A 56,587-nucleotide genomic window follows, 5' to 3' on the forward strand; every position below is an offset into this window, starting at 1 on the left:
GTTCAAAGATTTGACAAAGGGAAACTCATTTCTGAGTGCTTTGCTGAGGCGATACAGTTCTTTTTGTCCTACTCCTCGGTTATCCATCCAAAAACGGATACTCTTGTTGCGAACAAATTGAGCGGTTCTAATCGCTTCATAAATAGCAGTGTATTGAGTTGTTTTCCCTTTGGCTTTGAACTCTAAGACAATCATTTTACGTGGAAAACTTATACGCAACAAATTATATCATCTAAAAGTCGCCGTAGAACGGCGAGGCTTTAGACCCAGTTTTTTGGTAAAAAGTTTCAACTACTCTACACCTATTTCGATAAATTTGCTAATAATTCTCCTGGGGAAAAATAATTTGCTTGGCTGGTATCTTTGGGAGGATTTCAGGGTTTTACCTAGATGTAAAGAAAACAGAAAGTTAAGAAACAGAGTTTTACCTATAGTCCGAGGATGCTGAACCATAGGGAATGGTCTAGAAACATACTATGCGTGATCATAGTGCCATAAACTAGCGCACTTTTAAGTAGTATTATGTAAATTAAAATTTTTGATAGAAAGCCATTAACTCTATTCATTCGATCAAATGATTGAATTGAAGATAATGTGGAGAGCTAATTTTTAGCATCCGCTCTGGACTGTCATGATACTCAGTTTCTTTTTTCCGTGTTGTTTTTTTATGAATATTGATATTTCTAATAGTGACGAAGCGATAAACATAACTGTCAAGAAATTTAGGTTGTCCCCAAAACTCTTTGCCAATTTTTTGGCAATAGGCAATAAAACACTGTGCGCCCCTAAGTTGTTGAATGATTTCCCATTCTTTGCTTGTCGTACGTTTTGCCTTCATCTCAATACAGACAATAACTTTTTTTGTATGGGTATCGGCGACAATGACAAAATCCGCACGTTTGCACTCACCTTTTGAGCCAATAAAAACTGTATCCGGTGACTTAAATTGATCTGCCTTGATAACAATAATTTCATCCTCGTCAGGTATTCCACGAATTGTTACAAAACAGTTGGGGAGGTCAGCCTCTTGGAGTTTGACTATTTTATTGCCGTGAGAATCATTTTCTAGTGGTACTGTAGCAGTTTCCTTGATTATCTGTTTGAGGATAGCAATATCAGACATTAATCCTCACCCCAGACAATCGCTTCCTGAATCCGGTTCATCGTTTCAATGGTTCTATCAAAGCTGTGAGCTTCAATACCTAGTTCTGGGTGGATATCTGCTGGTATCAGGGTTTGACATTTAGTTTTTTTTGTTTTGCCCTCTAGCATTATGGATGCTTCTTCCGCAATATAAACTTTAATTTTTTCCGAAGAAATCAGTTCTGCTGCTCGATATTCTTCTTCTTCAGCAATCCGCTTGAGATGAGGTTTATCATGGTTGAGCATGATCAGCGTATTCAGTTCTTTGATAATGTAATCACTGTGAGTGGTGATAAAAATCTTGATGCCGAGGTTCACCAGTCGGGCAAATAGCCGTGCGACGCGACGCTGGTTTTCCGGGTGTAGATTCAGTTCGGGTTCATCCACCATCAGTAAATCACCCAGTTGGGCTTCGTGTCTTAAGTAAAAGCCGATGTCTAGTAGAGAACGCACAGCGCTAGAACTTTCACTCATAGAAAGCTGAAGTCGTTTACCCTTCTTTGGTTCATAATAAAGTTCATCATTACGGGTGACGGTGTATTTACCACCGATGATGTCAGCAAAATCTTCTAGTACATCAGGATGGTTCTCAGTAATGAAACTACTTTTTTTGACAATTGTTTCAAGTTGCCGGATAAAGTCCACATTTGTCTTGATTGGCAGAGCATAATCTCCATAATCTTTCAGTAGCAGTTTTACTCGATCAATATTTTGGCCAGCCTGACCTATTTCTTCAAATAAGCGATTGCGGTCAAAATTTAACTCTTTACGAAAAATGGCAGCACCAGTTCGTTCGGTACTCGCTATGAAAGGGCGAGGGAAAAAATGACCAAAAATGATGTCTTTCAGTGCATCGGCAATGATGTGATCAAGGATTTCAGTAGGGATTTTTACCTTCTCTTTCTCAACAAGTAGAGTAACAACTAATTCTGTGCTTTCTTCACTTTTGGTAATAGAGAAAAGTGATACCTCACCGGAGCCAATTTTTAGATCAAATTTTCTTGATAAACGAATATTTTCTGTGTCTATAATCACCTGGAATTCTGTTTCTTTAAATCGTTCAGCCTGTGCCGCAAAAATTTTCGGTAATTCCTTGGTATATGCCTGACAACCTTGATAAACTATCTGTTCAGTCTGTTCGACATATTCTTTTATATCAATACGAACTACGCCATCAGCAAGAAGCCTGTCGATCTGATCGGCGTTGATTTTGATGGAAAGCCTATCTTGCCAAGTAGCCAAAAAGCCAAACAACGCATAAGTAGCATAGGTCTTACCTGTATTATTGCCGCCACAAATGATTGTCATGTCGCCCAATGTGAATTCGGCTTGCTTTAAAGCACCAAGATTTTTGACTTTAATTTTCATTGCCGTATTCCTTTAGGAATTATCTTCTAACTTTACTCTCTAACAATGCCTTGTAGCATTTATTTCTTTGTATCCGAGATATATGTATATCTCGACTCAAGAATGGTTATTGCTTAACTACTTATCAAACAACAACCGCCTCTGCAACAGCACCTTGCATTTTATTCATCGCATCTAGTAAACTTTGCAATTGTTGGTCGGCTTTTAATACTGCTAAACCCCGGACTGTGACTTTACCAGGAGAGTAAACAAAACGGGTCTTTAAATGTTCTGGTAAATTCCCTGCTAGTAAATTCCAAGCAGGTTCTTCCATTGGTGTTTCTAAAACAATGTGTTGTTTATTCTCTGGTTTAATGCGGCTAAATCCTAATTTTTTCGCTAGCTGTTTGAGTTCCATAACTCGTAAAAGTTGATTGGCTGGGACTGGTAAATTACCATAGCGATCGCCCCACTCAGCTGCGATATACTGTAATTCTTCGGGAGACTTAGCCGCCGCCACTGCTCGGTAAGCACTCATCTTTTGATCCACGTCGGGAATATAATCGGAAGGAATAAATGCTGTGAGGTTGAGGTCAACTTGAGTATCATCAACTTTGGGGATTTCCTGGCCTCTAATTTCTCGAATTGCTTCCTCTAACATTTCCATATACAAATCAAAGCCGATAGCTTCCATTTGTCCAGACTGTTCTGCACCTAACAAGTTACCCACACCCCGGATTTCCATGTCCCGCATGGCGAGTTGATAACCGGAACCGAGTTGAGTAAATTCCTGAATTGCTCGCAGTCTTTGCCGTGCAGCCTCTGATAAAGCCCGTTGCTTAGGATAAAATAACCAGGCGTGTGCTTGGATTCCAGCACGTCCCACACGTCCACGGAGTTGGTATAATTGCGATAACCCGAAACGGTGGGCATCTTCAATTAAAATGGTGTTGACTCGCGGAATATCTAAACCAGATTCAATAATTGTGGTACAAACTAGAATATCTGCATCACCATTACTAAACGTCAGCATGGTTGATTCTAACTCGCTTTCATCCAGACGACCATGGGCGATCGCAAACCTTGCCCCCGGTATCATTTCCCGTAAATGAGTAGTAAGTTCTTCAATCCCCTCAACACGTGGAACCACATAGAAGACTTGTCCGCCCCTGTCTAATTCTTGACGAATGGCACTGCGGACAATTTCCGGATTGAGTGGCGCGAGGTGGGTTTTAATCGCCCTTCTGGTGGGGGGTGGTGTGGTAATTAAACTCATTTCCCGAATCCCCGACAAAGACATATATAAGGTGCGAGGAATGGGCGTGGCGGAAAGGGTGAGAACATCAACTTCAGTTTTCAGGCTTTTAATTTTCTCTTTTTGGTTCACCCCAAATCGTTGTTCTTCATCTACTACTAACAGTCCTAAATCCCGGAAGCTGACATTTTTCCCTAAAAGTTGCTGTGTCCCCACGACGATATCCAATTCCCCCGTGGCTAATCGCTTTTGAATAGTGCGGCGTTCTTCAGCACTGCGAAACCGATTCAGTAAGCCAACATTTATCGGGTAAGGTGCAAAGCGTTCTTTAATTGTGTGGTAGTGTTGCTGAGTCAGAATCGTAGTCGGCGCTAACAGTGCTACTTGTTTCCCGGAGGTGACAGCTTTGAAAATCGCCCGAATTGCGACCTCTGTTTTCCCAAAACCCACATCACCACAGACTAAACGATCCATTGGGCGATCGCTTTCCATATCCCGTTTGACATCTTGCACAGCTTTTAACTGGTCGGTGGTGGCTTGGTAGGGGAAGGAGTCTTCCATTTCTTCTTGCCAAGGCATATCTTGGGGATAGCTATAGCCTTCCTGTTTAGATCGGGCTGCATACAGTTTCAGCAAATCCACCGCTAATTTTTTGATGGCTTTGCGAACGCGGTTTTTGGTATTATCCCAAGCCTTACCAGTCATTTTATGCAGTTCTGGGGCTTTATCTCCAGTGCGGCGAAATCGGGATAAAGAACCCACTTGATCGGCTGCAACTCTCAGGATACCGTCAGCATACTGCACTACCAAATAATCGCGGGTTTCGTGATTAATACTTAAACTTTCTAACTTGACAAATTTCCCAATTCCGTGGCTGCGGTGAACCACATAATCACCTTCACGCAGCTTGTTTGGGTCTACTTGCTTAGAACTGGCTTGGCGACGCTTGCGGATATATCCCGGTGTGGCGAGGGAATGCTGTCCGTAAAATTCCCGGTCTGTGACGACGACTAGGCGATATGTCGGTAAAATAAAGCCTTCCAATTCCGCCAAACCAGAATACTTCAGGGCTATGGGTATATGGTTAATTTGTAACTTGTCTATGGCTTGGTAGTCGCGGGGATTGGGGATAAATTGCGCCGGACAATCGTGTTCTTGCAGTAGAGAGACTGAACGGGAAGGTTGGGCAGAAATTAGCCAAGTTGAGAAATTGCGATCGCGCTCTTGTCTGAGAGTTGCTGCTAGTTTATTAAATTGGTGGGGTGTCACTGGTAACGACCGACTAGCCAAATTTATCCCACTGTTTTCCTCTGCTAGTTCTGATAAATATAAAGTGGGAAATTTTGTAACATCAGCCAGACATTGATCAAAAGAACGGTGAATTTTCGGTAATTCTTCCCCACTCCCTTCCCATTGTTCCTCCGCATTTTCCACCCAGCGATCGCTATGTGCATGACACTGTTCTGGTTCATCCACAGCAATCAGGGTATTTTCACCCAAATAATCTAAAAGTGAAGCCGGTTGTGTGAAACCCAAACCCAGAAACCGCCGACTACCTTCTAAACTGTCTGAATCTGACTGCAACTGAGAGTTTTCTTGGAGTGCTTCCCAGACAATCGGTGCAAAACTAGTGGGAGTTAGGGTCAATTGTGCAATTTTATCAAGGGCAGAACGTTGAGTAGCTGGATCAAATTCGCGGATTTTCTCAACTTCATCACCAAACCACTCTAACCGCACAGGCATTTCTGAGGAAACAGGAAAGACATCGACAATATCACCGCGCCGACTCCATTGACCTTCCGTTTCCACCAGTGGTACTCTTTCATAGCCCAACCTGGTGATTTTTTCCCCAAAGGTATCCAAATTAAACTCCATCCCCCGCTTGACATGGAGACAGAAAGGCATAAAAGCTGCTGGCGGTGGTAAGTGTGGTTGTAACGCCCCAGCTGTCGCCACAATTGCCAGGGAAGGCTTGGTTGTGTCTTCACTATTCACCAAATCAGCCAGAACCTGCATCTGTCCCCAAGTCATTTCTGTTTCTGGGTCAAAGGGTTCATAAGGCGACGCTTCCGAAGTCGGGTAAAAATGCACTGTCTGCCATCCCATCGCCTCTAACTGTGCAAAAGCGCGTCCCCCTTCCTCTAGAGTTGGAACTACTACCAACAAATTTCTTCCCGAACTTTGCGCCAAAGCCGAAGCAACTAGACCTTTCGGTAAACGAGATATGCCATTTAACCGCAATTCTTGTTGACGATTTAATTTGGAAAGTAATTCAGTGCTGAGTGGCGATCGCCCCAAGGCGCGGACAATAGAAGAAAATGCCATAAGTTTTACTACAGGAGGAAGTCGTTAAAAATAACAGAAATAGGACTGACGCACAAATTATGAAAAAACGAACCACAAAGGACACAAAGGACACGAAGTTAAGAGGGTTTGAGAGAGTTCTTGCGTAAGTCCTATTAGATTGGAATTCAATCCAAAATCCAAAATCCAAAATCTAAAATTCCTAACTCTTCGATAACCGTTTAACTTCCTCACCAGCTAACATTTCATGGGCTTGGGCTAACTTATGCAGAATTTTGTCGGCGTGGGGGCTATTGACTAGAGATGGTCTTAAGTTTAGTTCCTCTAAGCGGTCGGCTTTGTTACCAGGAAACCAGTGACTACCATTACCCAGGAGGTTGTAGCGCTTTTTGGCGTATTCTACTAAATCGTAGGCGGTGACTAAATTTAACAACCACAAAATCACGGGAATATTTACCTCTCCCGGTGTGTTTTCCCATCTCGGTAAGTTAGTCTCCCAAGTTTTCACCCAATCTTCTCCTAAACTGGCGATCGCTTCTTGTTCTAATTTACTCAAAATCGGCGGCAAAATTTCCTCAGCCTGGTCTAAATATTCCAAGGTTTTCAGATGTTCGTCAAAATCTGTGGGTTTCGCTGCACCCAAACTCAGAGTATGTACTTGTTTATGACTCAGACAAAACAAATCATTAAACACCATGGGACTCAAAGGATGGCAAAGATTAACTAACTTTTGCGGTGGTTTATATAGCATTCCCCCTTTATCTGAGGGACTAATAATAAATACCCCCATATCATGACGGTTAGCCGCTAAAATTGCTTCCCAATTCCATTGATTAATATAGTACCAATGTAGATTTACATAATCAAATTGATTGGTATTTATTGCCTGAATAATTATATCTTTAGGTCCATGAGTAGCAAAGCCGATAAATTTTACTTTTCCCTCTTTTTGCAATTGCTGCGCCACCTCTAAACAGCCACCGGGACGCATACTATTATCAAAAGATTCAGCATGATTAATCCCATGTATTCCCAGCAAATCAATATAATCTAACTGAAGATTTTGCAGTGATTCTTCAAAGGTTTGGCGAAATTCTGCCGCATCTGCTACCGGATTGATTTTTGTCTGGATAATTAATTGATCACGCGGAAACTCCGGTAATATCCGCCCCAATTGCATTTCCGATGTCCCATACCCACGGGCAGTTTCAATATGATTAATTCCCAATTCCATCGCCCGGCGAATAGTAGCTTCTAAATTTGCCTGATTATCCTCCGGAATTTCAGAACTAGGTACATCTTGCCATTTAAACTGATATCTCATACCGCCACAAGAAAAAACAGGCATCTGTAATTCTGTGCGGCCAAATCTTCTATATAACATTAGTTTTAAATGTACAAAAATTTTGAGGAGAAGTAGGTACTAATTTAAGAGTTCTACTTCTCCCTTCAGTGATTTCTAGTTACGCAAAATACCCCGCCAACTCTCATGACTCTGTGTACTCTGCGTCCTCTGCGGTTACTTACTCCCTAACACTTACCTAACCAGGATCTTGTAACTCAGCCGTGCGAATTGAAAGTACCTGTGTCTGATTGCTGCGTTGTACTTTCACTTGCAATAATTGACCAAGACGACTATTTTCGACAAAATTCTGTAACTTCTCAGCACTAGTCACAGGTTCTCGATCAATTTGCAGAATTACGTCTCCCCGTCGCACACCTCCCAGCGCCGCAGGAGAATTAGGAATGACTCGCATCACCAAAACACCATTAATTTCTGGTATTTGAATCGGAGAGTTGGGGTCAGTATTATTCTGCTTTGCTAGTTCTGGGGTTAAAGTAACCATTTGTACACCTAAATAGGGGTGAATTACTTTCCCGTCACGTTGCAATTTCAGAGCGATCGCCTTAGCCTTATCAATGGGAATAGCAAAACCAATACCCATAGCATCAGGACGAATTGCTGTATTAATTCCGATAACTTCTCCCCGTTCATTTAACAGTGGTCCCCCGGAATTACCAGGATTAATCGCCGCATCGGTTTGGATAAAGTCCAAGCGTTTATCAGCAATTCCCACTTGGGCGCTAGAACGTTTCAGAGTGCTGACAATTCCCAAAGTGACGGTATTATCAAATCCTAAAGGATTACCCACTGCGATCGCCCAATCTCCCACTTGTACCGCATCCGAATCACCCAAAGGCGCAACTGGTAAATCTCGATCAGGGTTAATCTTGACAACCGCTAAATCCGTCACCTCGTCAATACCTTGAACCTTACCTTCGTAAGTACGGCCATCCTTCAAGCGTACTGTGACTCTATCAGCTTTATCAACCACATGGGCATTAGTTAAAACTAAGCCACCTTTATCGATAATGAACCCCGAACCTAAACCGCGTAATTGTTCAGAAGGTAACTGTTGGGGGAATCCATCACCAAAAAATCTCCGGAAAAATGGGTCTTCCATAAATGGGTCCATCCGCCGCGTAATAGTACGTTCAGTATCAATCCGTACTACTGCTGTTCCCACACGATTCACAGCTGCTGTCACAAAACTAGTGCTACCAATAGCCGCATTAGCTGGTGATTTTGGGACGGTAATATCTGAAACATCAGCATCAGCCCCGATACTTGGCGCAGGTTCAGCTTGAGAAGGTAAGACATGGAAACTGCTGACCGTTAGCGCCACAGCTAAAATGACGGATAACAGATAAAAACTAAGTTTACGTACAAAACCGCTTTCTTGAGAAAATCGCATAATCACAACCCAATTGAGAAGCTTAATTCTGAGATCAGTTTGAAAACTCTATTTACACTTATTTTGACAGAATTGATGATAACGCTGATCTCTTGGCGTTAGCATTCTTTTGAGAGACGACGGGCTGTCCAATCAAAAACACTCAACCACCTAGTACAAGTCGGCGTAAATCAAAAGCCTAGAGGATAAGATTTTTGACTTCCTAGCTGTACTAGCCGCAAAAATATCATTAGGTATCATAAATCAGCATACTTTAACTCTGTATGTTACTTTTCTTAGTATAATTTATTTCTTTATATTTCCTTACTTGTATTTAAATGACTGTAAAATGAGTTTGAGTTTATGTAATTTTAGGGGAATTTACTTCTATGGCCGGAAATATGAGTTCTCCTTCTCCTCAGCCGACAAAACCACTCGATGTCAGCAAAGTTATCACTGCTGCCGTGCGGTTGTATCGCCCCCATATTCAAGAGTATTTTTTACTAGCGCTCAAAGCTCTTCTCTGGCTACTGGTTCCCGTGTATGGTTGGGCTAAGTTTTTTGCTCTCACAGCTCTAATTTCTCGCTTGGCTTTTGGTGAATTGGTAAATCAGCCAGAAAGCATACCTTCTGGAGAACGCTTTGTTAATTCTCGCCTGTGGCAGTTTTTGTTCGAGAAATTATTATTACTACTTCTATTTACTGGAGTAGGAATAAGCCTGGGGATAATATTTTTTTTGATATCAGGTTTGTTATCGCCCTTACTAATTCAATTAAACAGTTTCGTTGCTGTTGCTGTTTCGGTTCTATTGATCTCTGTAGCGGTGATAGTAATATCAGTAGGATTTTCATTGACCATGACCAGGTTCTACTTAGTAGAAGTAGTTTTGGCTGTTGAAGAAAATGTGGATAGCTTATCAGCCATCAGTCGCACTTGGAAACTAACCGAGGGTTACGGTTGGAGGATATGGTTAATTTACTTTGTTTGGTCTTTAATCACGATACCTGTTCAGATAGCCATGCAAGTTTTGTTTGAAATCATCTCAGTTTTATCACGGTTGTTAACACTCCTCCCTGCGATCGCATTCGTAGCCGTAATTTTCATTACGATTGCTCTAATGTTACCCCTTTATCAAACTATCACCGCCGTGGTTTACTACGAAATACGTAGTCGCCAGGAAGGTTTGGGCTTAAAGCTACGGGACGGCGAAATCTAAAACAATAGTTTTTCTGTGATTCTTGATCCTCTAGGCTAATATCTAAAGTATTGCCAGTGCCTGGATCACTAATGAATAGATTAAACCGATCAGCCCAAGAATCTTTGTCGACATCCCAGCCAGTAGAAAACGCCCAGAATCATGATATGGAAAAGCCAACCAATGATAGTCATGATCATGGTAAATCAGCACATCCTCATGTTCATAGCGAAGAGTCGTTACGAAAAATTGTTAATCGACTATCACGGATAGAAGGGCATATTCGGGGTATTAAAACAATGGTGCAGCATGATAGCCCTTGTCCTGATGTTTTATTACAGATTGCGGCTGTGCGGGGTGCGTTGGATAAAGTGGCGCGAATTATTTTAGATGAACATTTGACAGAATGTATTGTTAGAGCCGCTCAGGAAGGTAATATGGAAGTAGAGTTGGCGCAGTTAAAAGCTGCTTTAGATCGATTTCTGCCCTAATTAATCACAACAGGCGATCGCTAGTTCCGCGTGTCTCTGTAAAATATCTTTATCCAAAGCCTGAACACCATATTGGGGCGTGACCGCCAGTAATTTTCTAATTCTCTCCCTAGCCGCCGCTACAACTGATTCATCCAGGCTACCTTTCCTTAAAGAATCAGCAAAATCCTCAGCCATCTGATAGGTACGTTCAATCGATACAGAATTAAGATTACGTGAGATAATAAACAAATCACAACCAGCATTAACAGCCCGCGCCATAGTACCAGGTTGAATAAACATCTCTGACACAGCTTTCATATCCAAATCATCAGATACCACCACTCCTTTAAAACCCAACTCATCCCGCAAAATCTTCTTGAGGATAGCCGGGGAAAGTGTCGCCGGGAAACGAGAATCTATCTGCGGAAACAAAATATGCGCCGTCATAATTAAAGGAACTTCCTCCGAAATCAGCGCCTTAAATGGGATCAGTTCCCGCACCCGTAAATCTTCTAAACTCAGATTCAGTACCGGTAATTCCAGATGAGAATCTTGGCTAGTGTCTCCATGTCCAGGAAAGTGTTTAGCACATCCTAAAATTCCCCCTTCCTGAAGTCCTCTGTAATACTCACACACACCTTCAGCCGTAGTTTCCGGGGTATAGCCAAAAGCACGAGTCCCGATAATCGGATTTTCCGGACGGGAAAAAATATCTGCAACAGGAGACCAGGATACATTTATTCCCAAAGATTTCAATTCTAAAGCTGTAGCTTTTGCCACTTTCCGGGAGTCGGAACCCAACAACAAAGCATCAGGAAATCGGGTAATGGGTAGCGGTGTCCGTACCACCCTTCCCCCTTCGTGATCTAATGTCATAAACATAGAATCACGTTCCGCATATTCCCTGATTTGGTCGTTCAGATTTTGGAAACTTTCCAGCCACACGTCATAAGGCGTACCATCCAGAAAGTTTTTGCCAAAAAAGATCACTCCAACTGGTTTTAATACACTCAGTATACGTTTATCGTCATCACTCAAAGCAGTATCAGACACACCAAGTATCAAGTGATTGCCAAAATTCTCTAAATCTTCAGACCCTACCATCATCCTTCACCGATAATTCTGTCACAAATAATTGATATCATCCATCAACTAACCACCTCTACTATCCTTCGGGGTAGCTGGAACTGGGGGAATATATTCCCGTTTCATCAGGACTTTTTAGCATCTTTATGATAAAAATGAGGCTTTTTCAGGCGATTTTTAAAGATTTTACGCACCACATTCCGTAAGTAAGCATCTCCTCTCAAAACCATATCCCTGAGATTCTGTTCTGGGCGACCACGAAAGGAAGTAACATGATAATACTTTCCTGTATCAGCAGGTTGGGGTGAAAAGTAATAGTTAGACACGCAACAACGGCGACCATGATGATTAATCGGGCTGACAGAGTGCCAAGAATTTTTATTAGTAACCATAATCACTAACCTGTTGAACTTACTATGAATAGTTCTACAAGGATGTTTTAAACCTTTATCCCAAACTTCTAAGTTCCCGCCATAGCTTTCTTTCCAGTCGGGACTTACATAATACAATAAATTCAAAACTCGATAATTACTAATATCTTTATCATGGGAATTATCCAGATGAGGATTTAGAAAACACCCATCTTCCATGAGGCTAACACCACCAGCGTAAAGGTATTCATCTGGCATTAATTCTTGTAATCCCGTGATTTCACTAATTAGCTCCACTACTCTGGCATCTTGAAAAGCATAGATTATTTCTTCTAAAATTGGATTATATTTATCTAATTGTATCCCTACATATTTATGCTCTCTCAGGTCTTTTAACTGCAATAAGTCTTCTTGATTGGGAAAAGCATTATAGATTTTGAATACATCGCTTTCATTTAATAAATCATCTAAATAACAGGTACTTATGCGGTTATTAATTCCAAATTCTTGCTTTAAAGCCGATTTAGCATCTTGCAATTTATTGACAATTTGGTCAGCATAATAATTCCTGAGATTTGTCTTTACCATTGATGATTTATTCCGTATATACTAAATAATACTAGAATATTATACCTGATTTCTAGGAAAATGGTATAACTGAATACAGTATATCCGCAAGAATGTTAGTTTAGCCAATCTGAATTTAGAAAAACATTAAATATTAGTGCGCATTTTCAGGAAAATTTATATTATCTTAAGAAAGTCAATCATGGGTGTATACAAGCTAATAATTATTTCTAACTAAAAATAAGCGTAGTTTGTTATACTTCGTATGATCAGAAAACCACACACCCAGTAAATACACTTTAAACATTTCCATAAATGTTGAAACAAGTAAATACAAATTGTTATCAGTACTTTGCTCTACCTAGTAAAATTTCCAGACGGGATGAAGATATTATTGTTTACCCAATTTTAAATCCCTCTCCAGCCATAAAAGCTAACAGTTACTACTTTGGGCATCCAGAATGGGGCTTAAACTATTTTCAAGCTTGTCACAGAGATGAAAATTTTATCGAACTTTGGCGAGCCGTGATTGGTAGTTGGCAAGATAAAATAGTGGTAGATATCGGTTGTGGTGCGGGGAATATATATGCCTCTCTCCAACCCTATTGTGGTCAGCCGCAATTGTTACTAGGTGTAGATGTGTCTCTCGGCGCACTGAGAATGGCTAGTAAAATAGGATATACAGCAGTGCTGGCAGATGCTCATAACCTGCCTTTTGTTTCTGGTTTTGCTGATATTGTCATGCTGAATGCTTCCTTGCATCATTGCGATGATATGGCAAGAGTCTTGCAAGAAGCCGCTAAATTGTTACGCCCTGGTGGGTTATTAATCACAGACCACGATCCCCAAAAAAGTGCTTATCAGTTCAAAGGTATCGGCTCACTATTATGGGAATTACGTTTGCCAATTTATAAGTTGCTCAAACGAGGGGGACATTCCACGACAGAAGAACAAGCTTGGTGTTTAGCCACAGAGGTGCATCACAAGGCCTGTGATGGTGTGACATCAGAAATGTTTCACCAATTGCTAGACCCAATGGGGTTTAAAGTTAATATCTACCCTCATAATCATACAGTTGGTGCAGCAGCATTAAAGGGTAATTACGGTAAGCCATTTTGGAAGTATCGTTTAGCTCAAAGATTATCAGGTATAAACCCCAGCTTACGAGAGGCGGCTTTAACTTTGATGTGTGTTGCGACTCGGATGGATTGATACTCTATTACACCAACTTATTTTAATGAATTTTTAATTTCTCCGCCTCAATGATCCGAATTGCTAGGATAGTTTCTGCTAGAACACGATGGAATACATAATACCAACCATACCAACCATCGAAAATCCAGCCCTCTATAATTAAGCAATATATAAATACCATCCAAGGTGCTAAGACTTTTCGTCTACGAATCCGATCAACCCAATCGAGTTCGTGGATAGGAGTTTTTATTATTTTTTGGGCTTCTAAGATTGTGTAACGTTGTTGTGACCATAACCAACGACTAAATGGTTTACGATCATCATGATAAAGATAGCTAGATAATATGGCTGATTTACCACTCTGTTGCAAAACTTGTGTATGTCCATCATCAATATAAATAGCTTTGCTTTTTTGAAATAGCACTTGACGGGGAGGGAGTATTCTGGTGTTACGGACAGGTTTACCCAATACACAGTACTTGAACTGGACAAAATAGCCATCGATTTCTCCATCCACAGGTAAGGCTGCTATTTCAGCGATTAAATCGTCTGTAACTATATAGTCTGCATCTAGAGAAAGCACCCAAGGAGTTTTTACTTGTTCTAAGCCATAGTTCCATTGTTTACCGTGGGTGTCGAATTCACGTTTAAATACCTGGACTTGTTGATTAGAATTGAGTATTTCTAAGGTTGTATCGGTACTATAGCTATCAATAACTATGATTTTTTCAGCCCAGGTCAGGCGCTGAAGCGTGCGTTTAATATTGGCCGCTTCATTGTAAGTCAGAATCAGAGGAGTAATTTGTTCTAGCATGGAAGCAATCATAATTCTGTCAAAATTAAACTAATTCTTTGTAATAACTGTTTGATTAGAAGATGAGATAATTCATTGAGTTTGTCATTGATTTTAGTTATAACTTTCATAGATTATTACTTATTGATAATACTCGGTCATCTTATCAGTGGGTCAGGACTGATTTTCTAATTCTCTTGGATGAAGAAACAATATTTGTTTGTGAGATTGTAAATTGATACCTTCTGGAAAATAAAAACTACTAATTCTAGCATTAGATAAAAAAATCTCCGAACATTGGGCAGATAAATTACATAAATTAACTTATCTCTAGAGAATATTTGAGACTGGGGACAAAAAATTAGTATATAACTGAATCAATGATTGGCTACTTGAGTAGTAATGATGCTGGCGCTTTGCTGTTGTTGGTGGATCTCAGTCAAATTCCTTTGAAAAGAAGTTTTTGCACAAGCGATCGCACAACCCCTGCCAAATGTAACAGATTGCAACGTATAATGAGAACGATAAAACGATCAAAAAATATTAGAAGGCAGTAAGTTTAAATGCGAGTAGCGATCGCGGGTGCTGGACTAGCAGGACTATCCTGCGCAAAATATCTCACAGACGCAGGTCACACTCCCATTGTCTTGGAAAGCCGGGATGTACTGGGTGGTTTGGTTGCGGCGTGGAAAGATTCTGACGGCGACTGGTATGAAACCGGATTACACGCCTTTTTTGGAGCCTACCCCAATATGCTTCAATTGCTCAAGGAATTGGGCATCGAAGACAGACTCCAGTGGAAAGACCATACACTGATTTTCAATCAACCAGACAAACCTGGGACACTCTCACGTTTTGATGTTCCAGATATTCCATCTCCTTTTAACATCATTGCTTCGATTCTCCGGAACAATGATATGTTGACCTGGGAACAGAAGATTCGGTTTGCAATTGGCCTACTACCAGCAGTGGTTCGAGGTCAAAAGTATGTTGAAGAGATGGATAAATACAGCTTCTTAGAGTGGCTGGAAAGGCAAGGCGTTGACGAACGAGTAACTAGTGACGTTTTTATCGCCGCCTGTAAAGCACTCACCTTTATCAATCCTGATGAAGTTTCTGCCACAATTCTCTTAACCGCACTAAATCGCTTTCTCCAAGAACGTTATGGTTCCAAGATTGCATTTTTAGATGGTTCCCCCACAGAGCGATTGTGTCAGCCCATAGTAGATTACATCACCGAGAGAGGTGGAGAAGTCCGTCTTAACTCCCCTTTAAAACAGATTTTACTCAACCCTGACGGCACTGTCCAAGGATTTTTGCTCAGGGGGTTAAATGGTGCGGAAGATCAAGTGTTGACGGCTGATATGTATGTATCCGCCATGTCAGTTGACGTACTAAAAGTGATGTTACCAGAACCTTGGCAGCAAATGGAGTATTTCCAGAAGCTAGAAGGTTTAGAAGGTGTCCCTGTAATTAACCTCCATCTGTGGTTTGATCGTAAACTAACAGAAATTGATCACCTACTGTTTTCACGATCGCCCCTCCTCAGCGTTTATGCTGATATGAGCAATGCTTGTCGTGAATATGCTAATCCCGATCGCTCGATGTTGGAATTAGTTTTAGCTCCGGCAAAAGATTGGATCACCAAATCAGATGAGGAAATTGTTACCGCCACCATTGCAGAGTTGGAAAAACTCTTCCCTGACCATTTTGGAGGAGAAAATCCCACCAAATTGCTGAAATCTCACGTAGTGAAAACACCGCGTTCAGTTTACAAAGCGACCCCAGGTCGTCAACAGTACCGCCCTGTACAGGAAACCCCCATTTCTAACTTCTTTCTCTCAGGAAGTTACACCATGCAACGCTATTTAGGCAGTATGGAAGGTGCCGTACTTTCTGGTAAGCTGACAGCGCAAGCAATTTCTGATGCATCCCCAGTAGCAAATTCCTCAGACCTGCAAACGCCAACCCGACCGCCCGCAACGAATGCTGCAACTGCCTGATTCCCCTCCGCGCATGAAAACGCTGGTCTCTGTAGACGAGTCCTATAAACTTTGTCGGCAACTTATAGCCAAGTATTCCGCGACTTTTTACCTAAGCACTTTGCTCCTGAGCGAAGAAAAACGTCCCGCTATTTGGGCGATTTACGCTTGGTGTCGCCGCACAGATGAACTGGTAGATGGCCCTGCATCTGCCATGACTACACCAGAAACCCTAGATTTATGGGAACAGCAGCTGGAATCAATTTTTGCTGGTAACCCAGTGGAAAATTATGATGTAGCTTTGGCTGATACTGTTCGACGCTTTCCCATGGACATTCAGCCCTTCCGGGATATGATTGCCGGTCAGCAGATGGATTTATATCGCAGTCGCTATGAAACCTTTGAGGATTTATACCTCTACTGTTACCGCGTCGCTGGTACTGTCGGCTTAATGTCAACCTCAGTTATGGGATTGGATGAAACCAGAAATACAGCCCCGTGGAACTATAAACAACAGTCTTATATGCCCACGCCTGAAGAAATTGCCTTAGGAATAGCCAAGCAACTCACTAACATTCTCAGAGATGTCGGCGAAGATGCACGACGTGGGCGAATTTATATTCCTCTAGAGGATTTGGCACGATTTAATTACACCGAGGAAGACTTATTCAAAGGTGTAGTAGATGATCGTTGGCGCGCCCTGATGCAGTTTCAAATTAACAGAGCTAAAGAGTTTTATACTAAAGCCGAAAGAGGTATTACTTACCTATCAGCTGATGCTCGTTGGCCTGTTTGGGCGGCTCTCATGCATTACAGTCGAATTTTAACCATAATTGAACGTAACGATTACAACGTGTTTACTCGCCGTGCCTACGTACCCCAATGGCAAAAATTACGTTCTTTGCCATTGGCCTGGATGCGAGCGCAAGTGCTTTAAGACCCTTAGTAGTCAGAATAATTCGTAATTCGTAAGTTTTGCACCCCATAAATAAATTCAGGTAAACCTGAAACAGTGAATGCATTTCATACAAATCAAGTAGCTCTGTCTATTAATTACGAATTACGAATTATTTGATCAAGTATTCATTGTTCATGATTATCTCAGAAAGCGATCGCCATAGGGAATAATTCCAGAACTAATCACCCTAGAAAAAAATTGACTTCTGGGTGTTGACAAACTCTAAACAGTTTGCTATCGTTAATACCTGTAACCCACCTGGAGAGGTGGCTGAGTGGTCGAAAGCGACAGATTGCTAATCTGTTGTACGGCAGGTAACTCCGTACCGAGGGTTCGAATCCCTCCCTCTCCGTTTTTAAATGTTTAGATATATTCTTCGTATTCCTGAGACACCAGCTAAACTTACTGGTCCTGTGTGTGTCAATGTAGAATTGAGCAAGAAATATTGATGTGTTTGTAAAAAGTTTTACTTCTCTGGGTAAATGCTATTATTTATCCTTTGGAGTCTATTAAGATCGAGCTAATCTACAAATGTAGTTTGAATCTTGCTTTTAGGCTCATGAATAACATGAGGAGTGAAAGTAAACTATGCCAAAAATTCATACTGCTTTAGGGTTGAGTCTAGCTACCCTCGTCACGGGTTTTCTTTTGGGAGCTTGTGAAAACCCTGATAACACCAATAACACCAACAACACTAATAACACCAATAACACTACTGATACTAGTCAAGGGTTAAAAATTGGGAGTTTACTACCAGCCACTGGTGATCTCGCTTCCATTGGGCAGCAAATGTCCGCCGCAGTCCCCTTGCTAGTGGAGACTGTTAACGCTTGCGAAGGTGTAAATGGTCAACCAGTTACCCTCATAGAAGTAGACGACCAAACCGACCCTAGAGCGGGTGCAGCTGGTATGACTAAACTAGCAACCCTTGAGAAAGTCGCTGGTGTAGTTGGTTCTTTTGCTAGCAGCGTTTCTACTGCTGCTGTTTCAGTGGCCGTACCGAATCAAGTGATGATGGTTTCTCCTGGTAGTACTAGTCCAGTGTTTACAGAAAAAGCACAACAAGGGGACTTTAAAGGTTTTTGGGCGCGTACAGCTCCCCCTGATACCTACCAAGCATTAGCATTAGCTCAATTAGCTAATCAAAAAGGCTTTAAGCGAGTTTCTACAGTCGTGATTAATAACGACTATGGGGTTGGATTTGAAAAAGCATTTATACAAGCTTTTGAGAAATTAGGTGGCACTGTAGTTAATAAAGATCAGCCTGTGCGCTACGACCCCAAAGCTCAAACATTTGATACTGAAGCTGCTGCGGCTTTTGCTGGAGAACCAGATGCAGTTGTAGCGGTTCTATATGCGGAAACAGGGAGTCTTCTCCTTAAAACTGCTTACCAGCAAGGTTTAACTGATGGTGTTCAAATTTTGCTCACAGATGGAGTTAAATCACCGACTTTTCCTGATCAAGTAGGTAAAACTAGTGATGGGAAATATCTCTTAGCTGGGGCGCTGGGTACAGTCCCTGGTTCCGACGGTAAAGCATTAGCCGATTTCAACAAACTGTGGTCAGAGAAAAAAGGCGGTTCTCCAGGAGAATTTGCTCCCCAAGCTTGGGATGCTAGTGCTTTGTTGGTACTCGCCGCCCAAGCCGCCCAGGAAAACACAGGAACTGGTATTGCTAGCAAAGTCCGTGATATTGCTAATGAACCTGGTATAGAAGTTACTGATGTCTGTGAAGGGCTGAAGTTACTCAGAGATGGTCAAGAAATTAATTACCAAGGGGCTAGCGGTAATGTAGATGTTGATATCAATGGTGATGTTGTCGGTGTCTACGATGTTTGGAGTGTAGAAACGGATGGCAAAATTGAGGTAGTTGATAAAGTTACTCCTACTCCTCAATAGTAAGTTCCTTCGGCTAGAAGTTTTTCCCCATAGCTACATAGCCCACAACGGTGGGCTGAATTTGACTAAGGCTGATTGACGCTGGCTTCTAGAGTTTTGACTTGGGTTTGTAGTTCGACAATTCTTTGTAAATGCGATCGCTCCAAGGAATAACCTAACCAAATAAAGCTACCACCAAATACAGTGACCACTCCAACTAAAATACCAGTCAGCAATGTCACCTGAGAGCGAAGATGCTTCACTTCCTGAAGCTGATACTGAGGCTTACTCACAGAAGTTGGTTGAGGTTCGGAATTTTTCAGCACCAATTCTGCTTTTTCTGGCTCCGCGCTTGTAAAAGTAACTTTGCTTTCTAACCAGTTAGTAATTAATTGAGAACCATTCTTTTTAAACCAGCGCCAAGCCAAAATTCTAAATACTGGCTTGGATGTCCTGGAAATGATTTTCAGACTTCTATTCAGAGTTCGAGAACGAAACTTATCGTTAATCAGGTTAATTGACCCGACATCATAAAGTGAACCTAATACTAATTTCACTGTCGCTTCTTCTCTAGAAACCAAATTTTGCAATAACAAAAAGACATCATGGATAAGTTCTTCTTCTTTTTGCTGTTCTAGGGCAAAGTTGGGATTATCTTTGGAGAATTTCTCTGATTTATTCATATATCAATTGGCGTTTTTTATTTTTCGTTTATTTGTGAAAACAGATTTTATAGCTGCTATTTAGGTAGATAATGGTAGTGAATATACTTATTACAGAAAATTTATGATATTAATATATATATTAAACTTACGCCAGATTTTCTGTTTTATGGCCACTTAAATAAGTATTACAACAATTAAAACTATCTCTAAATCTAGATATTTCAATTATTTGAAAAATTTTTGTGTACGTTTCAGAATTTTGCTGTGATTTTATATGGGATGTAATCGCATAATTTAAGCAATAATAACATATTACACATTATATACTTAATGTCATATTTACAATGTGACACGTATCACTACTCTCTGTTTTTTATACTCTATTGAGTATTTTCAAATTGCCAAGGGTAAAAGGCAAAAGTAAAATACCTTTGCCTTTGAGGTTTTATCTGATGTGACTAAAAACCACTGAAATTATAACCAACTCCTAACATTACACCAATGTCAGTTTCACTAAAAAATCCGGCATTCACAGCAGCTGTGGCGGTAAATTTGGGGTTGAGAGGAAAATCAATCCCGCCAGATATTAACACAGCAGTTTTGGAGTCATCACCAGTTTTAAGAGCTGCACCTACTCCCACATAAGGAGCGATCAATACTGGTTCTGCAAATGGATCTGCTGACTGCAAGTTGAAATCGTAGGTGACGGGAACTAAGATTGTGGTGTTATTGCCAAACACGGCTGCGGGTCTGACTGAGATGGTGTCTGTGATTCCCACTTTACTCATGACTGCAAAATTGCCATCACCTAAAGATGAGTCACCACCACCAAGACCAATGTTACCAGCAACACCGATGTAGCTACGACCGCCACGAGTAGTTCGACCAAAATCAATATCTGCTTGTGCTACCTGGGTGGAGGAAGAGGGAAAAGTTGATTCTGATTCAGGAATCAAGGATGCGGCTGAAGTTACTACTGTTCCTGGTATTGGTGTGAGATCAGCAACTTCCTGGGTGTGAGGGTGGGGAATCTGCTGTAAATCAGAGGCTGTGGTATTGACTGGAGACTCTGTTGCTAGTTGAGTATCTACTGTTTGGGCAACGGCTGAAAAACCGCTAGCTAAAACTGTGAGGGCGGCTAAACTAGGTAAGTAAAAGAAACTTGTGCTTTGGCGTAGTGTTTTGTAGATTAGAAACATATTATTCACATTCACTCCTAACAAAATATCACCGCCATAAAAACTTGGCGATTATGATTCCAGTAAATTTGGCGATATTCAAACTTTAACATTTGAAAATCACTTATACATCCTTAAGTAGACGTAATTCTTTGAAAAATCAAGGTATCTGGTTTTGGCGGCGGGAAATTTGCTAGTTGATGAAATTAGGGAGAATACAAGTCATCATGCTGCGCCGACTCTGAAAATATTGAATGATTATTTATCTATCTTTAGGAGGAATTAAAATAATGGTGCTTAATACTAATTCCTGCTGTTTTAGTAGGGGGAGATTTTTTTATTGCAGTGTCTTCCTGAATATCTACCATTCTGCTAGTGCGATCGCAATTCCTTGTTATAAATTGGGGTGAGTTCCGTTTTTTCAATGTGGCGATCGCGTGTAATCTGACAATATGACTAGGATCTGCTAGCAATAAAATCGGAGCAGTGAAGATATCAGATCAGCTAATTTGCCTGGACTAAAACCGAATTATCGGCGATTTTAGCCGTGTAAGTTTTGAGTGGCTTTGTCGCTGGACCATTTAGCACCTGACCAGCACTATCATATTCTGCACCATGACAAGGACAGACAAATTTGTTGCCTTCAGTTTCCCAGCTAACAGTACAACCTGAATGAGTACAGGTAGGGTTAACAGCAATTAGATTTGCGTTGGTTGATTTTCCCACGACTAAAACATTGAAAGTCGGTGATTTTTGCACTAGCAATTCACCATTTTGATCTAACTCTGCCAGACTACCCACAGTTTGCCAATCTGCCGATGTAGGTGTTTGGGAAGAACAAGCCGCGATCGCCACAGGTAAGCTACTAGCTATTGCACCCAAACCTACCCAATTGATAAAATCACGACGTTTCATAGTTCTCAAAAGTAGTTGTAATCCCTAATTCCTGACTATTCTACAGGTTAATAAAGTTACTTGACAACTCCCAAAATCGGCGATTCTCTGGCTATCTCACCCAAGCTATCAGCTGCTGGAATAGTAGGAACTAACAACCCCTGAGCATAGACGTGGGAGTTAGTTTGAGAAATAGTCATCAAAGATTGACGCACCTGAGCATTTACCGCCACAGTCTTGGCATCATACATTTGCATAGCCAACTTAGGGTAAAAACCAATACCGATAATTAGCACTAAAAAACAGGCAGCAATAAATATTTCACGCGGTCTAGCATCACTATAAATAGTTTCATCTGGTAGCAGACAATCAGTACCAAAACAAGCTGTTCCCTCATCCTCCTGATTCTCCCAGGCGGCATTATTCACATCACACATAATTGATGCGGTACTGCCATAAAATACCTTGCGCAGCAGATTAAGTAGATAAATGGGTGTGAGGATAATTCCCACTGCGGCTAGGAAGATAATCACAATACAGAAAGTCGAACTGTAGACATCACTGGTAGTTATCCCCAGAAATACCGCAATTTCCCCCACAAAGCCACTCATCCCAGGGAGAGCTAAAGATGCCATTGCGCCTATGGTAAATAATGCAAATACTTTAGGCATTACCTGACCAATACCGCCCAGATCGTCCATGATCATCGTCCGGGTGCGATCGTATGTCACACCAGCTAAGAAAAACAGTACCGATGCAATTAAACCGTGGGAAATCATCTGTAACATTGCGCCACTAATACCCAAATCAGTGAAAGACGCAATCCCCAGGAGTACAAATCCCATGTGAGAAATCGACGAATAAGCCAGCCGACGCTTCATATTCCCTTGGGCGAAGGAGTTCAATGCACCATAAATAATGTTCACAACCCCAAGAATTGCTAGAACAGGGGCAAAATAGATATGTGCATCCGAAAGAATTCCCAGATTCAGGCGAATTAGTCCGTAGCCGCCCATCTTGAGCAGCACACCCGCCAAAATCATTGATACTGGGGAAGAAGCCTCTCCGTGAGCATCTGGTAACCAAGTATGCATGGGGAACACAGCCAACTTGACACCAAAAGCAATCAGCAATCCCGCATATAGCAGCAGTTCTAAATTCAGGGGATACTCTTTGAGTCCTAAAGTAGCTATATCAAAGGTGACATCACCGCCACCATATAGCCCCATTGCTAGTGCTGCCACCAGAATAAATATAGAAGCCGCAGCCGTATATAGCAAGAATTTTGTAGCGGCGTAGCGACGTTTCTGCCCGCCCCAAATACAAATAAGTAGATATACCGGAATTAGCTCGACTTCCCACATAATGAAAAACAGCAGCAAGTCCTTGGCGACAAATACCCCTATCTGGGCTGAGTACAGCACCAACATCAGGAAATAGAACAGGCGTGGTCTGCGGTCAACTTGCCAAGCTGAAAAAATTGCCAGTGTTGTTACCAGTCCGGCTAAAAGTACAAAAGGAACCGATAACCCATCTATCGCAACCGCCCAATTCAGACCTAATTGGGGCATCCAGGTATAACTTTCTTCCAGTTGAAAACTAGCATTACTGGCATCGTAATTGTGCCAAAAAGCGTAGCACATCAAGATTAAGTCGGCTAATCCCACACCCAGTGCGTACCATCTTACCCACTTGCCATCTTTGTCGGGTAGCACAGGGATAACCAAAGCAGCAATGAATGGTAGCAGGACAATCGCAGTTAGCCAAGGAAATTTATCCGCCATCATATCACTAAGAAATAATACTTATTTAGAGATCATGTCATATTATTCAACTTTTTAATAATTTTTTAACCCAGATAGGACTTACGCAACAATTGCCAAAAATCTTGATTTATCGTTCGCGTAGCGTGCGCGAAGCGCATACCGCCAAGCCGCCAAGAACGCCAAGAAAAGGTAGATTATGCGTAAGTCCTACCAGATAAGGTTGTAACAATCATGTACCGAGTTTTATTTTTTCTATACTTTGGGTGCTAAAGCCCTGGGAGAATACTATAGCTGGCGACACTTCGGCGCAAAATCCCATAATTTTCAATTACATCCATCAAAATTTAGCTAAGTTTTACCATCATCGGGAATTATTAATTATGTGTAGTCTCTCCATTTAACTAAGGAATATTTCATGCTCACAGGATTATTTTCATTCAACGGTCGCTACCGCATATTACATCTAACTTGGTTCGCATTCTTTCTTTCATTTGTTGTCTGGTTTAACTTTGCACCATTTCAAACAGCCATCAAAGAAGCACTCAGCTTAACGGAAGGACAAGTTAGAACTATTGCCATTTGTAACGTCGCCTTGACTGTGCCAGCCCGCATCATTATTGGTATGGTTCTAGACAGATATGGTCCGAGAATTACTTACTCAATTTTGTTGATGTATGCGGCTATTCCTTGTCTAGCTTGTGCCTTGTCCCAAAATTTTAGCCAGTTGGTCATTAGTCGCTTGGCACTAAGTATAGTCGGTGCTGGTTTTGTAATTGGGATTCGCATGGTTGCTGAATGGTTTCCTCCCAAAGAAATTGGAATTGCAGAGGGTATTTATGGTGGTTGGGGGAATTTTGGTTCAGCAGCTGCGGCTTTTACTTTACCTTCCATAGCGGCGGTGACAGCTATTTTTACTGTGGGTCAACTTAACTGGCGGCTGGCGATCGCCTTAACTGGGATAATAGCTGCTATCTACGGAGTTATCTATTTTTTCAACGTTGAAGATACCCCCAAGAGCAAAGTTTATCAGCGTCCCTCTCGTCACGGCGGAATAGAAGTTACCAGCAAAACCAGCTTTTGGCTGCTGATGTTGAATAATATTCCCTTAGTAGGCATATTAGCCTTATTAGCTTGGCGCATCTCTAAAATTGGTCTACTTAATCAAGCCCAATTATTGATTATCTACCTCTTATTAATTTGTCTATATTTCTTCCAAGCCTATAAATGCTGGGATGTAAATCAAGAATTGATGACCGGAAAAAAACAATATTCCCCTCAAGACCGTTATCAGTTTTCCCAGGTAGCAATGTTAGAACTGACTTATTTTGTGAATTTTGGTTCAGAATTAGCAGTGGTTTCCATGCTACCAGCATTTTTCGAGTCAACTTTCAGCCTCAGCAAAGTATTAGCCGGGATGATTGCTGCTAGTTACGCATTCATGAATTTATTTGCACGTCCCGGTGGCGGTTGGGTCTCTGATACTTTCGGTAGTCGCAAATGGACAATGACCATACTGACTGGTGGTATCGGTATTGCTTATCTAGCTATGAGCGGTGTCAGTAGTAATTGGTTGTTACCTGTAGCAATTATGCTGACAATGAGTTGTTCATTTTTTGTCCAAGCCGGTGAAGGTTCTACTTATGCCATCGTCCCCCTAGTAAAGCGGCGAATTACTGGTCAAATTGCTGGTAACGTCGGTGCTTATGGCAATGTAGGAGCCGTGGCTTATCTAACTTTATACAGTTTTTTACCAGCAGGTGACATTGGTAACCAAATCTTTTTTCAGACTCTTGGTGTTAGCGCCTTAATTGTAACTTTCCTTTGTGCCTTATTGCTGAAAGAACCCCAAGGCTCATTTGCTGAACACCACGAGGGTGATCAACCAGATTAGTGATAGTGCGATCGCGTCGCGGTCAAGTCCAATTTCCTGCTAAAATTACTCATGCGATCGCAACTGGTACAGTGTTCATTATGGGTAAACAATGCAGAAGCCAATACCTTAACCCATTCCGAATCTTCCCCAGATTTATAACAGCCAGAATTAAACGCCTGTGCTGTACAGTTGTTTTTAGTAATGGTATAAACATCAATAGATCAGGAAATATGAGTCGTTATTGACCCAGCCTACAAGCGATTAGGTTTCCCTCTGACTAGTCAACTTTTATGAGTTTCACTAATATTATATTTACCAATAAAACCCCAAAACTGATATGAGGCGTTTATTCCAAAAGATTCTCAGATTAGGCAATGATGAGATATTCATGCACCTGATAGAAAATATCGAGGTGGTTGTTTCTAAGTTATTATCACTCGTCATGGTAGTGGTAATTTTAGTAGCTATATTTGATTTAGGCATCTATCTCGCTAATGAGTTGTTTACCAGTGTCGCTGGTACATTTAATGAGGTATTGTTTACGATTTTTGGATTATTTTTGAATATTTTAATTGCTTTAGAAATATTAGAAAATATTACAGGTTATCTCCGCAAGCACGTTGTTCATGTTGAGTTAGTTATTGTTACTTCTTTAATTGCAGTTGCTCGGAAAATTATTATTCTTGATTTGGAAAAGGTAACAGGTATTACTATTATTGGTTTAGCAGTTGCAGTTTTATCTCTATCAATTTCTTATTGGATTATTCGTAACAGCAATGTCAGACATTAAATTTGTTATTAGGATAGGCATTAAATTACTCAAGTTCAGCGTACAAACTGAGTCCAGTAACCTTGTATCACAAAAAACAAAATTCCAGCTTACCAGAAATATCTCCAGCAGCCACATGACCCATTGAACCTGAAGCTTATGGATAGATTCTCAGGCTATCCCAGCTAATATCCATGAAAAAGCACAAGCAATCAGTTTTACCTTCACCCTAGAATAATGGGAGGATTTAACCTCTTTACAACCCTTTGCTTTAATTAAAATCAGTCGCCCAGTATATGAAAATCATAACTTTTCTACAGCCATAGCAGAATTTAATCTTACTGCTCACAAAGGTTAATAGTTGTAAAAACAGGATAGATCAAATATTCCTCCTGTTGTTCTTGTACAAAACATTATGGAGGATTCAGAAAATATTCGTACTAAAAAGCAATATATAAGTGATAGTTAATAATTTTATAACTTTTTAACTTGCTCAAATGTTATCCATAGTACTAATATTTTATAATTTGTTGTGTATGGGATTCTGTAGAATCTATAATTAGTAGAGTCTAACTAATGTAATTGACAAATACAGCACAGCAAAATATTTTATTAGCTAGAATGCTTATCACTCATGAGTTAGGAAAATTTAAATAAAAAATCAGCAAATTTAAAATTTCTTGGCAGTAAGTGAAGCTATAGTGTATTTAGCAATGCTGCTGTTGGCGTGGCTGAGATTAAATCCTACTGCCAAAAATTTTTATGAATTTGTTTGGAAAGACACTCTAACTAGATGACAGGCAAAAACACAAGACATAATGCATTTCTGCGGCTAGTGTCTGGTAATGTAGCAGCTCTTGGATCAGAATCTCGCTACTCGCTGCTAACCAGTAAAGAAGTAGTAATTGGACGCGACCCCACCTGCCAAGTTGTCTTGGATGCCACGATGTATAGGATGGTATCTCGCCGTCATGCTGTGGTTCGTCCCCTCTCCTCATCCACTAACGGCAAATTTAGCTGGGTAGTTTGTGATTTAAATAGTGCTAATGGTACTTTTTTAAATGGAAAACCTTTATCTGAATGTCAGGAATTGCGCCCCGGCGATCGCATTTCTCTAGGTTCTGATGGTCCGCAATTTATTTTTGAGTATGATTTGATTTCTCAGCCCACGGTAATGACTCAACAGGTCAAACCACTACCATCGGCTTCTAAAAATAACGGTCATACCTATTTAAAAGAACCCGATTCCGTTAGCTTTACTCAACTGTTTCCCATTATTTCGACAGGTAAGGATTTAACACGCAAGGCTTACCTGATACCGGGAATATTAACTGTGATCTTTGTGGTGCTGATGTTTGCTACTGTGGGCCAGCCCCAAAATCAAATTATAGTCGCCACTTACATTGCATCAGCTGCTTACTACTTTGTTTATCAACTTTGCGGTAAAGAGAAGCCTTGGTGGGTGCTAATGGGTGCAGCATTGACTACAACATTGATTTTACTCAGTCCCCTTTTGAATTTATTCATTTTTGTGTTTCGGGAGATTCTCCCCGGTAGTTTACCTTCTCCTCAACAACCCACCACTTTTACAGAACTGTTGGTGAGAATGTTCTTTGGTGCGGGGTTAATGGAGGAATTACTTAAAGCATTACCCTTAATTGGTGCATATTTCATGGGTCGTGGCTTACCTTCTCCTTGGCGGGAACGCATCGGGATTTGGGAACCTTTAGATGGTATTCTCCTGGGAACTGCTTCAGCTATAGGTTTCACTTTGTTAGAAACTCTTGGTCAATATGTACCAAATATTACCCAACAGGTGGGCATAGGTGCTGCTGGTGAATTGGTAGGGCTTCAATTGCTCATTCCGCGTATTTTAGGCTCAGTGGCGGGACACATGGCTTATAGTGGCTACCTGGGATATTTTATTGGGTTAGCAGTCCTTAAACCCCGGATGCGTTGGCAAATTCTTTCTATTGGTTATCTTAGTGCTTCTGCACTCCATGCTTTGTGGAATGCTAGTGGTTCCATTAATGCTTTGTTTTTGGTCGTTGTAGGGGTGTTATCTTATGCCTTCTTAATGGCTGCAATTCTTAAAGCACGGGTATTATCACCGACGCGATCGCAAAATTTCGCCACCCGCTTTATTAACCCAAAATAGGTCGTAACTATTCCCCGACCTCAAAATCCGGGATTTATCCGCCTCCGAACCTCATAGATATAAGTCAAAAGGCAAAATTTAATCTCAGAATTTCTTGATTAGTTCTTGATTTTGCCTTTTAGCTTTTTATTCTACACTCTCAAAGAATAAAATTTTGATTTTATGTCTGGGGATAGATGAAATTATTCTCCACCACCAAATATTTTGGAATTCTTGATTTAACTATATCTTCAAAAGATAAAGATATTCCTAGTTAGACAATGAGGCTAATTTGCAAGTAAAACTATTTGTCATTGGGAGTTAAAAGTTCAGATGGATAGGTGTTTAATTCTCTGAAAGCATAATAGGCGATCGCCACACTAATTTTAGCTTGTTCAATTTCAGATAAACTTAGCCAATCTCGATGTTGGAGTTTATGAATACAAGACATAACCTCTGGGGATGGGTTGCTACGCATAGCATAAGTAAAGGGACGGGTTAAAACTAAGAGATCATCTACATCCCAAGTGGGTAAGAGAGATTGAACACACTGTACTAGTTGATCACCCATTGATTGTTGAGAGGCAAAAGTTGTCACCGTTTTTTCGGCGATCGCCTGAAGCCAGTTTTGGGGTACGCTATCAGCAAAAGCAGAATTTAACGCCACTTGCAGATTATCTACAACAGAATGATTTGAGTTAGTAGGAACCTCCGACCACAGCTGATCAAGTTTGTCATAAAAAGTTGAGGATTTTATCGTTATCTCTTCGTCGATAAAATCCTGTAGAGAAAATTCCTGTTCTAATTGATCAAAATAAGTTTCCGAATCCTGGTCTGCCGGATTCCAAGGATAAGTACCATCATCTGGTTCTAATAAAGCCTCCAATAATTCTAATTCTACTGGAGATGGTAAGGCGTTAAACCTGTCTGAGCTATTAATATGGTTAGTCATTGTTTGCCTCCTGATGAATTATTGAGGAATACTCACAGCTACAACCTCTAGAATTAGATTTCCGTAAAACAATTAATTTTATCTTTGGGGAGTAGGTTTACCCTCGGCACAGTCGAAAGCCAAATACCCAATCCTCTCACACTGAGGGACTTGTACTGAGCGCAGTCGAAGTAAGTCGAAGTAAGTCGAAGTAAGCCAAAGTGCAATTCCTAAGAATCTTCAATTACAAACTGTAAAACCTGACCGTGAGAACTGCCAAACTTTAACTGCATACCAGATGTTAAAGTAACTTCTTCCCGGAGTATTTGTTGCCAACCATTAGCCCCTAAAAACCATGTTGTGCCGTAGGTAGAGAAATCTTGCAGGTAATAAGTTCTAACAGTGGTAGTACCAGTCAAAGTACTGCGACATAAAATTTCAGCGTGACGCTTAGAAACAGAAGGTTCTGATATCACGATATCATTATCTTGAGTGCGACCGATGCGAGTGACTCCAGAGCGGAGTATCCAAGTTTCCCCTTCCGATGCTAGCGATCGCAAAATAGCTATGGGAATCTGGGAATGGATATTAGGTGTGAAATTCTCTGGTAACTCAGTAATTCCTTCATAAGAACTATTAATCAGTTCACCATCAAAATCTGGATGCAGATAAAGAACAGGCAAAGTCCAAGCCAGTTGATTAAATTTATATAGTGTTAATAGCTCTTGTCTAGCTTCAGCAACGGCTTCATCAATAGATTTACGCGATCGCAAAGCCGCAGTCAAGGCTTGAATAAAACTATGGCTTTCGTGGTCAGCAATTTGATCACGCATTCCCAAAACCGCAGGTACACCATGACGAATTAAAACTTCTGCCAAACTGCTGGCGGGGATAGCTTGGTGATTAATCGCGTCGGGTTGTGCGCCCCAACAAGCATTAAAAACTGCTAATTTTAGACCACTCCGGGTTAGTACTTGTGCTAACTCAATACCGTTCAGGGTCATCTCTGGACGTAAAAAGAATAATCCTCCATCTGGCCCCGGTAGTCCATGACCAGCGTAAAAGAAAACATTATAGGCTGCCGTTTCTAATTCTTGGATTAACTCTTGTGGTGTAGGTTGCAGCAGTGTTTTGACTGTACAAGGTGCTGAACCCAGAGAATTACGACTTGCCAACATTGCTTCTAAGGTGGCGGCTTCTTGTGTCAATTGCAGGTTTTCGTCATGTCCTAAAACCAACAAAATATTTAAACTCTGATCTGTTCGCAAATACGGTAGGGGTTCAACTTCGCTGGTAGTCCGACTAAATAGCAAATCTGGAGAGAGAGACATTGCCGATCGCCCCGGTTGGCGTTGCATAATTTCCCAAGGTAAAGCAATCAGATCAGGGTCACGAATTTCTAAACGAAAACGCAATCGTGTATGCTGTCCCATTGCTATGCCGCGACTACGTTCTAGACTACCAAGAATTGATCCGTCGAATATCCATTTCCACAGATGAATACCTAAAGATTGCATCAAACGACTACTATAACCAGCCTTCTGTCCTGATGGTGGTGAAACTATATTGATGGCAAGTGGATTTACTGATTGGGCTGGAAAATTTGAAAAAATAGACAAACCACTATGACCAGCAAACATCTCTTGCCATTCTTGCCAAATCTGAGTGAGTTCAGCCGGCCACACACAGTCATGCAAAGCATAACCACTAGGATAGGGAGCCTTGACCACCCAAATAGCAAAATTATCTGTGCCAGTATTCATCAAACGGGCGATCGCCAAGTTTAGAGATGGCATTGCTTCATTAATGTGACGAATCCACAAACTTTTTTTACCGAAAAATAGGGTTTAAACCCCCGTCGTTCTAAGACGACTTTCAATTCCTTAGTGTACCAATATGCTGCTATACTCATCATAGTGGAAAGGTAATCAACCACTTAAAAAACCTAGCCATCGAAAGACAAGGCACTGATAGCGGTAGCGTGGTGCTAACCATACCTTGATAATTAAACGTTAGTTGCTCTCATCCGGGAAACCCCAAGGCCGTACTACCTCATCTATGCGGTTCTACTGCATTATTCCATTTTCGTTCTAGCAGTAGGTCAAAGATTTATAAAAGCTAGACTTGTTTTGAGCAAAGTCAAAACGCGAATCAGCATTTTGAACCTAATTTTTTCCAACCAAAAAAGACTTGCACTAATGCAAATAGCTTAGGGCATACCCGAATTAACCCTCAATCCCCGTCAATTTATCGTGGGGAGTGTCAAAGTCACTCTCTGTATTATTCCAGATTTTGAACAGTTTCAGGAGTATTTACTGGAGTATTTAACTCAGTTTTACTAGTATCAGTTTCTGTGGGGGTTTGGTTGAAAATTGGATCACAGGGATTTTCCGCGTCAGGTTCTAAGACGGAAACTCCAAAACTTTTCAGTTCAGACAATTTAACCTTTACCTCTGGAATAGAAGGAGTTTCAGTCGGCAACGTATTAATTCTACTGGGAGAACATACTCGCAGATTTACTAACAAGTCTCCAGTATCAACTTCAGGACTGGGCGTGATCGAAATCACTTTCAAAAAACTTTCAGGAGGTAATATTTCTTGATTACTCAGAGGAAGTGTACTTTTGGTTTGAATTACCGATCCAGAAACCAAATCATCAAGAGATTGGGTTATGACTGGGGGACTACTGAGGGGATTTGGTGCTTCTAGATTCTTGATATTAGGAAGACTGAAAGGCCATTTTATATCCGGGAGACTACCTGATCGCAGTTGCATCATTGACCATCCTAGAGAACCAGCTAAGATAACCAAAACAATAGGAACTATCCAACTCCAAGGTAGTTTAGCAATTGCCCTGGGCTGATGGTTTCGTAATACTTTAGTTTTTTGGTTAGGGCTAGCGTCTATTAGTGTTTGTTGTAGCCCTTGAGTAACAGCACTTGTCGATGCTAGTGAAGAAATATCTGGAATCACTGCTTTGAGAGTTGACTTTGGTTCCGAATATTTCACCTGATGGTGTATTAATGCCAAAGTCACATTATCGTGTCCGTTTCTGGTGTTAGCCAGGTCTACCAATTTATCAACTACGTTGGCTATATCATCTTGACCCAGCAGAAGTGGTAAAATTTCCGTTTCCCAATTATCTTCCACACGGTCAAAATCAGTTAATCCATCCGATGCCAGTAAAAAAATGGCATCTTCATCTAAAATAAACCTCTGGGAAGTAGGATGTAATGAATTACTCGGACTCATTCCTAAAGCTTGCACCAGAGAACCGGCCCCACCTTGATGCACAGCTTCACGATAGATAGCATAGCCCAATCTTACTTCCCGCGAAGCCACATCATCATCCAGAGTAACTTGATAACAACCGTGGCGAGTAATCCAGTAGGCACGACTATCACCCACATGAGTAATATACATTTCGTGACCAATGGACAACGCCATAACTACAGTTGTACCCATACGCTGACGGGCTTGGCGGTTTTCACTATCGTTGCGTTGGCTAATTTTATCATTAGCAATTGCCACAGCATTATCTAAGTCAGCCAGCAATATGGAAGGTTCTATGTGATCATAAGAAACAGTGGCCAGGTCTTGTACCTGTTGATGAATTGTTTCAATGGCTAAATTAGATGCAACATTACCTCCTTGGTGTCCACCAATACCATCACAAACAATAGCTAAGGCTGATTTCTTTGGTGGTTTGCTGATTAATGTGCCACTGGGAGGATAACAGGCATCTTCGTTACGTTGACGACTCGGACCAGTGTCTGTTTTGGTAACTATTTTAATCGTAGGACTTTGCGATCGCCCTAATTCTGCCAAACCTTGATCTAAAACTGCAATCAAAACTTCTGGGGAATTAATTTTTCCGTGAATTAGAAAATTGCTCACGTCTTGAACAAATTCAGCTATAGCTGGTTTAGCCTCTGAAGCTAATTTTTGCCAAAATACACCCAAGTCCTCTAACTCTGGTGATTTTGAATCATCAAAACGTAATTCTAACAAGCGAATCAATGATCCTTCTACCCGCAGTACATGAGAATCTATTAAGCTAGTAGCCACACCTTGAGTTTTCAACGGTTGCCACAAATTAGCTATTTGCCATAGCCAATTTAATTGACGCATGGATGTAGCGTCGCGCCAATCAATATTTAACTGTCTACATAGTTGCACTTGTAGTCCTGAAGTATCTACGGACAATGGCGGGTGTTCTAAAAGTAATATTCCTTTACGAGATTCTGGGCTTAAGTTAGCCGAAGACTGACTGTTAGATAGAGGAATTACTCCATATACCTGTGGTACGTTTAGGCTGTAAGAAATTAATCTGAGATAAGCTTTGATATCTTGTGCATTCTCTAGTTCAGGTGACTGTGGAAGTAATCCTGGCTTCTTATCTAAAACAATAGATTCACTAATTACTAAATAGCGATCGGCTAAGACATCTCCTGGGCTACCCACACTCATACCATCCCCTACCGCCCAGAGGTAACGTTTGGGTAGGGCTGTAGAACATCGCTGGCAAAACTTATGTGTTAAAGGGTTAGGAGCCAGACAAGCTTCATTTGGGCAGTAGAGCGTTGCCGCATCATTTTCCATAGTGTTCGCAGTAATCAGCGATTGGCAATTTTTTCAAAAGCATTGGTCGCGGCAATTAAAACCGCTAATGTTTCTTTCACTCAACATATCCAATTTTGGATCATGATTGTAGCTAATAGATAACAGTGTATGTTAATAATTAATTGAACTATGGCAATAACTTTCTCCTTTATTAACGCTACAGCCTCATCATAGCTTTTATTGCCCTTTAACTCTCCATCAATCAATAGAGCCGCCAAATGAAAATGTGTTACCACAGTATAACTCAAGCCAATTGATCAATTGGCTTAATCATGTTATCATTCCGCTTACACTAAATTCTTTATTTTGTCAATATAGTAGCCGCCAAAAAGATGAGAATACAAACCAATAATTAAACCTTGGCGATCAAGGAGAGATTGTTATCTGCTATCTCTTGTTATTCAAAGTGCCAAATATCAAAAATAGCCAATTGCTAATTTTTTATCAACTAGCAATCAGCTATTTATCAATGCTAAACAATGGGCAATTCCTTAAGTTAGTGCTTCAGCACCACCAACAACCTCTAACAGTTCTTGGGTAATAGCCGCTTGTCTCGCTTTGTTATAAGACAAAGACAGACTTTTAATTAATTCACCGGCGTTGTCGCTGGCGTTGTTCATCGCTGTCATCCTTGCTGCTAGTTCACTGGCTGCTGACTCTTGTAACGCCCGTAATAGCTGATTACTCAGATATAGAGGTAGTAAAGAATCCAGAATTTGCACAGGATCTTGCTCAAAAATCATGTCACGAGGCAAAGGACGGGCTTGGCTAGTCACTTTTTGCCGTTCTACTTCAAATTGACCACTACGGCTTGTGAGACGGAAAATTTCATCATCTGCGGCTTCTAGACCTTGAGGATCTAAAGGAAGCAGGGTTTGGACTACGGGACGAGAGCTAACTAAGGATACGAATCTGGTATAGATTAACTCAATACGATCTACACTTTCTGATAAAAATAGGGAAAGTAGTTGATCGGCAATTTCCGTGGCTTCTGAGGCGGTAGGAATTTGCTCTAAGCCAGTGTAAGTACCATCAATAGGTTGTTCACGACGTTGAAAATACTGGATAGCCTTACGGCCTACTAGTACGTACTTGTAATTTACGCCTTCTGCTTGCAGTTCTTTGGCGCGATTTTCTGCCCGACGGATGACGTTACTATTGTAACCGCCACACAAACCTCTGTCGCCAGAAATTACTAATAGCCCAACTGTTTTAACTTCCCGTTTTTTCAGTAATGGGAGGTCTACATCTTCAAACCGGAGACGAGTTTGCAAACCATACAGTACTTGTGCCAAGCGGTCGGCAAAGGGACGAGTAGCAGTTACCTGTTCTTGGGCGCGACGGACTCTAGCAGCCGCCACTAGCCGCATGGCTTCTGTGATTTTTTTGGTGTTTTTGACCGATTGAATGCGATCGCGTATTGCTTTGAGATTGGCCATATTCTTAAGTTCCGAGTCTTTAGTCAATAGTCAGCTGTCAAAAGTCAATAGCCATTAAGTATTTCCCAATGACTAATGACCAATGATTGATTTACTCTGCTGGCCCTGAGCGTCAGCCAAAGGGAGCGTAGTTGAAGGGCTAATGACTAATTACGCTGTGGCTTTGAAGGTCTTTTTGTATTCAGTTAAGGCTTCCTTCAAGGCTGTTTCTTCTTCTTCACCGAGTACCTTTTTGGTTTTCACGGAGTCGGTGTATCCAGGTTTGCCAGTTTTCAAGAATTCCCGCAGACCCTTGGTGAAGATAGTTACTTTATCTACTGGAACATCATCTAAGTAACCGTTAATACCAGCATACAGAATTGCGACTTGCTCGTATACTGCTAGAGGGGCATTTTGTGGCTGTTTGAGTAGTTCCCGTAACCGTTGACCTCGTGCCAATTGGTCTTGAGTGGCTTTATCTAAGTCAGAAGCAAATTGTGCGAAAGCTTGCAGGTCATCAAATTGTGCCAATTCCAATTTAATCTTACCGGCAACTTTTTTCATCGCCTTGGTTTGTGCCGCCGAACCCACACGAGATACTGAAATACCGGGGTTTACTGCGGGACGAATACCAGCGTTGAATAGGTCAGAAGAAAGGAATATCTGACCATCGGTAATGGAAATTACATTAGTGGGGATGTATGCGGAAACGTCACCAGCTTGGGTTTCGATGATGGGAAGGGCGGTCATGCTACCTTTGCCTAATTCATCACTTAATTTAGCGGCGCGTTCCAACAAGCGGGAGTGAATGTAGAATACATCTCCAGGATATGCTTCCCGTCCTGGTGGACGACGCAGTAGCAAGGACATTTGGCGATAAGCTTGGGCTTGCTTGGAAAGGTCATCATAAATCACCAAAGTGGCTTTGCCTTTGTACATAAAGTACTCAGCAATGGTAGCGCCAGTGTAAGGAGCTAGATATTGTAGGGTAGCTGGTTCACTGGCACTAGCGGCAACGACTACGGTGTAGTCCATTGCGCCTTTTTCTTGGAGAGTTTGCACCACGTTAGCAACGGTGGATGCTTTTTGACCAATGGCCACATATACACAAACGACATCTTCACCTTTTTGGTTGATGATTGTGTCGATGGCGATCGCAGTTTTACCTGTTTGACGGTCACCAATAATCAATTCCCGTTGACCACGACCGATAGGAATCATGGAGTCAATAGCTGTAATCCCCGTTTGCATGGGTTCGTGTACAGATCGACGGGCGATGATACCAGGAGCTGGAGATTCAATCAAACGGCTATCGCTAGTTTTGATGTCTCCTTTACCGTCAATGGGAATACCCAAGGCATTTACAACTCGACCAATTAAGGCTTCACCTACGGGAACCTGAGCAATTCTCCCAGTAGCAGTAACGGAGCTACCTTCTTGAATGTTCAGACCTTGACCCATAAGCACTGCGCCCACGTTGTCTTCTTCTAAGTTCTGGGCGATGCCAATTGTTCCATCTTCAAATTCTAATAGTTCCCCAGCCATAGCCTTTTCTAGACCATAGATCCGGGCGATACCATCACCCACTTGGAGGACTGTACCAACGTTAGCAACTTTGACTTCTTGGTCGTATTGCTCGATTTGCTGCTGAATAATGCTGCTGATTTCGTCAGGTCTAATTGAAATACTCATGTGTCTATGTTTTTTGCTTTCGTGACGGAATAAGTAATCGCTTCAGAGTGGGGAGTAGGGAAAGCTTTTTCCTCAATTCTCCAATTCTTTCATCCCCTACCAAGTCACCTTGCTAGACTATCCGCACAGCAAGGAAACTCTAGTAGTATCGCAATTACGAATTAATTACTAGTTAAGCGTAAAGAAAGGCGGCGCAACTGACCGCGTAAACTAGCATCAATTACCTGCGAGCCGACTTTAATGATCACACCACCAATTAAGTCGCTATCTATCTTAGATTCCAGTTCGACTTCACGAGCATTAGTGATGGCGAGAACTTTTTGGATTACAGCTTGCTGTTGAGCTTCTGAAAGAGGAACAGCTGAAGTTACTTCCGCTAAGACGGTTTGATTCAGCTGCCGTAACAAAGCTAAATATTGCTGTAAAACTTGTTCCAGAAAAGCGATCCGCCGTTTATCTACCAGCAACAACAAAAAATTGCGTAAGTAGGGGTTACCACTTTCACCCAGTATTTTTTTAATGAGAGCTTTTTTGTTCTCATTACTAATAAAGGGGTTGCTGATAAAGTTCTGTAGGTCTTGATTTTCTGAGAGCAGGCTTAACAAACTCCGTCCATCTTCGCCAAACTCTGCTGTCAAATTTTTAGCTTTGGCGAGAGACAACAAAGCCTGTGAATAAGGGGCGGCTATTTCAGCTGTTGCTATTTTACTGGTCATACCTCGCCTCCCATTTGTGCGATGCTACTTTCAATCAAACGTTGTTGAGCATCGTCAGCTATGCCGCTTTTCAGTTCTAATTCGACCTTTTGCAATGCCTGAGCAACTACTTGTTGCCGCAATTTGGCGATCGCTCTATCTAGGTCTGCATTCAAGTCAGCTGCACCTGCTGCTTGCAAGCGTTCAATATCTATCGCAGTCTGCGCTAAGATAGCTTTGCTGGCAGCTTCGGCATTTTCTTGGGCCGCTTTTTTGATGTTTTCGGCTTCTGCTTGAGCTTGCTCTAACTTTTGCTGTGCTTCTTTTAGTTGCTGTGCAGCTTGAGAGGCACGTTGCTCTGCACTCTTAATTGCTGTTTCAATGGTATCCCGACGAGTTGTTAGGGTTTTACCCAAAACTTTGCGTCCGAATACCAACAGCACAGTAATAATAATGGCAAGGTTAATCAGGTTGGTGTCAAATATATCTGTATTTAGACTAAAACCACCATGTCCCTCTGCCTCTGCCAAGTCACTTGCGATGGCGCTGGCTTCTGCCATCAACAATAAAAAAGTCCCCATGTTTTTCCATCCACAACTGCGCTGCTAAGGCTTAACATTAATGACGTTGCCAAATTTTACTTGGCGAATCCGTCTTTACAATGTCACTTAATGATTCCCAGCTAAATTTTCGTTAGCACCAACCTACTACACACCTGCTCCTAGAAGCTTGTCTAGTATTTGGCGACTGAGAGAATCTACTTGCTGCTCCAATGAAGCCAAAGCTGCTTGTTTTTGCTGCTCAATTTCACTAGCAGTCTTTTCTTTTTCTGCCTGGGCTTGCTTTTGAACTGCGGCTATTTTCTCAGCTGCAATTTTTTGAGCTTCAGCTTGAGCATCAGAAATAATTGTTTGGGCTTGTCTTCTAGCTCCTGCTAAAGACTGCTCATATTCCTCTGCCAATTTTTCGGTTTTTGACAAGCGTTCCTGTGCTTCTAATTGATTGTTACGGATATAATCATTCCGTCCATCAATAGCATTGCCCAGTGGCTTGTATAGTGTTGCATTCAACACTAGAGCTAAAACTAGAAACTGAATTGCCATTAAGGGCAGGGTAGCATCTAGATCAAATAGCCCCCCTTCCTTGGCAACCTCTTCTACTGCTAATAAGGTAATCCAGTGTGTCATGGTTGCTAATTTCTATCTAATATATTAGTCCTGAGTTGTTAGTTAGGGAGTTATGAGTTAAATTTCTAACCCCTAACTCCTAACTTTTTATACTCAGTACTGATTATGCGAAGGGGTTAGCAAACAGTAGCACTAGGGCAACTACTAGACCGTAGATGGTTAGCGCTTCCATGAATGCCAAACTTAATAGCAATGTACCGCGAATCTTGCCTTCAGCTTCTGGCTGACGGGCAATACCTTCTACAGCTTGTCCAGCTGCGTTACCTTGACCAATACCAGGGCCGATTGCAGCCAAACCAACAGCAAGAGCAGCAGCTAAAACGGAAGCAGCAGAAACTAATGGATCCATGATATTCTTTCCTTACTTTACTTAACTGAGTTTAATCGGTCTAGAAGTTGTTGTGTGTCAGTTGCGATTGATCATTGTTAGACAATGATGCAAAGACTAATGACTATTGAGGGTGTTTAATGTCCCTCATGCTCCTCGCCATGATGGTCTTCCATCGCTTCACCGATGTAAGCGGCGGCTAAGGTAGCAAAAATTAGTGCTTGAATGGCGCTGGTAAATAGTCCCAAAGCCATGACTGGCAGAGGTACAAACAAGGGTACTAGCAATACAAGTACACCTACTACAAGTTCGTCAGCCAAGATGTTGCCGAATAAACGGAAACTTAGGGAAAGAGGCTTGGTAAAGTCTTCAATAATTTTGAAGGGCAACATGAACGACACCGGCTGGACGTAGTTGCCAAAATACCCTAAACCCTTTTTACTGAAGCCAGCGTAAAAGTACGCTAGGGATGTCAGCAACGCTAAGGCAACAGTTGTATTGATGTCACTTGTAGGCGCTGTTAGTTCACCTTCTGGTAAATGAATCAGCTTGAATGGAACCAGCGCCCCTGACCAATTTGACACAAAAATGAACAAAAACAAAGTGCCGACAAAAGGCACCCAAGGGCGATATTCTTTCTCGCCAATTTGGTTTTTAGCCAAATCCCGAATGAATTCCAGGGCGTATTCCATCAGGTTCTGCAACCCACTGGGAATTCTTTTGATGTTACTGCTTGCGGCTAAGGAAACTAGCACTAGCACACCAATAACAAACCAGGATGTGAGAAACACCTGACCATGCAGCTTGAAGTTGCCTATTTGCCAGTACAGATGTTTACCCACTTCCAATTCGGCAAGTGGAATGGTGTAGAAATTCAGAAAATTCAGCATTTTCTTTCCATATCAATCGTTTCTCCCATATTACCTGGAGAAGAGGAGCTTTCTTTGCGGTGTGGATATTCCTCACCCAAGGGCGGAGGTTAGCTTTTTCAGGTTGTCGGAGCTTTGCCTAGTCAGAGACAACAGCCATCCTAATTACGTAGATGATGAGTGTGGCTTTGTAGGTGAGAAATCCCAAGAATATGGGCAGTATTTGTAGTTGATTCCACCGCGATGCTAGCAAAATCAGCGCTACTAATAAGGCTAACCGAGTTTTACTCAGCGACTGTTTTTCTCTACCTAAACGCTCAACATCTTTTGCCAACATCCTCAAGTAAAGCACACCTGCACACGCCCCTAATAGATAATTCAGGGCAATGTTTAGAGAATAAGCAATCCACACAGAGATAAATACAACCCCTGTCAAGGCAAGTGTGATTACTAACAACTCTTGGTAGAGTTGATAGAACTCCTGCATGGAAGAGTCTACTGGTTCTGTATCGTCAAAACCAGTTTGAGTATCTTGTTGTGTTGTCGGAGTGGGATCAATTGAATCTTCTGACAAGCTCACGAGACTTGAAACCAGTACAGCTAACTTATAATGACTGCACATTCAGTCAGCTGAATCATATCATGATCAGGTAACAATACTTTAGAAAAAAACAATTAACTTCTTGCCATGATCAGACTAACGGTAGAAGCCCTGCTGTGTGGAGGAAAATGCTAGGTGACGCTATAGGTGGGAGCGGTAGATAAAAATCGGAAATTTCTCCTGTTCAAATTCCAACTTTCTTCAAATTTCACCTATTGTTTGCTCTGTCCTACCATGTTGATGATTGTATAATCATCTGCCTGATATTAGTAATTTAACTAACTCAGTGTTAATAAAATTAACTGTTGTTCCAGGAGTGTTCTGACTTGATGCAAGTTGATTTTTATGTCTGTCAAAATTTCTGCTACGGTTAAATTTCCCTGACATTTGTGTAAAAAATCTAACTCTATATTTGATAAGTTGACAATTTGATAGTTGTAGTTAAATAAACATTGACTGGGGAAGCCATCTATGCAGGGGTTGAGTTCGGGAATGGCTTTTAGTAGGAATTGATCCTGTGACCAGTTGGATTTAACCACGGGAGGACGACCGAGGAAAAACTCATAATGGGTTACTTCTGGGTCTAGTAATTCTATCAGGCGGTAACGTTCTCTTTCGCTCAATTTATTCGCCCGTGCAATTAACTCTGGTGCTTTGGCTAAAAGTCTTTCTAAGTGCCAAAAATCGGGATTAGAAAAGCCGATAAACTCTAAATCGGCAGCATCAATTAATTCAAACAGTGTATCAATGTTGTAATCAGTTTCCTGGGGATGAACGTACATATCCGCAAAACATTCATCTTTATGATTTTCTAATGACCAAAGTAATTGATCTCGCTTGACAATGCGGTTGTTTTCTGGTAGAGATGCGAATACTTTTCTTCCCACTGCGACCCCATCACGATAATCGCCTTTTTTGTCTCCTTGGAGAAGTGCGATCGCCTTTTGCATGAGTTGAATTTCCCACCGTCCCAATTCGCCATAGACAAAAATGTGCATTAGTCCACCAGGGGCTAATTTTTTCGCCAAAGCTTGAATACCACGCACAGGGTCAGGTAAGTGATGTAACACACCCACGCAGTTAATTAAGTCAAACTCCCCTGGTAGTTGTTCCACATCGTACAAACTCAGGTGATGAAACTCTACCCTATCAGCACCGGAACTTTTACAGCGTGCTTTAGCTACCTCTAAAGTTCCCGCACTTAAATCAATTCCTACCACCTGCGCTTCGGGGTTGAGATGTACCAAATATTCAGTACTCACACCAGAACCACAACCAGCATCTAAAATACGGATATCTTGCTTGGATGGTTTGCGTCCCAGACAGAAGTTATGAGCAGCTATCCAATTCCAGCGCCAATTATACCCAGGAGGTGCTTCATCTAGTAGGGGTTCTGGCGGAAATGGATATGTATCGTAGAGTTTAGCAACAGCAGCACTAACAGTTTGGGAGTCTGACATGATCAGGAAGAAAGCAGCATTTCTGAGTTTAGCCGGTTCGGAGAATTAATAGACATCTGCTGGAAAAAATGTAGAGACTTTCCATAGAGGATATCTAGTAATGTCCTGTGACAACGCATATTTTATTTTCACCAGATGTCTAAATGATCATCGGGTAAACTGATTTCTACTTCAAGCAATAATTCCAGAGTCAACCAGTTCTTTTCCCTCTTCAGACCAAATAGTCAAAGCCAGGCTAGTGCTAGTAAAGACAAGAGTATTAATATTAGGTAAATTTCCGAATTTTATTGATTATGGGGCGATCGCCTAAATACTAATCCTGATTAATCATTTTTTTCCATATTGTTGATGTCGCTGATTAAGTTAGCTAAATATTAAATTATATTAAAAACTACTACTTTTGAAACAAAATGTGCTGATTGATTTGTATCAAGAGGATACAAAAAATCCTTAATTTTCGCCCAGAGAGAATACATACTCATTCAGTCCAACTCATTTGGATGATAGATTCTACATACTTCTTAATAAATCACCAGAGAAACCGCAAAACGTTTTAATCTAAAAGCTAACAGGGTTAATTTACTGGCAGTTTTGCAGGCAGCAACTTTAGTCCATAATCACACTGATGTGTGAAGCCTCGAAACAACCCAGACTTAACACCTATAAATTAAAGGAGTTTTAGAAATCTCATGAGTGTTAAGGCAAGTGGTGGAAGCTCCGTTGCGCGTCCGCAACTATATCAAACTCTAACTGTGGCGACTATTTCCCAAGCCGAGCAGCAAGACCGCTTTTTGGGAAATGGTGAACTCAGCGAATTAGCAAGCTATTTTGCATCTGGTGCCAAGCGTCTAGAAATTGCTCAGACATTAACGGAAAATTCCGAGATTATCGTTTCCAGAGCTGCTAACCGGATTTTTGTCGGTGGTTCACCAATGGCTTTTTTAGAAAAGCCCCAAGAACGTGAACTAGCCATGGCGACAGCTGGGGCTACATCTGAGGGAAGTGTTACAGAAGGCATGAAACTAGGAACTGTCACCTACGTTGAAAGCCGTGGCGGATTTCTAGAAAATCTCCGGTCAATCTTTAACTCGTCCCCTGGTGGTCCTACACCTGCTGGTTTTAGACCCATTAATGTCGCCCGTTATGGCCCCAGCAACATGGGTAAGAGCTTACGGGATTTATCCTGGTTCTTGCGCTATGCTACCTACGCCATCGTCGCTGGTGACCCCAATATTATTAGTGTCAACACACGGGGTTTGCGGGAAATCATTGAAAATGCTTGCTCTACAGAAGCAACATTAGTAGCTTTACAAGAAATTAAATCCGGATCACTTTCCTATTTCCGTAAGGATGCTGTGGCTACAGAAATTGTGTCTCAGTACATGGATGTGTTGCTGAATGAATTTAAAGCACCCACACCTTCTAACAAAGTTCGTCAACGTCCTTCTGGCGACCAACAAGGGCTACAACTGCCACAAATTTATTCTGTAGCAGCAGAACGTCGTCCTAAGTTTGCCATGAAGCCTGGTTTGTCAGCCAGTGAAAAAATCGAGGTTGTGAAAGCAGCCTATCGGCAACTTTTTGAGCGCGACATTACCCGTGCTTATAGCCTGTCGATTTCTGACTTGGAATCTAAGGTGAAGAATGGCGATATCTCCATGAAGGAGTTTGTCCGCCGTCTCGCTAAATCTCCCCTTTACCAAAAACAGTTTTATCAGCCTTTTATTAACAGCCGAGTCATCGAATTAGCTTTCCGTCACATTTTAGGACGGGGACCAAGTAGCCGTGAAGAAGTGCAAAAATATTTTGCGATTATTTCTAACGGCGGTCTACCTGCTTTAGTGGATGCGTTGGTTGATTCTAACGAATACGGCGATTACTTTGGCGAAGAGACAGTTCCCTACATCCGGGGTCTGGGTCAAGAAGCCCAAGAATGTCGTAACTGGGGACCGCAACAAGACCTGTTTAAATACAGTGCGCCTTTCCGGAAAGTACCTCAGTTTATTACGACTTTTGCGGCTTACGATCGCCCATTACCAGACCAACATCCTTATGGTTCCGGTAATGACCCATTAGAAATTCAATTTGGGGCAATTTTCCCGAAAGCAACTCGCAACCCCAGCAGCAGTCCTGCTCCCTTCGGTAAAGATACCCGTCGGATTCTGATTCACCAAGGGGCCGGTATTAATAACCAATTGAGTAACCCCAAGGCGCGGGGTGAGGCTCCTGGTACTCTAGGACCAAAAGTCTTTAAGCTAGACCAAGTTCCTTCTACTCTCAGCAGAAAAGGCGGTCAAGGTGTCAGCGTCAAGTTCTCGGAAAGCTCTACCCAAGCGGTAATTAGGGCTATTTACCTACAAGTCTTTGGCCGTGATGTTTACGAAGGTCAACGCCTGAAGGTAGCAGAAATTAAGCTGGAAAACGGCGAAATTACTGTCCGGGAGTTTGTGCGGATTTTGGCGAAGTCGAATCTATTCCGCCAGTTGTACTGGACATCGCTGTATGTTTGTAAGTCCATCGAGTATATGCACCGCCGCTTGTTGGGTCGTCCTACTTACGGTCGTCAAGAAAACAACAAGTATTTTGATATTGCGGCTAAGAAGGGTTTCTACGCGGTTGTAGATGCCATTCTGGATACAACAGAGTACAGTGAGGCGTTTGGTGAGGATACAGTGCCTTACGAACGGTATTTGACTCCGGCTGGTGTGTCGTTGCGTCAATTGCGCGTTGGTAGTATTCGTGAAGATGTCGGTACTGCGAAGGTGGAAAAAGTCGAAACACCTCGCTTTGTTGAACTGGGTACTGTCACTGAAAACCGTACAGAACCAGATATCGAATTCCGCATGAATCAAGGTGTTACCAAGAAGCGCGAACAAACTAAAGTGTTTAAGCTGGTAGCTAATACTGGGGAAAAAGTTGCCGTAAATACTTTGATTAGTGCTGCTTATCGCCAGATTTTTGAGCGTGATGTTGCACCTTACATCATCAAGAATGAGTTTTCAGCTTTAGAAAGCAAGCTGGGGAATGGCGAAATCAGCGTCAAGGAATTTATTGCTGGTTTGGGTTACTCGAATCTTTACTTGAAGGAGTTCTATACACCCTATCCCAACACTAAGGTGATTGAATTGGGAACTAAGCATTTCTTGGGACGTGCGCCTATAGATCAGGCTGAAATCCGTAAGTATAACCAGATTTTGGCTACTCAAGGGATTCGCGCTTTTATTAATGCGATGGTGGAAAGTGTCGAATATAGCGACGCATTCGGTGAAGATACGGTTCCTTATCGTCGCTTCCCAACTCTCCCTGCGGCTAATTTCCCCAACACTCAAAAGCTTTACAACCAGCTGACTAAGCAGAATAAATATGTGGTTGTTCCTAGCTTTGAGACTGTGAAGCCCCGGATCAAGTCGGTGAATACGCCTATGTTAGCGAAGGCGATCGCAGATTTGGCAGCCCAAGCCAAAGCTATGGATAAAACCAAGCCATTATTCATTGAGTTGGGTCGTTCCTTCAATGATGGTCGTGGTCAATCTGTAGAAGTGGGTGTGGGTACAAGTCGCCGTAAGCCCGCACGGATTCACCGCATGACTCTAGGTGCAAATCAAGCAGAGAAACAATTAGTAATTAATGCTGCTTACTGTCAAGTGTTGGATGTCTTTAGCGGTCAAGTTCCCCAAGACTACCGCCGTTCTAACTTAGACAGCAAACTGCGGAACGGAGAAATTTCTGTGCGCGAGTTTGTTAGAGAGTTGGCTAGTTCCGAAATTTACCGGAAACGGTTCTATACGCCTTATCCCAACACCAAAGTGATTGAATTCCTATTCCGTCACTTATTGGGACGCGCACCAGCCACACAGGGCGAAATCCGTCAATATAACAAGTTGCTGGCTGATAGCGGTTTAAGAGCGGCTGTAGAAGCAATTGTGGATAGTGCAGAGTATGCTCGCTTCTTTGGTGAAGATGTCGTACCTTATCCACGCTACCCATCATTACCTGCTGGTAACTACCTCGGTAGCGTTCAAGCTGCTGCTGACCTAGTGAAGCAATCTTGGTCTAGTTTGTCACCTGCTGTACTGACAGGACAACCAAGCGATCGCTAGAGGCTGAGGATTTGGGGACTTGTGATTAGGGACTGGGTATTGGAAACTCAAAAATTTCCCCCCTGCTCCCTGCTCCCTGCTCCCCTGCCTCTTTCTCGCTCATATCCTTGTGTAATCAAGCTTTCCGGCAAAAAATGGCTGTGAAATCTGAAAATTAATATTACAAAGTATTAAGAACAGTCATAAATGCTCGACAGAATGCCGGAAAATGTTTTGCGGAAGGTAGTTGAGTTTTCTCGCTAACTCGTCATGCGATAGCTATGGCAATTATCTAATTGTTTTCTCTAAAGCGACGAGAACAGAAAGCTACTGCCAAACCAACTTAAATCGTACCAGTTTAATTAAATTCTGGTTTCATTAGTACTGGAGGAATCCATTAATGAGTATCGTCACGAAGTCCATCGTGAATGCTGATGCAGAAGCCCGCTACCTTAGCCCCGGCGAACTGGATCGGATCAAAAGCTTTGTTTCCGGTGGTGAACGTCGCCTCCGCATCGCTCAAATTTTGACCGAAAACCGCGAGCGCATTGTTAAGCAAGCTGGTGATCAGTTGTTCCAAAAACGCCCTGATGTTGTTTCTCCTGGTGGAAACGCTTACGGCCAAGAAATGACCGCTACTTGTCTGCGTGACCTAGACTACTACCTCCGCCTTGTCACCTACGGAATTGTTTCCGGTGATGTTACCCCCATCGAAGAAATCGGTGTTGTGGGTGTCCGCGAAATGTACAAGTCTTTAGGTACTCCTATTGATGCTGTAGCTGGTGGCGTTAACGCTATGAAGAATGTTGCAGCTACCTTGCTGTCTGCTGAAGACTCTAGTGAAGCTGGCGCTTACTTCGACTACCTAGTTGGTGCGATGCAGTAAGCTGAAGCCATTTTTACTTCTGCTGAAACATAAGTATTGCAATAAGGAAATAACAAAATGCAAGACGCAATTACCTCTGTCATTAACGCTTCAGACGTTCAAGGTAAATACTTGGACACTGCGGCTCTAGAAAAGCTCAAAGGCTACTTCGTAACTGGTGAACTTCGTGTTCGTGCTGCTACAGCTATCAGTGCTAACGCAGCTGCGATCGTCAAAGAAGCAGTAGCTAAGTCTCTGTTGTACTCTGACATCACCCGTCCCGGTGGTAATATGTACACCACCCGTCGCTATGCTGCTTGCATCCGCGATTTGGACTATTACCTACGTTATTCTACTTACGCTATGCTAGCTGGTGATACTTCCATCCTAGATGAGCGTGTATTGAATGGCTTGAAAGAAACCTACAACTCCTTGGGTGTTCCCGTAGGTGCTACTGTACAAGCTATCCAAGCTATCAAAGAAGTAACCGCTAGCTTAGTAGGCCCCGATGCTGGTAAAGAAATGGGCGTTTACTTAGACTATATCTCCTCTGGCTTAAGCTAAGAGCGACTTTGCACTAAATAAATTAGGTGCGAGTTGATTAAGGTCTGGAAATCAATTGTGAGTGCTAGAAAGTTTTATTGCTTATTATGATTAATGAGTGTTAGCGGTCTAGTATTGATAGTTGATTTCCAGACTTGGAGTGATTAATTTAAATATTTGCATAGAATATACACTCCCACTTTTGTTTGTAATAAAAAACTTTTCACAATCACCGTAGGAGATTTAAGATATGGCGCGTTTGTTTAAAGTTACTGCTTGTGTACCCAGTCAGTCACGCATCCGTACTCAAAGAGAGTTGCAAAATACTTACTTCACTAAGCTAGTTCCTTATGAAAATTGGTTCCGGGAACAGCAACGCATTCAAAAAATGGGTGGAAAAATTGTGAAGGTAGAACTAGCAACTGGTAAACAAGGTACTAATGCTGGTTTGATGTAATTAATATATAACGAAGATCATTCTAGGGAGTTGTCAAGAGGTCAAGATAGGCCTCTTTTTTGTTGGCTCTATATTGGATAGGAATAATTAAACGCGGATAAACGCGGATAAACGCGGATAATTTAAAATTGTAAAGTCGAAGTTTGAATGAAGCGTCTTTTATTGATTACAGAACGGTTTGCGCCAGATTTAGGAGGTTTGGCTAGTAGTGCTACGCGCCTCGTAACTACCCTTTGCGAATTGGGTTTGGAGGTTGATGTTGTTACTTGGAGTCGTTATTTACAACCCGGTGAGGTTTTACCGCCGGAATCTGTGGATGCTAAGTATCGAGTATATCGTATAGGGTTATACCGTCATTGGGATATGACGATGCCTCATACTTTGAATTTTCTGGATTGGTTGCAGGAGAGTCGGGGATATGATGCTGTATGGGGTCATTATCTTTTTCCCAGTGGTTTTTTAGCTACGTGGTTTGCTGGATTGAAAAAAATACCTTGTACTGTTAGCGCCCGTGGTAATGATATTGACCGAGAAATGTTTCCACCTGGCGATTTTGCCCGCCTGCAATGGACTTTACAACAGGCTAAGGTGATTACATCTGTAAGTGCTGATATGTCTCGCAAAATTCAGTTACTGAGTGGACGAGATGATGTATTGGTGCTGAAAAATGCGGTGGATAGGAATATATTTTGTGTGGGAAATTCTGGGGAAATTACACGGGAAAAGTTAGGTATTGCACCTGATGAGGTGGTTTTGGGTTTTTGCGGGGAGTTGCGGGAAAAGAAGGGACAGCAATTTTTGTTAAATGCTTTGACAAAGGTTCGCGGTCAGCGTCCGGCTTGTTTGTTAATTATCGGCGAGGTAAGACCTTCTCAGGATTCTGCACTGCAATTGTATAAGACTCAGCAACCGGAAAATGCCGCGCGAATTATAGTGACTGGACATTTATCTAATTCTGGGTTGGTGGCTGAGTATCTCCGGTTGTGCGATGTTTATCTCCAGCCTTCGCTGTGGGAGGGAATGCCAAATGCGCTATTAGAGGCGATGGCTTGTGGCTGTTGTTGTATTGCTAGTGATGCGGGTGGTATTCCAGAGGTGATTTCACATGGTGAAAATGGTTTTATATTACCTCGTTCTCAGTTGCATAAATTAGGTGAGGCGGTGTTGGAGTGTTTGAGTATGTCTGTAGAAGAGAAAAATGCCATTGTTCAAGGGGCGGGCGATCGCATTCTCAATGAATATTCTATCGATCAAGAGCAACAACAACTTCAAGTTTTACTTAACCGTTTAATACCTAATTCACTATAAGCAGCTGTTAAGGCTTCACAGGCAAGTTTCCAAGTATAATATTTTTCAATGCGCTGGCGGGCATTTTTTGCCAGTTGGGTGGCTAATTCTTTGTCATTATTTAACCGCAATACAGCATCTTTAATGGCTTTAGCTGAACCTGGCTTGACTAATAACAAATGTACTGCGTCTTCTCCTAATTCTTTGACTACAGGTAAATCGCTAGCAATGACAGGAACTCCTGTGGCCATACCTTCTAAAATCTTCAGGGGACAACAACCTTGAACTAAATTGCGATCGCTGGGCATTAATGGTGCCAAAATCATATCTGCACCGTGGATATGTTCGACTAACTGTGTTTGTGATGTTGGTTGTAAAATAGTTAATCTATCTGTCATACCTAACTTCAACGCTAGCTGCTTTAACTTATCGATTTGATAGTCTCTAGCTTGTCCAATCACTGTTAAATTGGCAGGTAAATCTTTATTCACCAGTTCTAAAGCTTCAATCGCTAAGTTTACACCTTGCCAGGGCGAAAGTGTACCAAAATAAATCATTTTAACAGACATATCCTGGTGATTATTCACAGGCAAAATATTCCTTAGATGATAATTATCGGTAAACACATCTAAATCTACACCGTTGGGAATTACTCGAATTTTATCGGCTGGAACATTCCGAGTTTGCAAATATCCAGCAGTAATGTGGCTAGGTGTGATGATTAAATCTGCTGCTGTTAAACAAACTTGTTCTTGGGTATACAATTTGTGCAGCAATTCTCGGTCATCAGCTACTCCAGGATAACGATACTTGAGTTCTATAGAAGGTAAGCCATTGACTTCAAAAATTAATTTCTGGCAATATTTGTGTTTATGAAGTGCTATGATGTATCCTTCATAGATTGAACGGATATGAACTGCTGCAAATTGACGATTTTCTAACCATTCCCGCAGCAAATTTTGAAAATACAAGACTCTAGAAATTAAATTACCGCCCAAAGCAGGTAACATTGTCTGCATAACTTGTGGGAATATTTCATGATTATCTGTCCTTGTTGCTGTAGGAGAAACTGTCACTAATTTAATATTGCCAAAATTTCGTCCTAAAGCCTGAGAAAAAGCAGCAATATGAATGGCTGCGCCCTTTGGTGCAGGTACTATATCAAAGGAAATATAGACTATCTGTGCTTGACTCATATATACTTTATTGACACTTTATTTTTTACTTTGTTATACTGACTTTAATTTATATTGATTCATGTAACATATTTATCGTTTCTCAGAAATTAAATCAAGTTAATAAAATCCATTCCTCTGGAGAAAAGGTCTTAATAGACTTTTACCTACAGCAAATTAGTTTTTATGCAGGTTGAAATACCTGTAGAAGACAGTCTGTCACTTTCAAGTATTAATTGTTTAAGGAGAGCCGATTCAAATGCCTATTGAATTACAGGAACTACGGAAGCAATTAATTTACGAAGAAACAGCACTATTTGATATTGTTAAAACTGATTTAGATGATATAGAGGCACTTTCACAATTAGCCAAAATCAGACAAAAGAAATTTTCTAAACAGGCATTTTATTATTTTATAGCTACGGTACTGTTAGGTTTTATCAGATTTAGTATATTCAACGGTGCAGTAGCATCTATTTTTCAAAAGGCAATAATTTTATTGCTGAATATGGGCTTATTGGGTTTGACCATAGCCTGTATTTATATGCTATTCATGATGTTTAAATTTCGGAGATTAAATTTAGTTAATTATCGTTATGATCTCAGCCAAAGTTTAATGAGAATGCTGGCGAGAGATATAGATGAAACAAACTCTATTTATTTGAAATTATCTTTCCAAAAATCGGAGAAGAATGAATATAAAACTGATACGTTAGATCATCCCTATAAGAGTGGATGGAAAATAGATATTTATAAAAATAAATGGTTGGATATTAAAGGACGTTTTTTAGATAAAACGCGCTTTGTGTTAACTATTAATGAGTTAACCAAAAAACAATATGGTTGGAAACGTAGCAGAAGCGGTAAGAAAAAGTATAAATCTAAAATTAAATTGAGAGGGTTAGATATAAACCTGATTTTAAGCTATCCACAACATAAATACGGGTCTGTTAAAATTTTGCAGAATGATGTTATTAATGCCATAAAACTACCAAATTGTTCTGTTGTGAGAGGTATAAAAATCACTAATAAAACTATGAACTTAAATGTGAGAATTTCGCCAGAAGTATCAGAAAATGAATCAGATATATATATAACAATTGTGGCGATGTTTTTAAGTCTTTACCAAGTGCTTAATCTGGCAAAAATTCTATATAAGGAAAAGTCATGAATCAGAGAGCTATTATTAGTTTATTCTTAGTGCTTTTGGTGAATTTACTTTTAAGTTGTAGCAATCATCCCGGATCAAATACTTTTACCGAACACATTATCTCTCCGACACTAGCTACTACAAACAATAATCTTGTTGTTCAAACTACAAAAATTAAGTTTAAAACAGAGTCAGGTAAAGATTTATTTTCTTTAAAACAAAAAGATAATGGGATAAAATTAGTTGATAGTAATGAACAAGAATTAGCGAGAATCAGGGAAAATACTCCAGGGATAATGAAAATTAAGAATGCTTCAGAACAGGTTCTGGGTTATTTAATCCGAGAAAAAGGCCAGTGGAAGCTAGAAAATCCGTCACGGAATCTAGGTTTATATACTCTTAAACGTCATAATAATATTCACTACACTCTGGAAGATGCTGCTAATAAAACGATTTACGAAATCAAAATACAAAAAGGTAGTTGGGAGATTAATACAGCAGATAAAAACTTAGTTTATCAGGTGAATATTAAAGATGGTAAAACTTCTTTAATAAATTCATCTGCAACTGCGATTTTTTATACTAAATCAGCTATTTCACCCATTGCTTTTGCTTGTTTTGGCTTCGATGTTCTCACCCGCGAACAACAAGCAGCTTTAGCTTATGCTGTAAATTTAACAGGAGGGAAGTAAAACTTGCAGATTCAACTGAGTTGGATAGATCCTAATACGGAAGAACGCCGAGAACCATTATTAACAACTCCAGTGGCTATCGGCAAAACTTTTGAAGCTATGCCAGAAGAAATTAATGGTGAACGAGTTTCTAGAGTGGTAATTGCAGATGATTTAGTTGTTGATTATCATATTTTAATTGCTTGGGAAAATCCTCGGCTAATTGTGATTGCCCAGGATACAAATAGGGGTGTAAAAATTAATGGTTTACAAAGGAATAATGGTAGTTTGAAAAATGGCGATCGCCTGGTAATTGGGACTTGTGAAATTTTAGTTAACTTGGTAGGAACTGATGTGTGTGATCGGATGGTAGGATTTTTATTTAAACGACGCTGCGATCGCACCGATGCTACAGACTGCCCTTACTGTCATGAGTCCTATGAAGAAGACTATGCTTTCTATCCCGATTATGGAAATTATCAGTTTGAGGAGTGGGGGATAAATCAATATTCGGCTAATGTGAATTTTACAGAAGCTGATTCTGTCAGTTTAGAACGTGAACGTGATGGTTATTTTGAATATAATATGGGCGCAAGTTGAATAAAACTTGGTTAATTTATGCCCTTGGTGGCGGTTGGGGTCATCTAAATCGGGCTTTGTCCTTAGGTAGAATTGCAGCACAATATATAAACGTCAGGATTATTACAAATAGTCCCTATGTACAGCAAGTCAGTCACGAGGGTTGTTCACTAGATTGGATTCCTGATGATGCTGGTTTTTCCAAAACTTGTTTACAAGTTAAACAAATTTTACTCACTACTAAACATGACTGCTTAATTGTCGATACCTTTCCTCGAGGTTTAGGCGGTGAGTTAGCAGATATCCTACCTGAATTGAAGTTTATACCCAAAATTTTAATTCATCGGGATCTTAACCCCAAATATATTACTGCTAAAAACTTACAGAATTTTGTCGCAGCCAATTTTGATAGTGTAATTGTACCAGGAGAAGGTAAAGATTTAGGTTTGGCAAACTTACCAATTGTGCATCATACAGCACCTTGGTTGATTCGTAATCCGGAGGAATTACCAGAGAGAAACACCACGCGATCGCGTATCCTCAGAGTAGAGGCAACTGTCAACACTATTCTTGTATGTGCCGCCGGTAACGTCTCAGAGTTGGATATTTTTAGTCAAATTACCCTCCGCTTACAGCAAGAATTTCCTCAATGTGCAGTGAGAATTTTAGCCCATGCTTGTCCTGTAAATTGTCCAGAAACCTTGTGGGTAAATCATCATCCGGGGATTGAATGTTTTGCAGCAGCTGATGTCGTCATCGGTGGGGCGGGATATAATACAGTTTATGAATGTGCCGCAGTGGGTGTACCTTTAATAGCATTAGCTTTTCCGCGATTGTACGACCGCCAAGCAAAAAGAGCGCGTAAAAGTTATTATGTTCAAAATATCGAACAAGCGATCGCCATTGTGAGAATATTGCTAAACCAACTCAAAACAGCCAAAAAACAGTCTATATCAACTTATATTAATGGTGCTGTGCAAGCAGTAGAGCAAATTATGAGTTATAAGTTGTGAGTTACTAATCTTATGCTAAATTTTACTGTACTTAATCGTGAATCTACGTCTCCTGATTCCAATTTTTGATAATTCCGTCTCCACCTGGGCTTTAGAAGCGCGGTTGCTACGCTGGTTAACATTGACTTGGCTATTTGTGGGATTAATTATCCTATTTTCAGCATCCTATCCCGTTGCTAATTCGCGTCTAGGAGATGGACTATACTACTTCAAGCGTCAGATAGTTTGGGCTTTCTTCTCCCTAATTATATTTAATATCATTGTGAATCTTCCCATTAAGAAAATGTTGGGAAATTCTCATTGGTTTATCGCAGTGCTTTTGCTGTTAATCTTCGGCACATTGATTCCAGGAGTAGGTAAAAAAGCTTTTGATGCAGCCCGTTGGATAGCCCTTGGACCAATTCCCCTACAACCATCAGAATTAATTAAACCCTTTTTAGTGCTGCAAAGTGCGCGACTGTTTGGACACTGGGAACGCATAACCTGGCCAATCCGCTTAACTTGGTTAGCTATTTTCAGTTTAGTCATTTTAGGAATTTTGGCACAACCTAACTTAAGTACAGCCGCACTTTGTGGAATGACTATTTGGTTAATTGCCTTAGCTGCGGGATTACCTTACAAGTATTTAGGAGGAACCGCATTTGGGGGCATACTTTTAGCCCTGATGAGTATTAGCATTAAAGAGTATCAGCGTAAACGTGTCATGTCATTTCTCGATCCCTGGGCTGATCCAACCGGCGATGGCTACCAACTAGTACAAAGTCTCTTAGCCGTAGGTTCCGGACAAACTTGGGGTGTAGGCTTTGGGCTTTCCCAGCAAAAGCTATTTTATTTACCCATTCAAGACACCGATTTTATTTTTTCCATCTTTGCCGAAGAATTTGGTTTTTTTGGCAGCATTATACTGTTGACCCTCTTAGGTTTATTCGCCACTCTCGGATTAATCGTCTCATTAAAGGCGAAAAATATAGTCAATCGACTAGTAGCCATTGGCATTACAACAGTGATTATCGGACAATCACTACTACATATCGCAGTAGCCACCGGTGCATTACCCACCACAGGCTTACCCCTACCGATGTTTAGCTATGGTGGTAATTCTATGATTTCCAGCCTTGTGGGTGCAGCTTTGCTGATTCGGGTAGCCCGCGAGAGTAGTGAGGCAGAGGTAGTACCATTGTGGAAACCCCAGCCTGAAAAGCCTCGTCAGCGCCGGATATCTCAGAAAAAGTAAAAAACCTCTCAAACTTTTATAACTCTGTGTCCAATGTGGTTAGTTTCTCCTTGACCTAAATTCTCCTTCCCATAATAATTAAATCCCGTTCCACACCATCCAATTCCGCAACTTGCGGTAAATATCCCCATTGTTGAAACCCATATTTAGCGAATAGTTTTAAACTAGCTGGATTGTGTCCAAAAATAAAGCCCAAAAGGGTTTTTATCCCTAACTTGGGACTTTCTTTAATGGCTTCGGCTAAGAGTTGGCTTCCTAAACCACATCGATGCACAGAGGGGGCGAGATAAATACTAATTTCGGCGGTGGAATCATAAGCTGGTCGCCCATAAAATGATTTAAAACTCAGCCACCCTACAACTATACTTTCTCGTTCTATTACCCACATGGGTCTGTGTGAAGATCGCCTTTGAAACCAAGACCAGCGACTCTGTACAGAGACTGGTTCTAAATCAGCCGTTGCTTGGCGACTGGGAATTGCTGCATTATAAATTGCCACTATTGCAGGTAAATCGGTTTCATGGGCGTGGCGGATCTTCATATATTTCCTATAGGACTCATATTTGATTTCGGAAACAAGACAGTAAAACGCAACATAAGGCACAAAAATCAAAGCGAATTACTCGAATTTATCCATTACTGTCCCTGCGAACACCCTTTACCTTTTCTTTTCGGCTTCATATCTGCTAACAACCGACATTTTCATCGTATCAACCAGAACTCACGATTATTATAGCCGTAGCCAATGAATAAGGGGGTAGGTAAACTAACTGACACCCTGCGTCTTCAATCAATTGAGCAATCCGACAATCACCCACTCACCGGGTCGTAGCATCGGAATCAAGCAAGTTAAGTTTGTAACCAGGTCTCAAACGCAGGATTACACGCCCTCTCAATCGTAAACGGCTATAGCTATATTTCGCCCTTTCTTCTGAGTGCGATCTAGTGCTACCATCCAATAACCATATTATTGATGCCGTTCAGTTGCTTTAACAGATAAAAAACGAAAACCCCTTCTGTGAAAGAAGAGGCTTTGTTATAAAGATAAACCTGGCATCGAGCTATTTTTGCGTAGGGCTACCCCTAAACTATCGTCGCCGCAGTAGCGTTTCACCTCTGAGTTCGGGAAGGGATCAGTGTGGTTCCACCACGCAATAGACACCAGG

46 protein-coding genes, 1 tRNA gene, 1 rRNA gene and 3 pseudogenes are annotated in these 56,587 nt (G+C 41.3%); 22 read left to right on the top strand and 29 right to left on the bottom strand.

Annotated elements, in window-relative coordinates; translation table 11 throughout:
- The 6 genes and pseudogenes from VB620_RS16375 to VB620_RS16400 all read right to left on the bottom strand — a co-directional run.
- A pseudogene (locus VB620_RS16375) lies at positions 1–195 on the bottom strand (RNA-guided endonuclease TnpB family protein); the annotation flags it as partial.
- A gap of 367 nt (positions 196–562) precedes the next feature.
- Positions 563–1,123, bottom strand: a complete 561-nt coding sequence (locus VB620_RS16380; protein ID WP_323197226.1) for a hypothetical protein — start codon at positions 1,121–1,123, stop codon at positions 563–565.
- Positions 1,123–2,511, bottom strand: a complete 1,389-nt coding sequence (locus VB620_RS16385) for an AAA family ATPase (RefSeq protein ID WP_323197227.1) — start codon at positions 2,509–2,511, stop codon at positions 1,123–1,125. The genes VB620_RS16380 and VB620_RS16385 overlap by 1 nt, the downstream gene beginning before the upstream one ends.
- Before the next feature lie 124 nt (positions 2,512–2,635).
- On the bottom strand, positions 2,636–6,070 hold the full coding sequence (gene mfd, locus VB620_RS16390; RefSeq protein WP_323197228.1) for a transcription-repair coupling factor: 3,435 nt from the start codon (positions 6,068–6,070) through the stop codon (positions 2,636–2,638).
- A gap of 181 nt (positions 6,071–6,251) precedes the next feature.
- Positions 6,252–7,433 carry an aldo/keto reductase gene (locus VB620_RS16395; protein WP_323197229.1) on the bottom strand — a complete coding sequence of 394 codons (1,182 nt, stop codon included), beginning with the start codon at positions 7,431–7,433 and terminating at the stop codon, positions 6,252–6,254.
- Positions 7,434–7,590: 157 nt separating this feature from the next.
- Entirely contained in the window at positions 7,591–8,805 is a 1,215-nt protein-coding gene (locus VB620_RS16400) for an HhoA/HhoB/HtrA family serine endopeptidase (protein ID WP_323197230.1), read from the bottom strand.
- Positions 8,806–9,173: 368 nt separating this feature from the next.
- Here VB620_RS16400 and VB620_RS16405 point away from each other — a divergent pair, with 368 nt between their 5' ends.
- Together VB620_RS16405 and VB620_RS16410 are read left to right on the top strand one after the other, a co-directional pair.
- A complete protein-coding gene (locus VB620_RS16405) occupies positions 9,174–10,001 on the top strand; it encodes a DUF975 domain-containing protein (protein ID WP_323197231.1) in 828 nt (275 codons plus the stop codon).
- Positions 10,002–10,072: 71 nt separating this feature from the next.
- The gene (locus VB620_RS16410) at positions 10,073–10,471 is read left to right on the top strand and encodes a metal-sensitive transcriptional regulator (RefSeq protein WP_323197232.1); all 399 of its coding nucleotides are present in this window, start codon (positions 10,073–10,075) and stop codon (positions 10,469–10,471) included.
- Here VB620_RS16410 and VB620_RS16415 read toward each other — a convergent pair whose 3' ends face one another.
- Both VB620_RS16415 and VB620_RS16420 read right to left on the bottom strand, forming a co-directional pair.
- Positions 10,472–11,557 (bottom strand): glycoside hydrolase family 3 protein, encoded by a 1,086-nt coding sequence (locus tag VB620_RS16415; RefSeq protein WP_323197269.1) that lies wholly within the window; start codon positions 11,555–11,557, stop codon positions 10,472–10,474. It abuts the gene before it with no gap.
- Positions 11,558–11,664: 107 nt separating this feature from the next.
- The gene (locus VB620_RS16420) at positions 11,665–12,498 is read right to left on the bottom strand and encodes a 2OG-Fe(II) oxygenase (protein WP_323197233.1); all 834 of its coding nucleotides are present in this window, start codon (positions 12,496–12,498) and stop codon (positions 11,665–11,667) included.
- A gap of 294 nt (positions 12,499–12,792) precedes the next feature.
- On the opposite strand from VB620_RS16420, the gene VB620_RS16425 reads away from it, so the two are divergent.
- Positions 12,793–13,689 (top strand): class I SAM-dependent methyltransferase, encoded by an 897-nt coding sequence (locus VB620_RS16425; protein ID WP_323197234.1) that lies wholly within the window; start codon positions 12,793–12,795, stop codon positions 13,687–13,689.
- Positions 13,690–13,711: 22 nt separating this feature from the next.
- Here the strand turns inward: VB620_RS16425 and VB620_RS16430 are convergent, their stop codons facing one another.
- Together VB620_RS16430 and VB620_RS16435 are read right to left on the bottom strand one after the other, a co-directional pair.
- A complete protein-coding gene (locus tag VB620_RS16430; protein WP_323197270.1) occupies positions 13,712–14,485 on the bottom strand; it encodes a glycosyltransferase family 2 protein in 774 nt (257 codons plus the stop codon).
- Positions 14,486–14,841: 356 nt separating this feature from the next.
- On the bottom strand, positions 14,842–14,973 hold the full coding sequence (locus tag VB620_RS16435) for a hypothetical protein (RefSeq protein ID WP_323197235.1): 132 nt from the start codon (positions 14,971–14,973) through the stop codon (positions 14,842–14,844).
- A 54-nt stretch (positions 14,974–15,027) separates the two neighbouring features.
- Between VB620_RS16435 and pds the strand changes: the two genes are divergently transcribed.
- The 4 genes from pds (at position 15,028) to VB620_RS16455 (ending at position 19,303) form a co-directional block, all read left to right on the top strand.
- On the top strand, positions 15,028–16,467 hold the full coding sequence (gene pds / locus VB620_RS16440; protein WP_323197236.1) for a 15-cis-phytoene desaturase: 1,440 nt from the start codon (positions 15,028–15,030) through the stop codon (positions 16,465–16,467).
- Complete coding sequence (crtB, locus tag VB620_RS16445) at positions 16,451–17,383, top strand: 15-cis-phytoene synthase CrtB (RefSeq protein ID WP_323197237.1); 933 nt, start codon at positions 16,451–16,453, stop codon at positions 17,381–17,383. Before pds ends, crtB begins: the two co-directional genes overlap by 17 nt.
- Before the next feature lie 281 nt (positions 17,384–17,664).
- Positions 17,665–17,756, top strand: a tRNA-Ser gene (locus VB620_RS16450).
- A 236-nt stretch (positions 17,757–17,992) separates the two neighbouring features.
- Positions 17,993–19,303, top strand: coding sequence for an ABC transporter substrate-binding protein (locus VB620_RS16455; protein WP_323197238.1), 1,311 nt, complete (start codon positions 17,993–17,995; stop codon positions 19,301–19,303).
- Between the two features lie 65 nt (positions 19,304–19,368).
- Here VB620_RS16455 and VB620_RS16460 read toward each other — a convergent pair whose 3' ends face one another.
- The 4 genes from VB620_RS16460 to VB620_RS16475 all read right to left on the bottom strand — a co-directional run bounded on the left by VB620_RS16460 (position 19,369) and on the right by VB620_RS16475 (position 23,806).
- On the bottom strand, positions 19,369–19,965 hold the full coding sequence (locus VB620_RS16460) for a hypothetical protein (protein WP_323197239.1): 597 nt from the start codon (positions 19,963–19,965) through the stop codon (positions 19,369–19,371).
- A gap of 440 nt (positions 19,966–20,405) precedes the next feature.
- The gene (locus tag VB620_RS16465; protein ID WP_323197240.1) at positions 20,406–21,146 is read right to left on the bottom strand and encodes a hypothetical protein; all 741 of its coding nucleotides are present in this window, start codon (positions 21,144–21,146) and stop codon (positions 20,406–20,408) included.
- A 483-nt stretch (positions 21,147–21,629) separates the two neighbouring features.
- Positions 21,630–22,040 carry a QcrA and Rieske domain-containing protein gene (locus VB620_RS16470; protein WP_323197241.1) on the bottom strand — a complete coding sequence of 137 codons (411 nt, stop codon included), beginning with the start codon at positions 22,038–22,040 and terminating at the stop codon, positions 21,630–21,632.
- Between the two features lie 56 nt (positions 22,041–22,096).
- Entirely contained in the window at positions 22,097–23,806 is a 1,710-nt protein-coding gene (locus VB620_RS16475) for an NAD(P)H-quinone oxidoreductase subunit 4 (RefSeq protein ID WP_323197242.1), read from the bottom strand.
- Positions 23,807–24,200: 394 nt separating this feature from the next.
- Here VB620_RS16475 and VB620_RS16480 point away from each other — a divergent pair, with 394 nt between their 5' ends.
- The 5 genes and pseudogenes from VB620_RS16480 to VB620_RS16495 all read left to right on the top strand — a co-directional run bounded on the left by VB620_RS16480 (position 24,201) and on the right by VB620_RS16495 (position 28,585).
- A complete protein-coding gene (locus tag VB620_RS16480) occupies positions 24,201–25,676 on the top strand; it encodes an MFS transporter (protein ID WP_323197243.1) in 1,476 nt (491 codons plus the stop codon).
- Positions 25,670–25,817, top strand: a pseudogene (locus VB620_RS16485) (molybdopterin dinucleotide binding domain-containing protein); the annotation flags it as partial. The gene VB620_RS16480 and the pseudogene VB620_RS16485, both read left to right, overlap by 7 nt.
- 178 nt (positions 25,818–25,995) lie before the next feature.
- Positions 25,996–26,448 (top strand): phosphate-starvation-inducible PsiE family protein, encoded by a 453-nt coding sequence (locus VB620_RS16490; protein WP_323197244.1) that lies wholly within the window; start codon positions 25,996–25,998, stop codon positions 26,446–26,448.
- Positions 26,449–26,677: 229 nt separating this feature from the next.
- Positions 26,678–26,785 (top strand): annotated as a pseudogene (locus VB620_RS20890) (nitrate reductase associated protein); the annotation flags it as partial.
- Positions 26,786–27,220: 435 nt separating this feature from the next.
- Positions 27,221–28,585 (top strand): PrsW family glutamic-type intramembrane protease, encoded by a 1,365-nt coding sequence (locus tag VB620_RS16495; protein ID WP_323197245.1) that lies wholly within the window; start codon positions 27,221–27,223, stop codon positions 28,583–28,585.
- Positions 28,586–28,868: 283 nt separating this feature from the next.
- On the opposite strand, the gene VB620_RS16500 is transcribed toward VB620_RS16495, so the two are convergent.
- The 12 genes from VB620_RS16500 to VB620_RS16555 form a co-directional block, all read right to left on the bottom strand.
- Positions 28,869–29,516, bottom strand: a complete 648-nt coding sequence (locus VB620_RS16500; RefSeq protein WP_323197246.1) for a hypothetical protein — start codon at positions 29,514–29,516, stop codon at positions 28,869–28,871.
- A gap of 209 nt (positions 29,517–29,725) precedes the next feature.
- Positions 29,726–31,291, bottom strand: a complete 1,566-nt coding sequence (locus tag VB620_RS16505; RefSeq protein ID WP_323197247.1) for a CHAT domain-containing protein — start codon at positions 31,289–31,291, stop codon at positions 29,726–29,728.
- A 484-nt stretch (positions 31,292–31,775) separates the two neighbouring features.
- The gene (locus VB620_RS16510; protein WP_323197248.1) at positions 31,776–34,097 is read right to left on the bottom strand and encodes a PP2C family protein-serine/threonine phosphatase; all 2,322 of its coding nucleotides are present in this window, start codon (positions 34,095–34,097) and stop codon (positions 31,776–31,778) included.
- Between the two features lie 512 nt (positions 34,098–34,609).
- Positions 34,610–35,557 carry a F0F1 ATP synthase subunit gamma gene (locus VB620_RS16515; RefSeq protein ID WP_323197249.1) on the bottom strand — a complete coding sequence of 316 codons (948 nt, stop codon included), beginning with the start codon at positions 35,555–35,557 and terminating at the stop codon, positions 34,610–34,612.
- A gap of 150 nt (positions 35,558–35,707) precedes the next feature.
- Complete coding sequence (atpA, locus tag VB620_RS16520) at positions 35,708–37,228, bottom strand: F0F1 ATP synthase subunit alpha (protein ID WP_323197250.1); 1,521 nt, start codon at positions 37,226–37,228, stop codon at positions 35,708–35,710.
- A 161-nt stretch (positions 37,229–37,389) separates the two neighbouring features.
- A complete protein-coding gene (gene atpH / locus VB620_RS16525; protein WP_323197251.1) occupies positions 37,390–37,944 on the bottom strand; it encodes an ATP synthase F1 subunit delta in 555 nt (184 codons plus the stop codon).
- Positions 37,941–38,504, bottom strand: coding sequence for a F0F1 ATP synthase subunit B (locus VB620_RS16530; protein ID WP_323197252.1), 564 nt, complete (start codon positions 38,502–38,504; stop codon positions 37,941–37,943). The genes atpH and VB620_RS16530 overlap by 4 nt, the downstream gene beginning before the upstream one ends.
- Positions 38,505–38,630: 126 nt before the next feature.
- A complete protein-coding gene (locus VB620_RS16535) occupies positions 38,631–39,110 on the bottom strand; it encodes a F0F1 ATP synthase subunit B' (RefSeq protein WP_323197253.1) in 480 nt (159 codons plus the stop codon).
- Between the two features lie 103 nt (positions 39,111–39,213).
- Positions 39,214–39,459 carry an ATP synthase F0 subunit C gene (gene atpE, locus VB620_RS16540; protein ID WP_010994186.1) on the bottom strand — a complete coding sequence of 82 codons (246 nt, stop codon included), beginning with the start codon at positions 39,457–39,459 and terminating at the stop codon, positions 39,214–39,216.
- Between the two features lie 116 nt (positions 39,460–39,575).
- The gene (gene atpB / locus VB620_RS16545; RefSeq protein WP_323197254.1) at positions 39,576–40,328 is read right to left on the bottom strand and encodes a F0F1 ATP synthase subunit A; all 753 of its coding nucleotides are present in this window, start codon (positions 40,326–40,328) and stop codon (positions 39,576–39,578) included.
- Between the two features lie 118 nt (positions 40,329–40,446).
- Positions 40,447–40,887: an ATP synthase subunit I gene (locus tag VB620_RS16550; RefSeq protein WP_323197255.1), complete on the bottom strand. Its 441-nt coding sequence runs from the start codon at positions 40,885–40,887 to the stop codon at positions 40,447–40,449.
- Positions 40,888–41,186: 299 nt separating this feature from the next.
- Positions 41,187–42,368 carry a class I SAM-dependent methyltransferase gene (locus tag VB620_RS16555; RefSeq protein WP_323197256.1) on the bottom strand — a complete coding sequence of 394 codons (1,182 nt, stop codon included), beginning with the start codon at positions 42,366–42,368 and terminating at the stop codon, positions 41,187–41,189.
- 689 nt (positions 42,369–43,057) lie between these two features.
- Here VB620_RS16555 and VB620_RS16560 point away from each other — a divergent pair.
- From VB620_RS16560 to VB620_RS16580, 5 genes are all read left to right on the top strand, one after another.
- A complete protein-coding gene (locus VB620_RS16560) occupies positions 43,058–46,468 on the top strand; it encodes a phycobilisome rod-core linker polypeptide (RefSeq protein WP_323197257.1) in 3,411 nt (1,136 codons plus the stop codon).
- A gap of 379 nt (positions 46,469–46,847) precedes the next feature.
- Positions 46,848–47,333 carry an allophycocyanin subunit alpha gene (gene apcA / locus VB620_RS16565; protein WP_323197258.1) on the top strand — a complete coding sequence of 162 codons (486 nt, stop codon included), beginning with the start codon at positions 46,848–46,850 and terminating at the stop codon, positions 47,331–47,333.
- A 57-nt stretch (positions 47,334–47,390) separates the two neighbouring features.
- Complete coding sequence (apcB, locus tag VB620_RS16570; RefSeq protein ID WP_323197259.1) at positions 47,391–47,876, top strand: allophycocyanin subunit beta; 486 nt, start codon at positions 47,391–47,393, stop codon at positions 47,874–47,876.
- A 229-nt stretch (positions 47,877–48,105) separates the two neighbouring features.
- Positions 48,106–48,312: a phycobilisome linker polypeptide gene (locus VB620_RS16575; RefSeq protein WP_323197260.1), complete on the top strand. Its 207-nt coding sequence runs from the start codon at positions 48,106–48,108 to the stop codon at positions 48,310–48,312.
- A gap of 147 nt (positions 48,313–48,459) precedes the next feature.
- Positions 48,460–49,620: a glycosyltransferase gene (locus VB620_RS16580; RefSeq protein WP_323197261.1), complete on the top strand. Its 1,161-nt coding sequence runs from the start codon at positions 48,460–48,462 to the stop codon at positions 49,618–49,620.
- Here the strand turns inward: VB620_RS16580 and VB620_RS16585 are convergent.
- On the bottom strand, positions 49,581–50,795 hold the full coding sequence (locus VB620_RS16585) for a glycosyltransferase family 4 protein (protein ID WP_323197262.1): 1,215 nt from the start codon (positions 50,793–50,795) through the stop codon (positions 49,581–49,583). The genes VB620_RS16580 and VB620_RS16585 overlap by 40 nt on opposite strands.
- 238 nt (positions 50,796–51,033) lie before the next feature.
- Here VB620_RS16585 and VB620_RS16590 point away from each other — a divergent pair, with 238 nt between their 5' ends.
- From VB620_RS16590 to VB620_RS16610, 5 genes are read left to right on the top strand one after another with little or no spacing between them, the layout of a single operon-like run.
- Positions 51,034–51,945, top strand: coding sequence for a hypothetical protein (locus tag VB620_RS16590; protein WP_323197263.1), 912 nt, complete (start codon positions 51,034–51,036; stop codon positions 51,943–51,945).
- Entirely contained in the window at positions 51,942–52,616 is a 675-nt protein-coding gene (locus VB620_RS16595; protein ID WP_323197264.1) for a hypothetical protein, read from the top strand. Before VB620_RS16590 ends, VB620_RS16595 begins: the two co-directional genes overlap by 4 nt.
- A gap of 3 nt (positions 52,617–52,619) precedes the next feature.
- Positions 52,620–53,195: an FHA domain-containing protein gene (locus tag VB620_RS16600; protein ID WP_323197265.1), complete on the top strand. Its 576-nt coding sequence runs from the start codon at positions 52,620–52,622 to the stop codon at positions 53,193–53,195.
- Positions 53,192–54,187 (top strand): glycosyltransferase, encoded by a 996-nt coding sequence (locus VB620_RS16605; protein ID WP_323197266.1) that lies wholly within the window; start codon positions 53,192–53,194, stop codon positions 54,185–54,187. Before VB620_RS16600 ends, VB620_RS16605 begins: the two co-directional genes overlap by 4 nt.
- A 37-nt stretch (positions 54,188–54,224) precedes the next feature.
- Complete coding sequence (locus tag VB620_RS16610) at positions 54,225–55,421, top strand: FtsW/RodA/SpoVE family cell cycle protein (RefSeq protein WP_323197267.1); 1,197 nt, start codon at positions 54,225–54,227, stop codon at positions 55,419–55,421.
- A 55-nt stretch (positions 55,422–55,476) separates the two neighbouring features.
- Here VB620_RS16610 and VB620_RS16615 read toward each other — a convergent pair whose 3' ends face one another.
- Positions 55,477–55,962 carry a GNAT family N-acetyltransferase gene (locus tag VB620_RS16615; protein WP_323197268.1) on the bottom strand — a complete coding sequence of 162 codons (486 nt, stop codon included), beginning with the start codon at positions 55,960–55,962 and terminating at the stop codon, positions 55,477–55,479.
- A gap of 507 nt (positions 55,963–56,469) precedes the next feature.
- Positions 56,470–56,587 (bottom strand): 5S ribosomal RNA (gene rrf, locus VB620_RS16620).

The sequence above is a fragment of the Nodularia harveyana UHCC-0300 genome (genome assembly GCF_034931085.1).
Lineage (GTDB): Bacteria > Cyanobacteriota > Cyanobacteriia > Cyanobacteriales > Nostocaceae > Nodularia > Nodularia harveyana.

What these genes read in the sequence shown, in the direction of transcription:
- VB620_RS16530 (WP_323197252.1), bottom strand. Translation starts at nt 38,504, where the DNA reads ATGGGGACTTTTTTATTGTTGATGGCAGAAGCCAGCGCCATCGCAAGT.
- apcA (WP_323197258.1), top strand. Translation starts at nt 46,848, where the DNA reads ATGAGTATCGTCACGAAGTCCATCGTGAATGCTGATGCAGAAGCCCGC.
- atpB (WP_323197254.1), bottom strand. Translation starts at nt 40,328, where the DNA reads ATGCTGAATTTTCTGAATTTCTACACCATTCCACTTGCCGAATTGGAA.
- VB620_RS16470 (WP_323197241.1), bottom strand. Translation starts at nt 22,040, where the DNA reads ATGAAACGTCGTGATTTTATCAATTGGGTAGGTTTGGGTGCAATAGCT.
- VB620_RS16405 (WP_323197231.1), top strand. Translation starts at nt 9,174, where the DNA reads ATGGCCGGAAATATGAGTTCTCCTTCTCCTCAGCCGACAAAACCACTC.
- VB620_RS16480 (WP_323197243.1), top strand. Translation starts at nt 24,201, where the DNA reads ATGCTCACAGGATTATTTTCATTCAACGGTCGCTACCGCATATTACAT.
- VB620_RS16465 (WP_323197240.1), bottom strand. Translation starts at nt 21,146, where the DNA reads ATGTTTCTAATCTACAAAACACTACGCCAAAGCACAAGTTTCTTTTAC.
- atpA (WP_323197250.1), bottom strand. Translation starts at nt 37,228, where the DNA reads ATGAGTATTTCAATTAGACCTGACGAAATCAGCAGCATTATTCAGCAG.
- VB620_RS16535 (WP_323197253.1), bottom strand. Translation starts at nt 39,110, where the DNA reads ATGACACACTGGATTACCTTATTAGCAGTAGAAGAGGTTGCCAAGGAA.
- VB620_RS16510 (WP_323197248.1), bottom strand. Translation starts at nt 34,097, where the DNA reads ATGGAAAATGATGCGGCAACGCTCTACTGCCCAAATGAAGCTTGTCTG.
- pds (WP_323197236.1), top strand. Translation starts at nt 15,028, where the DNA reads ATGCGAGTAGCGATCGCGGGTGCTGGACTAGCAGGACTATCCTGCGCA.
- mfd (WP_323197228.1), bottom strand. Translation starts at nt 6,070, where the DNA reads ATGGCATTTTCTTCTATTGTCCGCGCCTTGGGGCGATCGCCACTCAGC.
- apcB (WP_323197259.1), top strand. Translation starts at nt 47,391, where the DNA reads ATGCAAGACGCAATTACCTCTGTCATTAACGCTTCAGACGTTCAAGGT.
- VB620_RS16425 (WP_323197234.1), top strand. Translation starts at nt 12,793, where the DNA reads ATGTTGAAACAAGTAAATACAAATTGTTATCAGTACTTTGCTCTACCT.
- crtB (WP_323197237.1), top strand. Translation starts at nt 16,451, where the DNA reads ATGCTGCAACTGCCTGATTCCCCTCCGCGCATGAAAACGCTGGTCTCT.
- VB620_RS16575 (WP_323197260.1), top strand. Translation starts at nt 48,106, where the DNA reads ATGGCGCGTTTGTTTAAAGTTACTGCTTGTGTACCCAGTCAGTCACGC.
- VB620_RS16555 (WP_323197256.1), bottom strand. Translation starts at nt 42,368, where the DNA reads ATGTCAGACTCCCAAACTGTTAGTGCTGCTGTTGCTAAACTCTACGAT.
- VB620_RS16490 (WP_323197244.1), top strand. Translation starts at nt 25,996, where the DNA reads ATGAGGCGTTTATTCCAAAAGATTCTCAGATTAGGCAATGATGAGATA.
- VB620_RS16595 (WP_323197264.1), top strand. Translation starts at nt 51,942, where the DNA reads ATGAATCAGAGAGCTATTATTAGTTTATTCTTAGTGCTTTTGGTGAAT.
- VB620_RS16385 (WP_323197227.1), bottom strand. Translation starts at nt 2,511, where the DNA reads ATGAAAATTAAAGTCAAAAATCTTGGTGCTTTAAAGCAAGCCGAATTC.
- VB620_RS16455 (WP_323197238.1), top strand. Translation starts at nt 17,993, where the DNA reads ATGCCAAAAATTCATACTGCTTTAGGGTTGAGTCTAGCTACCCTCGTC.
- VB620_RS16500 (WP_323197246.1), bottom strand. Translation starts at nt 29,516, where the DNA reads ATGACTAACCATATTAATAGCTCAGACAGGTTTAACGCCTTACCATCT.
- VB620_RS16495 (WP_323197245.1), top strand. Translation starts at nt 27,221, where the DNA reads ATGACAGGCAAAAACACAAGACATAATGCATTTCTGCGGCTAGTGTCT.
- VB620_RS16430 (WP_323197270.1), bottom strand. Translation starts at nt 14,485, where the DNA reads ATGCTAGAACAAATTACTCCTCTGATTCTGACTTACAATGAAGCGGCC.
- VB620_RS16560 (WP_323197257.1), top strand. Translation starts at nt 43,058, where the DNA reads ATGAGTGTTAAGGCAAGTGGTGGAAGCTCCGTTGCGCGTCCGCAACTA.
- VB620_RS16475 (WP_323197242.1), bottom strand. Translation starts at nt 23,806, where the DNA reads ATGATGGCGGATAAATTTCCTTGGCTAACTGCGATTGTCCTGCTACCA.
- VB620_RS16580 (WP_323197261.1), top strand. Translation starts at nt 48,460, where the DNA reads ATGAAGCGTCTTTTATTGATTACAGAACGGTTTGCGCCAGATTTAGGA.
- VB620_RS16590 (WP_323197263.1), top strand. Translation starts at nt 51,034, where the DNA reads ATGCCTATTGAATTACAGGAACTACGGAAGCAATTAATTTACGAAGAA.
- VB620_RS16395 (WP_323197229.1), bottom strand. Translation starts at nt 7,433, where the DNA reads ATGTTATATAGAAGATTTGGCCGCACAGAATTACAGATGCCTGTTTTT.
- VB620_RS16515 (WP_323197249.1), bottom strand. Translation starts at nt 35,557, where the DNA reads ATGGCCAATCTCAAAGCAATACGCGATCGCATTCAATCGGTCAAAAAC.
- VB620_RS16400 (WP_323197230.1), bottom strand. Translation starts at nt 8,805, where the DNA reads ATGCGATTTTCTCAAGAAAGCGGTTTTGTACGTAAACTTAGTTTTTAT.
- VB620_RS16505 (WP_323197247.1), bottom strand. Translation starts at nt 31,291, where the DNA reads ATGCCATCTCTAAACTTGGCGATCGCCCGTTTGATGAATACTGGCACA.
- atpE (WP_010994186.1), bottom strand. Translation starts at nt 39,459, where the DNA reads ATGGATCCATTAGTTTCTGCTGCTTCCGTTTTAGCTGCTGCTCTTGCT.
- VB620_RS16410 (WP_323197232.1), top strand. Translation starts at nt 10,073, where the DNA reads ATGAATAGATTAAACCGATCAGCCCAAGAATCTTTGTCGACATCCCAG.
- atpH (WP_323197251.1), bottom strand. Translation starts at nt 37,944, where the DNA reads ATGACCAGTAAAATAGCAACAGCTGAAATAGCCGCCCCTTATTCACAG.
- VB620_RS16585 (WP_323197262.1), bottom strand. Translation starts at nt 50,795, where the DNA reads ATGAGTCAAGCACAGATAGTCTATATTTCCTTTGATATAGTACCTGCA.
- VB620_RS16380 (WP_323197226.1), bottom strand. Translation starts at nt 1,123, where the DNA reads ATGTCTGATATTGCTATCCTCAAACAGATAATCAAGGAAACTGCTACA.
- VB620_RS16460 (WP_323197239.1), bottom strand. Translation starts at nt 19,965, where the DNA reads ATGAATAAATCAGAGAAATTCTCCAAAGATAATCCCAACTTTGCCCTA.
- VB620_RS16420 (WP_323197233.1), bottom strand. Translation starts at nt 12,498, where the DNA reads ATGGTAAAGACAAATCTCAGGAATTATTATGCTGACCAAATTGTCAAT.
- VB620_RS16415 (WP_323197269.1), bottom strand. Translation starts at nt 11,557, where the DNA reads ATGGTAGGGTCTGAAGATTTAGAGAATTTTGGCAATCACTTGATACTT.
- VB620_RS16615 (WP_323197268.1), bottom strand. Translation starts at nt 55,962, where the DNA reads ATGAAGATCCGCCACGCCCATGAAACCGATTTACCTGCAATAGTGGCA.